Source organism: Aeromicrobium sp. 10G20-16 (assembly GCF_055809665.1).
On sequence record NZ_CM147919.1, the window covers coordinates 1,688,874 to 1,745,498 of the forward strand.

At 69.5% G+C, this 56,625-nt stretch carries 53 protein-coding genes and 1 pseudogene (2 of these 54 running past the window's edge); 21 read left to right on the plus strand and 33 right to left on the minus strand.

The window, feature by feature from the left end; genetic code table 11:
- The 6 genes from AC0L5F_RS08485 to AC0L5F_RS08510 all read right to left on the minus strand — a co-directional run.
- A protein-coding gene (locus tag AC0L5F_RS08485; RefSeq protein WP_473312886.1) for a hypothetical protein crosses the window boundary here: on the minus strand, window positions 1–1,209 show its 5' portion. The gene continues 360 nt to the left of window position 1, outside the view; 1,209 of the gene's 1,569 nt are visible here — the first part of the coding sequence; its start codon is at window positions 1,207–1,209; its stop codon lies off the left edge, out of view.
- Window positions 1,210–1,220: 11 nt separating this feature from the next.
- On the minus strand, window positions 1,221–3,194 hold the full coding sequence (locus AC0L5F_RS08490; RefSeq protein ID WP_473312887.1) for a DUF4365 domain-containing protein: 1,974 nt from the start codon (window positions 3,192–3,194) through the stop codon (window positions 1,221–1,223).
- Window positions 3,195–3,615: 421 nt separating this feature from the next.
- Window positions 3,616–4,458 (minus strand): alpha/beta fold hydrolase, encoded by an 843-nt coding sequence (locus AC0L5F_RS08495; RefSeq protein WP_473312888.1) that lies wholly within the window; start codon window positions 4,456–4,458, stop codon window positions 3,616–3,618.
- Window positions 4,459–4,573: 115 nt separating this feature from the next.
- The gene (locus tag AC0L5F_RS08500) at window positions 4,574–5,263 is read right to left on the minus strand and encodes a PepSY domain-containing protein (protein ID WP_473312889.1); all 690 of its coding nucleotides are present in this window, start codon (window positions 5,261–5,263) and stop codon (window positions 4,574–4,576) included.
- Window positions 5,264–5,319: 56 nt separating this feature from the next.
- Complete coding sequence (locus AC0L5F_RS08505; protein WP_473312890.1) at window positions 5,320–6,600, minus strand: sensor histidine kinase; 1,281 nt, start codon at window positions 6,598–6,600, stop codon at window positions 5,320–5,322.
- A 40-nt stretch (window positions 6,601–6,640) separates the two neighbouring features.
- Complete coding sequence (locus AC0L5F_RS08510; protein ID WP_473312891.1) at window positions 6,641–7,318, minus strand: response regulator transcription factor; 678 nt, start codon at window positions 7,316–7,318, stop codon at window positions 6,641–6,643.
- A 47-nt stretch (window positions 7,319–7,365) separates the two neighbouring features.
- Between AC0L5F_RS08510 and AC0L5F_RS08515 the strand changes: the two genes are divergently transcribed.
- Window positions 7,366–7,731 carry a TraR/DksA family transcriptional regulator gene (locus AC0L5F_RS08515; protein ID WP_473312892.1) on the plus strand — a complete coding sequence of 122 codons (366 nt, stop codon included), beginning with the start codon at window positions 7,366–7,368 and terminating at the stop codon, window positions 7,729–7,731.
- 65 nt (window positions 7,732–7,796) lie between these two features.
- The gene (locus AC0L5F_RS08520; RefSeq protein ID WP_473312893.1) at window positions 7,797–9,263 is read left to right on the plus strand and encodes a hypothetical protein; all 1,467 of its coding nucleotides are present in this window, start codon (window positions 7,797–7,799) and stop codon (window positions 9,261–9,263) included.
- Between the two features lies 1 nt (window position 9,264).
- On the opposite strand, the gene AC0L5F_RS08525 is transcribed toward AC0L5F_RS08520, so the two are convergent.
- Window positions 9,265–9,588: a nuclear transport factor 2 family protein gene (locus AC0L5F_RS08525; protein WP_473312894.1), complete on the minus strand. Its 324-nt coding sequence runs from the start codon at window positions 9,586–9,588 to the stop codon at window positions 9,265–9,267.
- A 65-nt stretch (window positions 9,589–9,653) separates the two neighbouring features.
- Here AC0L5F_RS08525 and AC0L5F_RS08530 point away from each other — a divergent pair, with 65 nt between their 5' ends.
- From AC0L5F_RS08530 to AC0L5F_RS08540, 3 genes are all read left to right on the plus strand, one after another.
- Window positions 9,654–10,352: a DUF5995 family protein gene (locus tag AC0L5F_RS08530; RefSeq protein ID WP_473312895.1), complete on the plus strand. Its 699-nt coding sequence runs from the start codon at window positions 9,654–9,656 to the stop codon at window positions 10,350–10,352.
- Between the two features lie 556 nt (window positions 10,353–10,908).
- The gene (locus tag AC0L5F_RS08535) at window positions 10,909–12,495 is read left to right on the plus strand and encodes an ATP-binding protein (RefSeq protein WP_473312896.1); all 1,587 of its coding nucleotides are present in this window, start codon (window positions 10,909–10,911) and stop codon (window positions 12,493–12,495) included.
- 1,307 nt (window positions 12,496–13,802) lie between these two features.
- Entirely contained in the window at window positions 13,803–14,222 is a 420-nt protein-coding gene (locus AC0L5F_RS08540) for a hypothetical protein (protein WP_473312897.1), read from the plus strand.
- Window positions 14,223–14,249: 27 nt separating this feature from the next.
- Here AC0L5F_RS08540 and AC0L5F_RS08545 read toward each other — a convergent pair whose 3' ends face one another.
- Genes AC0L5F_RS08545 through AC0L5F_RS08565 form a run of 5 tightly spaced genes read right to left on the minus strand, consistent with a single transcriptional unit; the run spans window position 14,250 to window position 20,320 of the window.
- Window positions 14,250–14,966, minus strand: a complete 717-nt coding sequence (locus AC0L5F_RS08545; RefSeq protein ID WP_473312898.1) for a VOC family protein — start codon at window positions 14,964–14,966, stop codon at window positions 14,250–14,252.
- A 42-nt stretch (window positions 14,967–15,008) separates the two neighbouring features.
- Entirely contained in the window at window positions 15,009–16,523 is a 1,515-nt protein-coding gene (locus tag AC0L5F_RS08550) for an AMP-binding protein (RefSeq protein ID WP_473312899.1), read from the minus strand.
- Window positions 16,520–17,575, minus strand: coding sequence for a winged helix-turn-helix transcriptional regulator (locus tag AC0L5F_RS08555; protein ID WP_473312900.1), 1,056 nt, complete (start codon window positions 17,573–17,575; stop codon window positions 16,520–16,522). Before AC0L5F_RS08555 ends, AC0L5F_RS08550 begins: the two co-directional genes overlap by 4 nt.
- Window positions 17,533–19,050, minus strand: a complete 1,518-nt coding sequence (locus AC0L5F_RS08560; RefSeq protein WP_473312901.1) for a carotenoid oxygenase family protein — start codon at window positions 19,048–19,050, stop codon at window positions 17,533–17,535. The genes AC0L5F_RS08555 and AC0L5F_RS08560 overlap by 43 nt, the downstream gene beginning before the upstream one ends.
- 37 nt (window positions 19,051–19,087) lie before the next feature.
- Window positions 19,088–20,320 carry an acetyl-CoA acetyltransferase gene (locus AC0L5F_RS08565; protein WP_473312902.1) on the minus strand — a complete coding sequence of 411 codons (1,233 nt, stop codon included), beginning with the start codon at window positions 20,318–20,320 and terminating at the stop codon, window positions 19,088–19,090.
- Window positions 20,321–20,423: 103 nt separating this feature from the next.
- Here AC0L5F_RS08565 and AC0L5F_RS08570 point away from each other — a divergent pair, with 103 nt between their 5' ends.
- Genes AC0L5F_RS08570 through AC0L5F_RS08590 form a run of 5 tightly spaced genes read left to right on the plus strand, consistent with a single transcriptional unit; the run spans window position 20,424 to window position 24,672 of the window.
- Window positions 20,424–21,662 carry an acetyl-CoA C-acyltransferase gene (locus tag AC0L5F_RS08570; RefSeq protein WP_473312903.1) on the plus strand — a complete coding sequence of 413 codons (1,239 nt, stop codon included), beginning with the start codon at window positions 20,424–20,426 and terminating at the stop codon, window positions 21,660–21,662.
- On the plus strand, window positions 21,659–22,561 hold the full coding sequence (locus tag AC0L5F_RS08575; protein ID WP_473312904.1) for an SDR family NAD(P)-dependent oxidoreductase: 903 nt from the start codon (window positions 21,659–21,661) through the stop codon (window positions 22,559–22,561). Before AC0L5F_RS08570 ends, AC0L5F_RS08575 begins: the two co-directional genes overlap by 4 nt.
- 22 nt (window positions 22,562–22,583) lie before the next feature.
- Window positions 22,584–23,417, plus strand: coding sequence for a DUF1295 domain-containing protein (locus tag AC0L5F_RS08580; RefSeq protein WP_473312905.1), 834 nt, complete (start codon window positions 22,584–22,586; stop codon window positions 23,415–23,417).
- On the plus strand, window positions 23,414–24,298 hold the full coding sequence (locus tag AC0L5F_RS08585; protein WP_473312906.1) for an acyl-CoA thioesterase: 885 nt from the start codon (window positions 23,414–23,416) through the stop codon (window positions 24,296–24,298). Before AC0L5F_RS08580 ends, AC0L5F_RS08585 begins: the two co-directional genes overlap by 4 nt.
- Complete coding sequence (locus tag AC0L5F_RS08590; RefSeq protein WP_473312907.1) at window positions 24,295–24,672, plus strand: nuclear transport factor 2 family protein; 378 nt, start codon at window positions 24,295–24,297, stop codon at window positions 24,670–24,672. The genes AC0L5F_RS08585 and AC0L5F_RS08590 overlap by 4 nt, the downstream gene beginning before the upstream one ends.
- Before the next feature lie 18 nt (window positions 24,673–24,690).
- On the opposite strand, the gene AC0L5F_RS08595 is transcribed toward AC0L5F_RS08590, so the two are convergent.
- Window positions 24,691–25,188, minus strand: a complete 498-nt coding sequence (locus tag AC0L5F_RS08595; RefSeq protein ID WP_473312908.1) for a MarR family winged helix-turn-helix transcriptional regulator — start codon at window positions 25,186–25,188, stop codon at window positions 24,691–24,693.
- A gap of 110 nt (window positions 25,189–25,298) precedes the next feature.
- On the opposite strand from AC0L5F_RS08595, the gene AC0L5F_RS08600 reads away from it, so the two are divergent.
- Window positions 25,299–26,234, plus strand: a complete 936-nt coding sequence (locus AC0L5F_RS08600; protein WP_473312909.1) for an NADP-dependent oxidoreductase — start codon at window positions 25,299–25,301, stop codon at window positions 26,232–26,234.
- A 41-nt stretch (window positions 26,235–26,275) separates the two neighbouring features.
- Here the strand turns inward: AC0L5F_RS08600 and AC0L5F_RS08605 are convergent, their stop codons facing one another.
- From AC0L5F_RS08605 to AC0L5F_RS08630, 6 genes and pseudogenes are all read right to left on the minus strand, one after another.
- On the minus strand, window positions 26,276–28,822 hold the full coding sequence (locus AC0L5F_RS08605; RefSeq protein ID WP_473312910.1) for an AMP-binding protein: 2,547 nt from the start codon (window positions 28,820–28,822) through the stop codon (window positions 26,276–26,278).
- The gene (locus AC0L5F_RS08610; RefSeq protein ID WP_473316171.1) at window positions 28,819–29,901 is read right to left on the minus strand and encodes an ABC transporter ATP-binding protein; all 1,083 of its coding nucleotides are present in this window, start codon (window positions 29,899–29,901) and stop codon (window positions 28,819–28,821) included. Before AC0L5F_RS08610 ends, AC0L5F_RS08605 begins: the two co-directional genes overlap by 4 nt.
- Window positions 29,898–30,479, minus strand: coding sequence for an ABC transporter permease (locus AC0L5F_RS08615; protein ID WP_473316172.1), 582 nt, complete (start codon window positions 30,477–30,479; stop codon window positions 29,898–29,900). Before AC0L5F_RS08615 ends, AC0L5F_RS08610 begins: the two co-directional genes overlap by 4 nt.
- 289 nt (window positions 30,480–30,768) lie before the next feature.
- Window positions 30,769–31,353 (minus strand): annotated as a pseudogene (locus tag AC0L5F_RS08620) (ABC transporter permease); the annotation flags it as partial.
- A gap of 152 nt (window positions 31,354–31,505) precedes the next feature.
- Window positions 31,506–32,507 (minus strand): iron ABC transporter substrate-binding protein, encoded by a 1,002-nt coding sequence (locus AC0L5F_RS08625; protein ID WP_473312911.1) that lies wholly within the window; start codon window positions 32,505–32,507, stop codon window positions 31,506–31,508.
- 105 nt (window positions 32,508–32,612) lie between these two features.
- Window positions 32,613–33,689: a fatty acid desaturase family protein gene (locus AC0L5F_RS08630; protein ID WP_473312912.1), complete on the minus strand. Its 1,077-nt coding sequence runs from the start codon at window positions 33,687–33,689 to the stop codon at window positions 32,613–32,615.
- Window positions 33,690–33,787: 98 nt separating this feature from the next.
- Between AC0L5F_RS08630 and AC0L5F_RS08635 the strand changes: the two genes are divergently transcribed.
- The 3 genes from AC0L5F_RS08635 (at window position 33,788) to AC0L5F_RS08645 (ending at window position 36,604) form a co-directional block, all read left to right on the plus strand.
- Complete coding sequence (locus AC0L5F_RS08635; protein ID WP_473312913.1) at window positions 33,788–34,513, plus strand: mycothiol-dependent nitroreductase Rv2466c family protein; 726 nt, start codon at window positions 33,788–33,790, stop codon at window positions 34,511–34,513.
- A gap of 164 nt (window positions 34,514–34,677) precedes the next feature.
- Window positions 34,678–35,955, plus strand: coding sequence for an Ig-like domain-containing protein (locus AC0L5F_RS08640; protein ID WP_473312914.1), 1,278 nt, complete (start codon window positions 34,678–34,680; stop codon window positions 35,953–35,955).
- A gap of 73 nt (window positions 35,956–36,028) precedes the next feature.
- Complete coding sequence (locus AC0L5F_RS08645; protein ID WP_473312915.1) at window positions 36,029–36,604, plus strand: GNAT family N-acetyltransferase; 576 nt, start codon at window positions 36,029–36,031, stop codon at window positions 36,602–36,604.
- 9 nt (window positions 36,605–36,613) lie between these two features.
- On the opposite strand, the gene AC0L5F_RS08650 is transcribed toward AC0L5F_RS08645, so the two are convergent.
- Genes AC0L5F_RS08650 through AC0L5F_RS08665 form a run of 4 tightly spaced genes read right to left on the minus strand, consistent with a single transcriptional unit; the run spans window position 36,614 to window position 39,521 of the window.
- Complete coding sequence (locus AC0L5F_RS08650) at window positions 36,614–37,216, minus strand: TetR/AcrR family transcriptional regulator (RefSeq protein WP_473312916.1); 603 nt, start codon at window positions 37,214–37,216, stop codon at window positions 36,614–36,616.
- Between the two features lie 2 nt (window positions 37,217–37,218).
- Complete coding sequence (locus AC0L5F_RS08655) at window positions 37,219–38,445, minus strand: NAD(P)/FAD-dependent oxidoreductase (protein ID WP_473312917.1); 1,227 nt, start codon at window positions 38,443–38,445, stop codon at window positions 37,219–37,221.
- A 1-nt stretch (window position 38,446) separates the two neighbouring features.
- Window positions 38,447–38,638 (minus strand): ferredoxin, encoded by a 192-nt coding sequence (locus tag AC0L5F_RS08660; protein WP_473312919.1) that lies wholly within the window; start codon window positions 38,636–38,638, stop codon window positions 38,447–38,449.
- Between the two features lies 1 nt (window position 38,639).
- Window positions 38,640–39,521 (minus strand): fatty acid desaturase, encoded by an 882-nt coding sequence (locus AC0L5F_RS08665; protein WP_473312921.1) that lies wholly within the window; start codon window positions 39,519–39,521, stop codon window positions 38,640–38,642.
- 100 nt (window positions 39,522–39,621) lie between these two features.
- On the opposite strand from AC0L5F_RS08665, the gene AC0L5F_RS08670 reads away from it, so the two are divergent.
- The 3 genes from AC0L5F_RS08670 to AC0L5F_RS08680 all read left to right on the plus strand — a co-directional run bounded on the left by AC0L5F_RS08670 (window position 39,622) and on the right by AC0L5F_RS08680 (window position 42,961).
- Window positions 39,622–39,978, plus strand: a complete 357-nt coding sequence (locus tag AC0L5F_RS08670) for a hypothetical protein (RefSeq protein WP_473312922.1) — start codon at window positions 39,622–39,624, stop codon at window positions 39,976–39,978.
- Between the two features lie 375 nt (window positions 39,979–40,353).
- The gene (locus tag AC0L5F_RS08675; RefSeq protein WP_473312923.1) at window positions 40,354–42,306 is read left to right on the plus strand and encodes an Ig-like domain-containing protein; all 1,953 of its coding nucleotides are present in this window, start codon (window positions 40,354–40,356) and stop codon (window positions 42,304–42,306) included.
- Window positions 42,299–42,961, plus strand: a complete 663-nt coding sequence (locus tag AC0L5F_RS08680; RefSeq protein WP_473312924.1) for a hypothetical protein — start codon at window positions 42,299–42,301, stop codon at window positions 42,959–42,961. The genes AC0L5F_RS08675 and AC0L5F_RS08680 overlap by 8 nt, the downstream gene beginning before the upstream one ends.
- A 50-nt stretch (window positions 42,962–43,011) precedes the next feature.
- Here AC0L5F_RS08680 and AC0L5F_RS08685 read toward each other — a convergent pair whose 3' ends face one another.
- From AC0L5F_RS08685 to dnaK, 4 genes are read right to left on the minus strand one after another with little or no spacing between them, the layout of a single operon-like run.
- Window positions 43,012–43,398, minus strand: coding sequence for a heat shock protein transcriptional repressor HspR (locus tag AC0L5F_RS08685; RefSeq protein ID WP_473312925.1), 387 nt, complete (start codon window positions 43,396–43,398; stop codon window positions 43,012–43,014).
- A gap of 1 nt (window position 43,399) precedes the next feature.
- Window positions 43,400–44,542 (minus strand): molecular chaperone DnaJ, encoded by a 1,143-nt coding sequence (dnaJ, locus tag AC0L5F_RS08690; protein WP_473312926.1) that lies wholly within the window; start codon window positions 44,540–44,542, stop codon window positions 43,400–43,402.
- Window positions 44,543–44,576: 34 nt separating this feature from the next.
- On the minus strand, window positions 44,577–45,161 hold the full coding sequence (gene grpE / locus AC0L5F_RS08695) for a nucleotide exchange factor GrpE (RefSeq protein ID WP_473312927.1): 585 nt from the start codon (window positions 45,159–45,161) through the stop codon (window positions 44,577–44,579).
- Entirely contained in the window at window positions 45,158–47,017 is a 1,860-nt protein-coding gene (gene dnaK, locus AC0L5F_RS08700) for a molecular chaperone DnaK (RefSeq protein ID WP_473312928.1), read from the minus strand. Before dnaK ends, grpE begins: the two co-directional genes overlap by 4 nt.
- Before the next feature lie 167 nt (window positions 47,018–47,184).
- Between dnaK and AC0L5F_RS08705 the strand changes: the two genes are divergently transcribed.
- A complete protein-coding gene (locus AC0L5F_RS08705) occupies window positions 47,185–47,772 on the plus strand; it encodes a hypothetical protein (RefSeq protein ID WP_473312929.1) in 588 nt (195 codons plus the stop codon).
- A 31-nt stretch (window positions 47,773–47,803) separates the two neighbouring features.
- Here the strand turns inward: AC0L5F_RS08705 and trhO are convergent, their stop codons facing one another.
- Entirely contained in the window at window positions 47,804–48,694 is an 891-nt protein-coding gene (gene trhO / locus AC0L5F_RS08710; protein WP_473312930.1) for an oxygen-dependent tRNA uridine(34) hydroxylase TrhO, read from the minus strand.
- 32 nt (window positions 48,695–48,726) lie between these two features.
- Here trhO and AC0L5F_RS08715 point away from each other — a divergent pair, with 32 nt between their 5' ends.
- Together AC0L5F_RS08715 and AC0L5F_RS08720 are read left to right on the plus strand one after the other, a co-directional pair.
- Window positions 48,727–49,308 (plus strand): hypothetical protein, encoded by a 582-nt coding sequence (locus tag AC0L5F_RS08715; protein ID WP_473312931.1) that lies wholly within the window; start codon window positions 48,727–48,729, stop codon window positions 49,306–49,308.
- 57 nt (window positions 49,309–49,365) lie between these two features.
- On the plus strand, window positions 49,366–50,766 hold the full coding sequence (locus AC0L5F_RS08720) for an amidase (protein ID WP_473312932.1): 1,401 nt from the start codon (window positions 49,366–49,368) through the stop codon (window positions 50,764–50,766).
- 100 nt (window positions 50,767–50,866) lie between these two features.
- On the opposite strand, the gene AC0L5F_RS08725 is transcribed toward AC0L5F_RS08720, so the two are convergent.
- From AC0L5F_RS08725 to AC0L5F_RS08735, 3 genes are read right to left on the minus strand one after another with little or no spacing between them, the layout of a single operon-like run.
- Window positions 50,867–52,717: a M12A family metallopeptidase gene (locus AC0L5F_RS08725; RefSeq protein ID WP_473312933.1), complete on the minus strand. Its 1,851-nt coding sequence runs from the start codon at window positions 52,715–52,717 to the stop codon at window positions 50,867–50,869.
- Window positions 52,714–53,487, minus strand: a complete 774-nt coding sequence (gene map / locus AC0L5F_RS08730; RefSeq protein ID WP_473312934.1) for a type I methionyl aminopeptidase — start codon at window positions 53,485–53,487, stop codon at window positions 52,714–52,716. The genes AC0L5F_RS08725 and map overlap by 4 nt, the downstream gene beginning before the upstream one ends.
- Window positions 53,484–53,873, minus strand: a complete 390-nt coding sequence (locus tag AC0L5F_RS08735; protein WP_473312936.1) for a hypothetical protein — start codon at window positions 53,871–53,873, stop codon at window positions 53,484–53,486. Before AC0L5F_RS08735 ends, map begins: the two co-directional genes overlap by 4 nt.
- Window positions 53,874–53,917: 44 nt before the next feature.
- Here AC0L5F_RS08735 and AC0L5F_RS08740 point away from each other — a divergent pair, with 44 nt between their 5' ends.
- A complete protein-coding gene (locus AC0L5F_RS08740; RefSeq protein ID WP_473312937.1) occupies window positions 53,918–54,598 on the plus strand; it encodes an SGNH/GDSL hydrolase family protein in 681 nt (226 codons plus the stop codon).
- A 25-nt stretch (window positions 54,599–54,623) separates the two neighbouring features.
- On the opposite strand, the gene AC0L5F_RS08745 is transcribed toward AC0L5F_RS08740, so the two are convergent.
- Window positions 54,624–55,061, minus strand: a complete 438-nt coding sequence (locus AC0L5F_RS08745) for a hypothetical protein (RefSeq protein WP_473312938.1) — start codon at window positions 55,059–55,061, stop codon at window positions 54,624–54,626.
- On the minus strand, window positions 55,058–56,625 hold the 3' portion of the coding sequence (locus AC0L5F_RS08750; RefSeq protein WP_473312939.1) for an alpha/beta hydrolase. It continues 142 nt past the right edge of the window; the window shows 1,568 of its 1,710 coding nt (coding positions 143–1,710); its start codon lies beyond the right edge, outside the window; its stop codon occupies window positions 55,058–55,060. The genes AC0L5F_RS08745 and AC0L5F_RS08750 overlap by 4 nt, the downstream gene beginning before the upstream one ends.

The following is a 56,625-nucleotide window of genomic DNA, read 5'->3' on the forward strand; positions in this document are numbered from 1 at the left end:
CCAGATTGGCTGCTCGGTGTCCTCGGTGAGTCGACGGACGCGGCCCTTCCACACCCCACGGTCTTCAAGTCGAGGTGTGCCGACGGTCGCGACAGCGGTGCGCGGATAGCGGCCGATCACGGCTGTGCTCGCCAGGCGCTCGGCGATGAACGTCGCAAGCGCACGGACCCCGATTTCCGACGCGGCGCACTCGGCCGCGGTGGGTATGTACCCGGCGTGCACGGCGCGGTGGCGAAGGTTGGCGGTGTCCTGGTCCCACGTTTGGAGCGGGCCGGGCTTGTCGAATCGCCAAGCCCCCTTCAGCCGTGGCGCGTACAGCTGCTTAAGGCGATTTCGTAGACCATTGCCGGGTCGAAAGTACTCAGCCACGCCTTCGGCGGGCGAGAGGTTCTCTTCCCAGAACATGGAGAGGAGGACGTTCTGCAGGAGCGCTTCGCTCGCAGTGGCGTAGTGGATAGCAGCGCTGCGGAATTCGCCGCGAAGGTAGTGCGCTACATGCGCCTCACGCGTGGCGTCGAAGTACGGCAACATGAAGTCGTCGTTCAAGGTTCGATGAAGAGCGTGTGCGAACTGGTCCGTCCGGTCGTGCAAGTCGACTTCAGTGAGGCCGTTCGGCAAGTTCATATTGCACATGAACAAGGTCAGACCGGATCGTTCGACCAGCCCGGCGTCGGTGATTTCCGCGACGGCGTGCGCTACCGCCATCGGCAGCGCCTCTCGGCGAACGAGTGTTGTCGGCGTTCGCGTGCTGATGAAGTACGCCTGCTGCAGGGCGTGGATGCGCTCCAGAGCGAGATCGAAGGCTTGCGTCATCGCGCCGTCGAAATTCGGGTCAACCAACACGGCCGCCTCGACGAGCGTCACCTCCGGCAGCAGCGTCCCGTCGTCGGGCAGTGGCCCTGGTTCGACACCAGATGGTGAAGTCAACCACGGCAGAACCTGTTCGACGCGTGCCACGACATAGTTGTCGATGCCTCCGAGCGGTTGGGTCCACACTCCACGGTGAACTCGCAGGCTCACCATCTCCTCGAGCAGTGGATCCGGATCCCCACCTGCCATCGCCCGCGCCACCGTCGTCTCCATGTCCTCGTACTTCGTGAACGGGAACGGGATGTCCACGGGGAGACCGATGGGCTCAGGCAGCGGGATGAAGAAGTATGCGAGGACGTCACCGACGACGAACCCAGGCTCATCGTCGATCTCGTCCACCACCCGAGTATCTACGTCTGGTCAAGATCTGCCGCCACATCCGAGCCCGCAACCGGGGCGTCGTCCGGGCCGTGATCACAGCCTGGGGCGTGGTTGGTGATGCGGACGCGGCTCCAGAACTCAGCCTGGTCGTTTCGCGGCGGAGAGCCTCCGTCCGGTTCTGCGCTGTCCGCGACCTTGCGGGCCAAGTCGATGTACTCGGGGTCGATGTCCTCGATCCCGGCGTGATCCGTGAGTCCCCGGTTCACATCTTCGAGCACGTCGACGACCTCGGGGAACTCGAAAGTTGCCTGCTCAACGATGGCGCGCGCCAGACCTTGTGGGGCCTCCATCTTGTGCGCGGCCGCGATGGCCATCGTCCAGCGTCCGAGCTCCCCAGTGACGAGCGCGGACGCGAGGAGTGAGCCGAGAGCGACGTCGTTCGTGGCACCCAGGTAGCGCTCGAGCAGGGCGGCGTTGGTGGCGTCGCGTTCGCGCAGGGCGGTCATGAGCACGTCGGGATCGGTGGTGTTCTCAAGTTCGTCGGCGCCGGGGTCGTCCTCGGTGAAGGGGCGCCGTACCTGTTCGGCGACGCCCGTGATGCGGATGACGTCGACCGCGACGCAGTGGACCAGGAGCGCCCAGCGGCTGATGAATTCGTCGTCGGCGTTCTCGAAGTGCTGTCGGGCCTGTTCGTAGCGTCCCGCCATGAACAGAGCTTCGCCGTAGGCGGCGACGGCCTGGATGCTCTGCCAGCCGAGTTCCCACGCCTGTTGGTAATGGTCGAGGGCGGCGGCGTGGTCGCCGAGGTTCCAGTACGCCTTGCCGCGCAGCTGGTGATACATGTGGTCGTTGTCGTAGAAATCGCCGACGAGCTCAAACGCCGCGGCCAGGTCGGCGTGTACGTCTTCCCACAGGTCATGGTCGACGGCGAACAGTGCGGCGACGTAGTGGCGTTGCGATGCGTCGGCGGGCATACCTCGCACGGTGAGGTCGTCGGCGGCGCGGCGACCAAATTCGATGAACAACTGGGCTGCCTCGGGCGGCATGTAAGGCGAGCTGAGCAAGGCGACGCCGTACATCGCATCGCTCACGGCCGGGTTGACCATGACCACGTCAAGAAGGGCGGCGAGGGCATGCCAGCGTTCGTCGCCGGCGAGGACAGCGGCCACTGACGGGGCGAAGGACCCGACTACGTCGTCACTGACCTCGTGGAGGACAGTAATGAGGAGGTCGGCAGCAACGCGGTCCGAACCGACCTGGGACAGGAGAATCGACGCGAGCGCAAGAATGTTCGGCGGCATCGGAGGGAGGTCGTCGAGGCCTGTCAGGGTCCAACCGTGTGCTGTCACCGACGACACGTTGGCGGGGGCGGCAGCGACCATCGTGTCGCCGGTGAACGAGACGGTCACGTACGGGTCATTGGTCACGACCTTCACGGTCCGACGCAGGTCGTGGGTTTCGATCGCGTCGCGGAGCAGGTGCCGCAGACCGCGCGCGAGGCCCGGGTCGGGGTGCTGGATCCCGATGGTGACCGGTGTCTGGGTTGCCCGGGACTTGACCTTCCGGATGAGTTCCAGTTCGCGAGGTATCCGCTGGACGTGATCCCTGTACAGCTCGGTGAAGTGGACCGTCGTAGTCTGTTGGCCTTCCTCGACCTGGGGCCACGGGTTGTGGGCGTGCGCCCAATGGGAGAGGATCTTGTCGGTGGGGGCCTGGTACAAGACGAGCAAGACTGGCACGTCGAGGGTGCGCCAATAGTCCAGGTCGGACACCTTCACCGGCCAACTCGTCGAGTCTTTGTCGGTCGACTTAAGCTGGACCTTAAACGTGAGGCCGGTGCGGCGCCGGTGCTCGAAGATCTCAACTTCGTAGTCGATGCCGTAGTCCTTCGGCACCGACCGCGCAACCCACTCCTCGGGAGTCGCTAGCGTGAAGTGCGCCTCCGACCGATCCTCGAGCTGGTGCTGACGCGGGCGAACGGGTCGGGTCTCGCCTTCAGTCATGGTAAGCAGCCCTACTTTCGGCCGAGATGGTGGATCTTTCATTCTGCCGGATGGATGCGACGGTCCGGGTCCACTGCGCGGAGCGTCGGCCCCTTCCTGCGCGCCCGAAGGATCCCTACTTTGGCGCGAAGAGAGCGGTGGGCGAGCATCATCGGCAGTGCGACACTCGACCCTCACGACCCCGGAGCGCGCGTTATGGCCCGTCAATTGTGAGCGGCTAGGTGAGCGACCCTTGTTGATCATTGCCCGTGCAGACACCAGTCCACCGTCGCGTCACTGGCGTTGATTGTGTTGCTTCCCCACGACGGACCGGGGCAACGATGACTTTGGTGAGATTCGGTCACTAATCTTGGTTCGCGTAGCTCGCGGTTCTGCCCGTCAACGTGGACTAGCCCCTGAGTCTTAGTGGCGAAATGACCGCCTAGTCGGCGATGAACTCCCGGAGCACGCGCGCGAAACGATCCGGGTCGTCGAGGTGCGGGAAGTGGCCGGCGCCGTCGAAGACCTCGACGCGGCAGTCGGGGAGTTCGCGCTCGACGGTGAGAGCGTGGGCGACCGGAATCATGCGGTCCTTCGAGCCCCACACGATCAGGGTCGGGATGGGTGGCGCGTCCTCCAGGTGGTCGTGAGCGCTGATGCTTTGACCACCGATGTCGATGACGGCGCGCGTGGTGGCGAGGAACGCCGATCGACTCTCGCGGTCCCCCAGCGAGCTGAAGCCGCGCCAGATCGCGCCGACGTCTGCGCCCGGGCGCCAGCCGAGCCTTGACGCACCCCGGCCCAGTGCCTCCACGCGTGACAGCACGGGCGCGGAGGCGGCGACGCTGAGCACCTGCGCCGCGCCCGGCAGGGTGGCCGACCGCAAGATCAGGTTCACCTCGCGTCCGAGACCCCCGCTGGACACCAGCACGAGGCGCTCGACCCGGTCGGGGAACAGGTAGTAGAACTGCATCGCGATGCCGCCGCCGAGCGAGTGCCCGACCAGCGTGACCTTCTCGACCCCGAGGTGGTCGAGCAGGTCACGCATCGCGGCGGCGTGGGCGCTGAGCAAGTAGTCGCCGAGCGGTTTGGCCGACTCGCCGTGGCCGAACAGGTCGGGCGCGATCACCCGGTGGTCGTCGTCCATCGCGTCGACGAGGTCAGACCACTGCTGCTGCGACCCGAGGATGCCGTGGATGAACAGCACCACTGGGCCGGAGCCACTGTCGATGTACGACAGGTCGTGCTTGTGCAGCGTCACCGTGTGCGGAGCCATGCGAGACATGCCGGGCATCCTCAAGATCGTGGGGCGCGGAAACGCCCATCGTATCCGCGGCCGGGCCTCCCACGCCGACGAGCGCCCCCTGGCGGGAGCGCTCCTCGGACGGGTTGGTGTTCGGTCAGTCGCGGTCGATCTCGGAGGCGGTGATGGTGAAGTCGGCGGCCAGGTCCATCTCGGTCTCGGTGCCGTCGGCGGCGCGCACCTTCACCGAGTAGACCTCGTTAGGGTCGTCGTCGAGCTCGACGTCGACGATCACGCCCTGGGCCCGGCCGAGGGCGGCCTTCACGATCGCGGCGACGTTCTCGTTGCTCAGCGAGCCGATCGGTGCGGGGTCGTTCGCGTCGTCGGCGTCGGCGGCCTCGGTGCGCACGACCGTCGCGGAGCCGTCGCTCGCGACGCGGACCGTGGTCTCGTCGCCTCGCGTGTTCTCCAGATCGACGCTCCACGAGCCGTCGCGGTTGGCCTCCATCAACGTCACCGTGCCGGACGACTCGGCGCGTGCTGCGGCAAGCACCGCGACGAGCGCGTCCGCGTCGGTCGAGCCGATCGAGGCGGCCGTCGGAGCGGGGGCCGAGGCGTCGGCTGCAGCGATGTCGTCCTCGACGAGCTGGGCCTGGACCGGGGCGGCGACAGGCCGGGCGTCGTCATCGTCGCCGTCGGCGAGCGCCGCGCCGATGCCGGCGCCGCCGAACAGCAGTGCCGCCGCGGCCAGGGTGCCGCCGACGGCGAGGGTGGACCTCCGGCGCCAGAACGAGGACGTCTCGGCCGGGGTGGTGGGCAGGGTCTGGGTCTCTGGTGTCTGGTTCATGACTCCAGCCTCGGCGAGCACCGCTGAACCCACCCTGAAGCAGGCTGAAGCCCGATTCAGGAACCGGACGGCAGGGTCACCACGAACCGCGCCCCACCCCACGGCGACTCCTCGACCCGCGCGTCGCCGCCGTGGATCCGGGCAATCGCACGGACGATCGCGAGACCGAGCCCGCTGCCGCCGGCGTCGCGCGCCCGCCCCTCGTCCAGGCGCACGAACCGCTCGAAGACCCGTTCGCGATCCGCCGCGGGGACGCCGGAGCCGTCGTCGTCGACGGTCAGGCGCACGGTTGATCCGTCGTGCACCACACCCACCGCGATCCGTCCCTCGGCGTGGCGGGCGGCGTTGTCCACCAGGTTGCGCACCAGCTGACCGAGCAGCCGCTCGTCACCCTGCGCGCGGGCTGCGCCGATCGACGAGCCGTCGACGGTGAGCTCGCGCGCCGTCGACCGCAGGCGCGCGACCTCGGACCCGGCGAGGTCGTCGAGATCGACCGCCGTCGCGCTGCGCGGGGCGCCCTCGTCCAGGCGGGCGAGCAGCAGCATCGCCTCGACGATCTGCTGCAGTCGCTCGCCCTCGTCGATCACCACCCGGGCCAGCTCGTCGGTGCTGGTGACCTCGGGGTGCGTCTGGGCGAGCTCGGCGTGCTGGCGCAGGGTCGCGAGCGGCGACCGCAGCTCGTGCGAGGCGTCGGACACGAACCGCCGTTGGGCGGTCTGGGAGTCCTCCAGCCGGCCGAGCATCCGGTTCATGGTGTGCGCGAGGCGCCCGACCTCGTCGTCCACCGGCGGTTCGGGCACGCGGCGGCCGAGCTGGTCCGCGCCGATGGCGTCGACCTCCGACCGCATGCGCGAGACCGGCGCGAGCGCGCGTCCCACGACGAGCCAGATCACCACGCCCACCATCACGACCAGCAGCGGGATCGCCACGAGCAGGAGCCGCACGACGGTGCCGCTGACCTCCCGGTCGATCTCCAACGAGCTGGCGACGACGACGTGGCTGCCATCGTCGAGATCGTCGGACACCACGAGGTACGGCTCGTCGTCGATGGTGACCTCGTAGGGGTCGTCGCGCACCGGCAGCGAGGCGCCCTCCACCTCCTCGGACGCCGCGACGACCGCGCCGTCCGCGCCGACGAGCACCGCGACCTGGTCGTCGAGGGTGGTGACCGCGGAGGGGCCGTCGCGCTCGACCGCGACCACCAGGGCCTCGGCGGCGGTCTCGGCGGTGTTCTCGGCGTCGGCACGCAGGCTGTGGTCGAGGGCGGCGCCGAAGGCGACCGCGCCCAGCACCAGCGCCACCGCCACGACGACCACCGCGCCCAGCGTGATCCGCACGCGCAGTGACCTCGGCAGCCGCAGACGTGGACCGCGCCGCTCAGCCACTGGTCTCGACCAGCCGGTAGCCCGCCCCACGGACGGTCTCGATCGACGTGCTGCCGAACGGGCGGTCGACCTTGCGCCGCAGGTGGCCCACGTAGACCTCGACGATGTTGGGGTCGCCGTCGAAGTCGTCGTCCCAGACGTTGTCGATGACCTCCCGCTTGGACACGACCTGCCCGGCGCGTCGCAGCAGGAACTCCAGCACCGCGAACTCGCGGCTGGTCAGGTCGATGGCGGTGCCGCCGCGGTCGACCTTGCGGGTCCCCGGGTCCAGGCTCAGGTCGCCGGCGGTCAGCACCGCCGGGCGCTCCGGGGCACCGCGACGCACCAGGGCGCGCAGCCGCGCGACCAGCACCGCGAACGAGAACGGCTTGGTCACGTAGTCGTCGGCCCCGCCGGCGAAGGACTCCACCTGGTCCCAGTCGCCGTCGCGGGCCGTGAGCATGAGGATCGGCGTCCAGTCGCCCTCGTCTCGAAGCGCGGCACAGACCTTCCAGCCGCTCATCCCCGGCATCATCAGGTCCAGCACGATCGCGTCGTAGGTGTTCTCCCGGGCGTACCAGAGGCCGTCGATGCCGTCGTGGGCGACGTCGACCGCGAAGCCTTCGGCCACCAGCCCGCGTCGCACGCCTTCGACCAGCGAGACCTCGTCGTCGACGATCAGGATGCGCACCCTGCCATTCTCGCCGAGCGATGCTGAAGCAGCGCTGAAGGGACGCGGTGGCGGGGATCGGCGACCATGGAGGCGTGGAACATCGCGATCAGCTAGAGGAGGAACGGCGGACGACGGCCGCCCGCCTGGCCACGCTGACGAGCGATCACGAGTCGGTGGTGGAGGCCTCGCGCGACACCAACGCCGACGACGAGCACGACCCGGAAGGCGCGACGATCGCGTTCGAGCGCTCACAGATCGGCGCGCTCGTCCAGCAGGCGAAGCTCCACCTGGCCGAGATCGACGCCGCCGTCCAGCGACTCGAGGACGGTACTCACGGGACGTGCGAACGATGCGGTGAGCCGATCGGCGACGACCGGCTGCGGGCGCGTCCCACGGCACGGACCTGCATCCGCTGCGCGTCCGCGCAGTGAGCACCGGGGCCGTCGCCGCGCTGCGCTTCAGGGCGCGGACCCCCGCGTGACGCATGATGAGATTCATGACGCCCGGTATCGCATTTCCCGCCCAGCCCGACGGCAGTCGGAGCACGACGGCCACAGGCCGCGCCATCGTCGCCGACGCGCTCCGGGGAGTGGATCCCGTCGGCAGTCGGTCCGCCGAGCAGGAGACGGCGTGGCGCAGCCGCTACCTGCTGCACCTGCGACGGCTGGTCGAGGCCGGGCTCGCCGAACCCGAAGCGTGGTGGGCGATCGCCGACGCCGGCCTCGAGTCGGTGCACACCCGCATGCGGGTCATCGACCAGTCCGGTGAGGACCTGCCGATCAGCGCGGTGATGCAGATGCCGAGCGCCGGCGCCCTCGACACCGCCGAGGTCCGCGGCCGACGCGAACCGGACACCGAGTTCACCCTTCCTCATCGCGGCAAGCGCCTGGGTGGGGCCGCTCTGGGCGCGCAGCTGGAGCAGTGGGCTCGCGACGGGGTGCTGGAACCGTCGGCGGTGGACGCCGTCATGGAGGTGGCTGCGCATCCCGAGCGGCTGGCCCTGCCCGGGCAGACGGTCGCCGTGCTCGGCGCCGGCGCCGAGATGGGACCCCTCACCGCCCTGCTGAGGTGGGGAGCGACGGTGGCGGCGGTCGACCTGCCCGTCGCGTCGGTCTGGGAGCGGGTCGTGCAGACCGCCGAGGACAGCGCCGGTCGACTCCTGGTTCCGGTCCGGCCGGACGCCGACGTGGCGTCCGAAGGGATCGCGGCCTCTGCCGGCGTCGACCTGGTGGCCGACGTTCCTGCCGTCGCTGACTGGTTGGGATCGCTCGACGGTCGGCTGGTCCTGGGCAACTACCTGTATGCCGACGGCGGCTCGCACGTGCTGGTCTCGGTGGCCGCCGACGTGCTCGGCCGGCGGCTCACGCTCGCCCGTCCGGACACGGCGCTCGCCTTCCTGGCCACGCCCACCGACGTGTTCGTGGTGCCGCGCGAAGCGGTGGAGCACTCCAACGACGCGTGGTCGCGACGCTCGGCGACGGCGAAGACACTCGGCCGGCCGTTGAGCTGGGCGTCCCGTGGCCGCCTGCTGCACCGGGCGTACCCGCCGGCCGCCGACCCCGGAATCGGTGATGCTCTGGTGCCCGTCCAGGGCCCGAACTACGCGCTGGCCAAGCGCATCCAGCGGTGGCGTGCCACGGCCGCTCGACGCGACGGGCAGACGGTCTCGTTCCACGTCGCGCCCTCGACCCGCACCCGGTCCGTGGTCAAGAGCCGCGCCCTGGCCGCGGCGTTCGCGGGCGCGCACCGCTTCGGCGTCGAGGTCTTCGAGCCCGGCACCGCCAACGTGCTGATGGCAGCACTGCTCGTCCACGACCTCAACACCGAAGCCCCGACCCACGACCACCCGTGGCAGGACGAGGCCTTCGCCGCCGTGCACGGTGGCCTGTGGCGGACTGCCTACGAGCCGCGCAGCGCGCTCGGCCTGGCCGCCGTGCTCGGGTACACCGGCAGTCGCGTCTGAGTCAGATCAGCAGCTCGGAGATGAGGTCGCCGCGCAGGGTGAACCGCTGCTCCAGATCGACCACCCCGCCGGGGAAGTCGCCTTCCAGATGGGTGGAGACGACGTGCTCATCGGGGCCCACGTGCTCGATCCCGGTGATCTGGGTCGTGTAGGTGAAAGCGGACGCGACATTCTCGCGCCACCCCCGGATCTCGGCGATCCCGTTGTAGTGCTTGTCCTCGTCGAGGACGTGCGCGTCAGGGACGAAGCAGGCGAGGACGGCGTCGAGGTCGCCACCGGCCGCTGCGTCGTAGTACCGGGAAATCACGTCCGGATGGCTGCTCATGCTGCCACGATAGGAGTGACCGCTGACAGATTGCGGCGCACGGATCAGGCCGGACGGAGGACGCGATGACCCTCACAGCAGCGGAGTGGGCAGGCGCCAACACCATCGACGACGTGCTCGAGCGGATGGACGTGATCGACCGGTCGCTGCCCGCGGCCGACGGCGTCGCGAACTTCAACCGGATGTACCAGCACGTCACCGAGCTGGTCGCCGCGTCGGTCGACTCGCGCGAGTTCCTGGCCGGCGAGTTCCTCGAACGCCTCGACGTGCACTTCGCGAACCTGTACTTCGGCGCGTACGCCGCGTCGCTGGAGGGCGCCGAGATCCCGCGGGCCTGGGCGCCGTTGTTCAACGATCGCGAGAAGCCGAACACGATGCCGATCCAGTTCGCGCTCGCCGGGATGAACGCGCACATCTCACACGACCTGCCCTTGGCCGTGGTCGGCACCTGCCGCGAGCTGGTGGTGATCCCCGACGAGGACACCCCGCAGTACTCGGACTACACCCGCACCAACGAGCTGCTGGCCGAGGCCGCCGAGACTATCCGCGAGTGGTTCATGACCGGCAGCCTCGCGCGGATCGACCAGATGGCCGGACGCGTCGACGACGCCCTGCAGATGTTCGGCATCCACCTCGCCCGCATGGCCGCCTGGGACAGCGCCGAGATGCTCTGGAACCTCGCCGACAACCCCCGGCTCGACCGCCTCTTCCGATCGGGTCTCGCCCGCACGGTCGAGCTGGCGAACCGGGGGATCCTGCTCTGAGAGTCAGACCAGCGTGGAACTCCCCCACTGACCGTGACCTGGCGGCTGTCGGGATCGACGCCGCCGGCGACATCGTCACGAAGTGCCGGAGCAACCCGAGGTTACAGAATCGACCGCCACGAAGGACGACAGACTCCGCTCCGGAGCGGGCACAAGCAACGCCAATGGCGTCCTCCCAAGCACGACCGAATAGTGTGACCGCCTCCGTCCGGCGGCGAGAACGTCTATCCAGCCGACATCGAAACTTCCCCAAGAACTGGGCAGCATGGTTCAGCCCGTCGTCATCCGCGCCCCCTTCGACGAGCGGACGAGCCCCCCGAAGCAGTGATCGTCGCGACACCCGACCCGACGCGATTGCCTACACTCACGACCAGATGGCGCACAACAGATGCCCGCTGGGTACCGGATTGTCTAAGCGTCACACGCGACGCCAGCGACCAAGTGTTGAAGAACAAACTTCTGGACGAGCATCGATTGCAACCGCACCGTGGACTGCAGTCGGTGACGAAAGGTTCGATGCCATGGTGGCGACCGTTGCGGCCGCTACGATGCACAAATGCCGGACTCCAACGATGGTCGAGCTGGAACGACTCGAAATCAGCGGCTTCTAGAGCGTCATCGAGAACAGTTCCGACGTTCGTGCGCTGGCGCCGACGAATTCCTCGACTTTCTACGACGGAGCGAGGTCGGGGTGTGGAGGTTCGAGCAGGACGCGAGCCCGACGCGGTGGTGGATCAATATCACCCTGCCATCCCATCAACAGACAATTTTCGATCTCAATCGAGAGATCCAAGTCCTGTACACCGAGTACGAGGATGTGGAGCCACGCACCCTCTCGTCAATGCAGGGGCGAGTTCGCCGAGATATGCGGGTGGAGCCAGATGTCGCGTTGCTCGTCAGCCGAGACAAACGCGTCAAAGACACGACCCGAAGGCGGGCCGGGGAAATGGCGATCGTCACCGTTGACCTGGATCAGATTCGTAGTGGCGAATCACCCCTACTTCACACCCTTATCGCGCACTCCGTAGCCTCCGTCGATCATTTCGATCTAACAACACCCGTTCGAGATCCGAGCGGGTTCTACGGCCGCCAAGCCGAAATTGAAGCGATCGCATCCGACCTCAAAAGAGTGGTATCAGTTGGGATCTTCGGCCTACGAAAGGCCGGCAAGACCTCTCTTCTCAATGCCCTAGCCTCACTTCGGGCAGACGACCCACGAAACGCTACAGTCCGCGTCGACGTCAGCGAGATTGTTACCGCAGAGCAGTTTCGATCGACGGTGCTGGAAGGTTTGTGGCTAGCAGTCAGCCGTGTCTCAGGAAGCGAAGACTTCCGCCCCCGTCTCCGAACTCTCACTCGCGACGGTAGACGACGGCTTGACCTGGCGGACACTGCGACATCCTGGATTCAAGACGTTCGCGACCTTCTTCAGCCCTTGGAACTTCCTGCAGTAATCATCGTCGACGAGGTCGATCAAGCATTCCCTCCGAGATCTAATCTTGACCCCCGAGAGTCACAGGAACTGTTCCGATCCTTTGTTCAGTTGCGAAGCCTGTTCCAAGAACAAGATCGACTTGCTCTGCTGTGCGCAGGCGTGGATCCAGCGCTATTCGAAAGACCACTCCTCGACGACGAGAAGGACAACCTTCTATACAAGCTCGTTCGTCTAGTCTGGCTCGCACCTATGCCACGTGACGAAATGGCTGAAATGGTTCGATCGCTCGGCAGGCGAATGGGTGTGCGCATTCGCGGGCATGAAGAAGTTGACAGATTGTTTCAGGTCTACGGCGGCCACCCCTTGCTGACAAGACGAGCGTGTTCGATTGCCGCACGATCCCGCACTCCAGAAACCCTCCCGTTTCACCTCACCTCCGAGATGCTGGAGGGCGCGTTCAACTCGCGCGAATACGGCGGGCCCCATGACCAAGCGAAGGATGTGCTGGACTCATTTACCGAGTGGTTTCCGAGCGAGGCGGCACTTCTCAGACTCTACTTTTCCTCCGATACCGAGGAACGCGAACTTGGACTTATGCTCCTCCGCGAGGATCCCGACTCGATGATGCACTCGATCGCCTATGGACTTTGTTTTGCCGACCACACGGCACGCATCGCCGCAGCAATCGAAGCACTCAATCAGAAATAAGAAACTGAAGTGTCGAACACAATCGAAGCTTGGGTAGAAGGCATCGCATACCGCCTCCTCGGAGGTGAGAAGCTATTGCTAAGACTCGCACCAAGAATCGGGAAAACGCATCTCGCCAGGATGCTTATCGACGTACTCGGGGAGTCTGGGGTCTTCGTCGATGGAAACGAGTTCACTGACGCCACTCGACTACCCGAGTGGAAGGCGATCGAGAGTCGCATTTTGGAGTCAGTGCAATCCCACGGGTCAGCACAGATTGTTTTTGATTCCTACGACCGCGCCATCGCACGATCTCAGGGTGGTCGCTTCCAAGCATGGCTTGGCAGCCGACTGATAGACAGCGAGTATGCGCAAGATGTCGGCGCCCTATTCACCTCCCGCTGCAGCACTCCAATAATCCGCCCGGGACCCGGAAGTCCCCTGATGTCGAGGGTTGAACCAATCGAGCCTCCTGCGCTCGACATCAGCGAAAATGCCACGAAGCGCTCGTGGTTCGGTAGTTCAGCACTTCTAGTGAATAGAGCATCGTCGCGAAACGAATTTGACCCTGTTCCGCTTGCTGACCGATTCGAGCAGGACTCCTCGTTTATTACCGATGTGCGTAGAGCCGCGGGCCACATCATTGAAGAAAGGGTCACCGACCGGAATCAAGATTCCTATGCTGCGAGATGCGCTGTGTACGGATTGGTGACGGAAGAGGGCCCAACTAGGCTTTTCGGGCGATTGAGTCAGCAACTCAAATCGGACACAACCAATGATCCGTCCTGGCCCGATGATGAAGCACGGAGTGTTTCAAAGTTCTGTGAACTGATCGCGGGAGCGCACTCTGTAATCTGGTCTGACCGCTACATGTATCGCGACATCGAACCCCTCCGGACATTTCTGCAGCGGGTCCGCGCGAGCACCGACTGCAAAATCCGGTTGCTCGGATCTAGAACCGTGAGCTCGCGGAACATTTCACTCGCAGAGATGCTCAGGCTCACCACTGTCTCAAACGTCGAGGCAAGGTGGATGACCGATTCCGACTATAGGATTTTGCACGAGCGACATCTGTCGACCGGTACGGGAGGCTGGGTAATTCCTCAGGTTCACGTGCTTATAGGCAGACAGCAAGCAGGCAGCGCGGTGGCGGCTCCGGTAAATTCTTTCCCCGTCAACTATGCGGCCATTTGGCATCGATCGCGTAAACACGAAAAATCCGATTAGGCGGCGACTACCTCGAGGGCCTTTGAGAGTTCGACCGTCCAGTCGGCCGAGTCGTGGTCAGCTGATCCGCCCGCCACTCACGGGCGAGATGCTTCCCCGACATGCTCTGGAACCCTACGGGCAACCCCGGCTCGATGGCTCTTCCGCTCGGGCCTCGCCCGCACGGCCGAGCTGGCGAACCGCGGGATCCTGCGGAGGAAATGGAGGACGCTCGCGAAGATCTCCGAGATGCCCGACGACGACGGGTCATCGCCGAGACGTTGTACTCGATAGTCGCGAAGAAGGCACCAGAGATGGCACCGAATATCTGGTACGGGATGCCAGCCTACGCCAAGGACGGCAAGGTGGTCCTATTCTTCAAGACGGCCTCGAAGTTCACACCGCGCTATGCCGAGGTTGGCTTCAACGAGCCGGCCAACCTCGACGACGGCCACATCTGGCCCACGGCTTTCGCCGTCACCGCGATGGACGCCACCGTCAAGAAGCAGCTCACGTCTCTGGTGAGGCGAGCCGCTTCCTGACGGGAACGGGCCGAGCCGCGCCGCGGCTCAGACCAGCGTGAAGTTCACGCCGCTGACGGTGACCTGGCGGCTGTCGGGGTCGACGCCGTCGGCCACCTGCACGTCGCAGCCGGTCATCATCTTGGCGTCGCCCTTGACGAAGCGGGCGGTGCGGGCGCCGATGGCGACCGTCAGCACGCCGTCGACGGTCTCGACCGGGACGTCGAACAGGACGGACCACTTCTGGGCCAGGGCCTCGGGGTCCGGGTTGGTGATCTCGACGGCGAGCACGTCGTCGATGACCGGGTTCTCGGAGACGTCAGCCTCGACGTCGTCCCAGAACCACTGCTCGGCCTGCGGGATCTCGTCGAGCTCGACCAGGATGCCCAGGTCGCCGGGGTGCAGCTGCACGATGCGGCGCTCGTAGACCACCAGGTCCTCGATCTTGCGGGCACCGAGCGACTCGGCGCGCTCCTCGAACGGGCCGAGGTCTGGCACCTGGATGGCCAGGCCGTAGCCGCCTCCACCGCCGACCTTCTTGCACCAGGCGGCGATCGGAGCCTCGTCGGTCAGCGCGCCCACGATCTCCAGGTGCGACTCGTCGCCCACGCGGAACGTCTCGTCGTCCATGTTGATGCCCTCGAGGAGCGGGTCGGCGAAGCCCTTGGCCAGGCCGAACGCCTCGCGCATCTCCTTGCTGGCGACCTCCATGTCGCCGGCGCCGATGATGACCTGGCGAATGATGGGGAACGTTCCGTGCTTCATCCGATACTCCTGTCGTGTCCTGCCCAGTGCGGAGCACGCAGCTCACGCTTGAGCACCTTCCCGGACGGGTTCCGGGGCAGCTGTTCGATCACCTCGACGGCGGTCGGGCACTTGTAGTGCGCCAGCCGCTCGCGGGTGAAGCTGATCGAGCTCGTCGCCGTCGATGGTCTGGCCCGCCTTGGGCACCACCACCGCCAACGGCGTCTCGCCCCAGCGCTCGGACGGCACGCCGATGACGGCGACCTCCTGCACGGCGGGGTGCGCCATGATCGCGTTCTCGACCTCGGCGGGGTAGATGTTCTCGCCGCCGCTCATCAGCAGGTCCTTGATGCGGTCCTTGAGGAACACGTAGCCCTCGGCGTCCATGTAGCCGGCGTCGCCGGTGCGGAACCAGCCACCCGGCCAGAACGCGGCCGCGGTCGCCTCGGGGTTGCGCCAGTAGGACTTCGTGACGCCGGGCCCGCGGGTGACGACCTCGCCGACCTCGCCGGTGGGCATCTGCTCGCCGGTCTCGGGGTCGAAGATCGCGACCTCCAGGCCGGGCACGGCGCGGCCGGCCGAGCGCAGCTTGCTGTCGGGCCCGACCACGTGGTCCTCGGGCCGCAGGAACGTGGTGACGCCGACCGTCTCGGTCAGGCCGTAGCTCTGCGACAGCTGCGCACCGAAGGTCTTCTGCGCGCCGAGCATGACCGTCTCGGAGATCGGCGAGCCGCCGTAGACCACGTGCTCGACGCTGGAGTAGTCGGCCTGCGACGCCTCCGGGCTGGTGATGAACAACTGCATCACCGTGGGCACCATGATCACGTGGGTGGCCTTGTGCCCCACCATCAGGCCCAGCATGTTCTGCGGCGTGACCTCGGTGAACTGCACGATGCGACCGCCCGCGGCCAGCGCGATGAGCGACCAGCCCCCGGCGGCGATGTGGTAGTACGGCGTCGGCACGAGGCTCACCGAGTCAGGCGTCGGACCGAACAGTCCGCCGAACGCCTCGACCGCCCACAAGAACCCGCCGACCGTGGTGGTGACGCCCTTCGGGCGGCCCGTGGTGCCGGAGGAGTACATCATCGAGGCGAGCGCGTCACCGGTCTGCTCGCGCTGTGGATCGACGGTGTCCTGTGCGGCCACCCACTCCTCGAGCGCCTGCCACCCGGCGGGGACCTCAGCATCTTTCCCTTGCGCGAAGACCAGCTTGAGTCCGTCCCAGTCGGCCGGCACGTGGCTGGTCAGGTGGTCCTCGACCAGGATGGCGGCCGGGTCAGCGTCGCCGAGGATCCAGCTGATCTCGTCGGCCGACAGCCGGAAGTTCAGCGGCACGATCACGACGCCGGCCTTGGCGGCTGCGAAGAACAGCTCCCAGTACTCGGTGGCGTTGCGGGCCAGGTAGGCCACGCGGTCGCCGACCTCGAGCCCGGCGGCCACCAGACCGCTGGCGATCCGGTCGGACCGCTCCCCCAGCTCGGCGTACGTGACGGGGCGACCCTCGCCCACGATGGCCGGAGAATCAGCGAACTGCTTGGCGTTGGTGCGGATCACGTCCGCGAGGCTCTGGTGGCTCATGGGGCGTCCTCTCGGGGGGTGGGGGTGTCACGCTCGACGATCGTGACCTCGTGACCGGCCAGCACCTCGTGGCACTGGTCGCAGCGGAACGTGGCGTCGAAGGGCTCGCCGCAGCCGCGGTGGTGCTGCACCAGGGCCGGGCCCTCGGGGGCGTGGAACCACTCGGCGGCCCACTGCAGCGAGGCGGCGATGACGGGGTAGAAGGCGCGACCCTTCTCGGTCAGGCGGTACTCGGCCCAGTCGGGCCGCTGCGCGTTCTGGGTGGCCACGAGGATGTCGTGGGCGCAGAACGCCTTGATCCGTTCGGCGATCACGGTGGGCGGGGCGCCGAGGTAGGACTCGAAGTCCGAGAACCGAGTGACGCCGCGGAACGCCGCACCCAGCAGCGCCGACGACCAGCGGTTGCCGAACACCATCATGGTTTCCGGAAACAGCCCGGCCGACGATCGCGACGGGTCTGGGTCGGAGCGACGCCGGGTGGCCGACTCGGGCACTGACCGCTCCCACGTGCCGCTGGGGCCCCACTCGGCCGCCACGTCCTTGGCCTCGACGGCCTTGCCGCACGACCCGCAGGTCAGCATCGGCGAGAACTCGGCACCGCAGGCGTCGTGCCGCATGGCCGGCAACTGGTCGGCGTGGTCGTCGACCCACCGGCGCTCCCAGTCCCAGATGGCCAGCATGAACGGCCAGAGGGCACGGCTGCGATCGGTGACCAGGTACTCGGCCCGCAGCGGGTTGGTCTGGTAGATGTGGCGACGCAGCAGGCCGTTGCGCACCAGCAGGTTGAGCCGGCCGGTCAGCACCGAGTTGGAGATCGGCAGCGCCGACATCAGCTGGCCGAACCGGCCCACGCCCTGCAACGCCTCGCGGATGATCAGCAGCGTCCACTCGTCGCCGAGCAGGCCCAGCATCCGGCCGACCGCGTTGGCCGCGCCGGGCTCCAGCGCCGTGGGCTGCGTCTGGAGCAGCGCGGCGGCGGCGTCGAGGTCGATCGCGTCGGTGTCGATGGCTACAGCCCCACCGCTTCTGCGGCCGTGTCGGCCGTCTGCCACCGGCGCAGGTCCTCGCCGGCCGCCCAGGTGGAGTGGGTGCCGCTGGAGACGCGCTCGGGCAGCTTGAGCTTGCAGATGGGACCGTCGGCCACCCCCGCGGCGTCGAAGACCACCGCGTACGACTCGTCGGTGTTCATGTCGGTGGTGATCGTGATCAGGTAGCCGTCGTCCTCGGCGATGCTGCCCACGCGCGGCGCCATGGCGGTCTCGCTGCCGTAGACGTTGTCGCCGAAGCCGTAGCGCTCCTCCGAGCCCGTCAGCAGGTCGTGCTTGACCAGGCCGTCGAACAGGAACCACGACGGCTTGCCGCTCGCGGCATACGCGTAGCGGTACTTGCCGCCGGTGTACGAGCCGTTCATCATGCCGAACTCGGTGATGGAGTCGCTGAGCTGCTGCTCCTTGACCTCACCGGTCTTGAGGTTCAGGCGCCAGCGGTGCAGCCGCGACTGCATGCGGTCCAACGCCAGGAAGCGGAACGCCCGCTCCCACGCGTTGCCCATGCCGTTGTCGGCCGGCTCCGGGTCGCCCTGGAAGAAGCCGTCGAGAACGATCTCGTCGCCCTCCTCGTAGGCGTTGACCCAGTGCAGCACGTAGGTGGCCTCAGCATCGAACCAGCGGATGTCCTCGGTCCGACCCTTGCGCGGGATGACGCCCAGGCGCATCGGCATGTCGGGGTGGAAGCTGGCCACGTGCGCGTCCTGCTTGAGCGCCTCGGGGTCCCAGAACAGCGGGCAGTCGTTGACGATCGCATAGTTCTCGGTGAACGCCATGTCGTGCGGCAGGCGCGGGCCCGGCAGCGGCACGTCGATGTAGTGGCTCAGGTCGTTGTTCTCGTCGACGACGCCGTAGTGCATGTACGGCGCCTCCTTGCTGTAGTTGAAGAACAGCATCTCGCCGGTGCGCTCGTCGACCTTGGGGTGCGCCGAGACGCCCCACTCGAAGGGAAACTTGCCGTTCCAGGTCTCCTTGCCGAGGGTCTCGGCCGACATCGGGTCGAGGCGGTACAGGTCTCCGCACTGGTAGAAGCTGGTGAGCGCGGTGCCGCGGTGCACGAGCACGTCGGTGCTCGACGCGTCCTTCATGCGGGTGCGCGCACCCCAGCCGTGGTCGGCCAGCGTCATCGAAGGGCGCTCGGCCAACCCCGCCCACAGCGCCTTGCCAGCCTCCTGCTCGGCGGCCAGCCCGTCGGTGCGCACGAACCGGTTGCGGTAGAACGCCTTGCCGTCGCGGAAGCCCACCACGTGCACCATGCCGTCGCCGTCGAACGGGTGGTAGTTCTTCATCGACGGGTGCACCGGGTTCTCGGTGTTGCGCAGGTAGACGCCGTCGAGGTCCGAGGGGATCTCGCCCTCGACGACCTGCAGGTCGTCGGCCTTCCACTCGGTGGTCTGCGGCTGCCACGGCCCCGTGCGGTAGGGGTGGTCGTCGTCCTCCGGGAGGGTGGACAACAGGCGACCGACGACTTCGACGTCCATCTGGGTTCCTTCTGTTCTGCTGGTTCAGGGTGGGGGATCAGGCGGGTGTGGCGCCGACGACGAAGCTGACCGTCGTGGCGGTGCTGCCGCCGAAGTTCAGGGTGCCGAAGGTCTGGGCGCCCTCGACCTGGTACTCGTCGGCGGTGCCGCTGACCTGCTTGGCGGCGTCGAGCAGCATGCGGATGCCGCTGGCACCCACCGGGTGGCCGCCGCCGATCAGTCCGCCGCTGGGGTTGATGGGCAGCGTGCCGCCCATCTCGATCTCGCCGTTCTCGATGGCCTTCCACGACTCGCCCGGGCCGGTGAGGCCGATGTGGTCGATGGCCACGTACTCGCTGGGGGTGAAGCAGTCGTGCGTCTCCAGCCCGTCGAGCGCGTCGAGGGTGATGCCTGCGCGGTCGAACGCGTCGTTGACGGCGTCGCGCAGGTGCGGCAGCACGTAGGGGTTGTCCTTGTCGCGGTCCAGCTTCTGCTGCAGACCGAGGCCCACGGTGCGGTGGCCCCAGCCGAGCACGCGACCCAGCGGCGTGGCGACGGCGCCGGGGTGGTCGCGCAGCCACGAGTCGTTGACCAGCACCACGCCGGCGCCGCCGTCGGTGACCTGGCTGCAGTCGAAGCGGCGGATGCGCCCCTCGACGACCGGGTTCTTGTCGTCGTCGTGGCCGAAGCCGGCGATGAGGTCGGGCACGTCCCACTCGCGGGTCTGGGCGTTGGGGTTGCTGCGGGCGTTCTTGAAGTTGATCTGGGCGATCGCGCGCAGGTGCACCTCGTCGATGCCGTAGCGCTCGTCGTACTCCTCGGCGACCTCGCTGAACATGTGCGGCCACATGAACGTGGCGTCCTGACCCTCGTGGCCGATCCACGCGGCGGCGCCGAGGTGGCCTGCGGCCTGGTCGCCGCTGACGGTCTTCTCCAGCTCGACGCCCACGACCAGCGCGCTGTCGTAGTTGCCGGCACGGAGGTCGGCCATGGCGGCGAGCACCGCGATGCTGCCCGAGGCGCAGGCGGCCTCGTGGCGAGACGACGGGATGCCCCACAGGTCGGGGTGGACGGTGGCCGGCATCGCGCCCAGCTGGCCCTGTCCGGCGAACAGCTGGCCGAAGGCGTTGGCCACGTGGATGACGCCGATGTCGCGGCCGTTGACCGATGCCGACTCGAGCGTGTGCTGCACGACCTCGCTGGTCAGGTCGGCGAAGTCCAGGCCCTCGCGCACGAGGTTGCGGGCGAAGTCGCTCTGGTATCCACCGAGCACCCAGATGTTCTCCGTCATGGCCGTCTCCTGTCCGTCGGGGGGTTGCGCAGGTCACATCAAACGTACTACAACTAACAGAGTATCTCCACCAGATGAACTTCCAACCCGTGATGGGGGAACCATGACCGAAGCCTTCGTCCTCGACTACGTGAGGACCCCGCGAGGCAAGGCATCGCAGCGCGGATCGCTCGCCTCGCACTCACCCACCGACCTCGTGGTGCACCTGCAGAAGGCGCTGGTGGAGCGCAACGACCTCGACGTCTCGCAGGTCGACGACGTGATCCTCGGCTGCGCCGGGCAGGTCGACGAGCAGGGCGCCAACATCGCGCGCACCGCCGCGCTGCTCGCCGGCTGGGGCGACTCGGTGCCCGGCGGCACCATCAACCGGTTCTGCGCGTCCGGCGTCGACGCGGTGGGCCAGGTGGCCGGTCGCATGCGAGCCGGCGACCTCGAGCTGGCCGTCGCCGGCGGCGTCGAGAGCGTCTCGCGCGTGCCGATGTTCACCGACCGCGGACCCCTGTGGGGCGACCCCGACGTCATCCGCGCCATCGGCTCGGTGCACATGGGCATCGCCGCCGACCTCAACGCCACCCTCGAGGGCTTCACCCGCGAGCAGCTGGACGCCTACGGACTCGAGACCCAGCAGAAGGCGGCCAAGGCCCGCGCCCACGGCGCCTTCGACCGCTCACTCGTGCCCGTGCCCGCCTCCGAGAACGGACCCGGACTCGACCACGACGAGCTGGTCCGTCCCGACACCACGCTCGAGGGCCTGGCCGCCCTGCCGCCGGCATTCGCCGAGCTGGGCGAGGGCGGACAGGACGCCATCGCGCTCCATGCACTGGATCGCACTCCGGCGACGGGTGCGTACGACGGCATCGACCACATCGACCACCTGCACACGGTGGGCACGTCGCCGGCCATGGCCGACGCATCGGCCCTGCTGCTGATCGGCACGGCCGAGGCCGCCGAGCGATCCGGACTCGCCCCCCGGGCCCGGATCCTCGGCGCCGCCTCGACCTCGGTGAACCCCGTGGTCATGCTCACCGCCGGGCAGAGCGCGGTCGAGAAGGTCATCGCTCGCGCCGGCCTCTCCCCCGCCGACATCGACGTGTTCGAGTTCGCCGAGGCGTTCTCGGCGCTGTGCCTGCGGTTCCGCCGCGACCTCGACGCCGGCCCCGACCGCATGAACCCCAACGGCGGCACGATGGCCATGGGCCACGCGTTCGGCGCCACCGGCGCCATCCTCGTCGGCAGCTGCATCGAGGAGCTGGAGCGCCGCGACGGCCGCTACGGTGTCGCCGCCGTGAGCGGTGCGGCCGGGCTCGGCATCGCCGTGCTGGTCGAGCGGGTCGCCTCGTGAGCGCCGCGACCGAGCGCCGCCTCGACGGCCAGGTCGCCATCGTCACCGGCGGCGGCAAGGGCCTGGGGCGGGCCTTCGCCCTCGACCTCGCCGCGGCCGGAGCCTCCGTGGTGGTCAACAACCGCAACCGGGTGGTCGACGCCGACGGCCGCAGCGCCGCCGACCACGTGGTCGACGAGATCGTCGCGGCCGGCGGCACGGCCGTGGCCAACCACGGCGACGTCGCCGACCCGGCCACCGGCGAGGCGCTGGTGCAGCTGGCCCTGGACACCTACGGCCGCCTCGACATCTGCGTCACCAGCGCCGCCGTCAGCAGTCCCGAGCTGTTCCACAAGACCACCGTCGAAAACTTCGCCCGGGTGATGGACATCAACGTCACCGGCACCGCCATGGTCGCCTCGGCCGCCCTGCGGGTGATGCGCGAGGCCGGCCGGGGCCGCATCGTGATGGTGGCCTCCACGGCCGGCCTGCACGGCGAGCCGACCGTGTCGGCGTACGCGGCCAGCAAGGGAGCGGTGATCGCCCTGGGGCGCACCGTGGCCGCCGAGGGTGCCCGCCGCGGGGTGCTCACCAACGTGCTGCTCCCCTACGCGACCACCCAGATGACCGAGGAGGGCATGGACCCCCGGTACACCGACGCGATGGACGCCGACCTCGTCGCCCCCGTGGTCACCGCCCTGTGCGACCCGACCTCGACCCTCAACGGGCAGGTCATCGTGGCCGCCGGGTCCGGCCTGCGCGTCGCCGACTCGGTCGAGGGCGGCACCGTCCGACTCCCCGACGACCTCACGCCCGAGACGTTGTCCGACCTGATCGCCACCAGCCGATCGGGCACGCCGCACACCTACCCGCACGCGCTGGAGGCCTTCCAGGACTTCGCCGCCGACCTGCTCACCTGACCCGCCCAGCCGAAGGATCACCATGAACGACATCCCCTGGGGCGACCTCGCCCTCAACCTGCTGGCGGTCGTCGTGGCCGTCACCGTCTTCGTCGGCGCGATCATGGCCGTGGCCATCCGCATCAAGAACCAGTCGATCATCGACATCTTCTGGGGCCCCGGCTTCGTCGTGGCCGCGGTCGTGTCGTACCTGATGTCGATCGGCGGGCCCGGGGACGACACCCGCCGCCTGGTGGTCCTGCTGCTGACCGCCGCGTGGGGTCTGCGACTCGGCCTCTACATCGGCAACCGCAACCGCGGTCACGGCGAGGACAAGCGGTACACGGCCCTCATGCGGCACCAGACGGGCTCACTCGTCGGGTTCCTGATCCGCAAGATCTACGGCCTGCAGGGAGCGCTGATCGTGCTGGTGTCGCTGCCGGTCCAGCTCGCGATGTACCAGGAGCGCTCGATCGGCATCATCGGCGCGATCGGCATCGCGCTGTGGGCGATCGGCCTGTTCTTCGAGGCCGTGGGCGACTGGCAGCTGGCCCGCTTCAAGGCCGACCCCGCCAACGCCGGACAGATCATGGACCGCGGCCTGTGGGGCTGGACCCGTCACCCCAACTACTTCGGCGACTCCGTCGTCTGGGCCGGGCTGTTCCTGCTCGCACTGGGCGCCCCGTGGGGCCTGGTCGCGATCGTGTCGCCGATCGTCATGACCAAGCTGCTGGTCAGCTACAGCGGCAAGGCGCTGCTCGAGAAGGGCATGCGCCGCAGCCGCGGCGAGGCCTACGACGCGTACGTCGCCAGCACGAGCGGCTTCTTCCCGATGCCGCCGAAGAAGCGCACGCCGGCTCCCGCTCCCGAGGCATGAGCCAGACCACCGTCGGCCTGGCCGACCTGTTCGAGCTCGAGCGCGCCGGCGACGACACCTGGATCGGGCGCACCGACGGACTGCGCCTGCCGCAGCTGTTCGGTGGCCAGCTGGTCGGGCAGTCGATCATGGCGGCCGGCGCCAGCGTGGAGGACAAGGTGGTGCACTCCACGCACACGACGTTCCTGCGCGGTGGCGTGCCCGGGCGTCCGGTGACGTTCGCCGTGGAGCGCCTGCGCGACGGGCGCACCATCGCCACGCGGGAGGTGAACGCCTGGCAGGACGAACGACTGCTGTGCCGCACCGTCGTCTCGTGCGCCGCCGACGAGACGGGCCTGTCGCACAGCCGCCCCGCACCGCGGACCCCTCCGCCGGACGAGTGCCCCACGATCGAGCAGGTGGCCGAGGCCGACGGCGGGCTCGGCGAGTTCTGGGACGACTTCGCGTCCATCGAGGTGCGCCTGGTCCCCGACGTGCCCGGCGAGATCCCCCACTCCGCGTCTCCGGCCAACGGCGTCTGGATGCGAGCGGTCGACCGACTGCCCGACGACCCGCTGGTGCAGCGAGCGGCGCTGGCCTACGCCAGCGACCTCATGCTGATGTCCACCGCCGTCACGCCGCACGGCCACGTCAGCGGGTACGAGCGCAGCCTCGCCGCCCGCTGGGTGGCGGTGTCGCTGGACCACACGATGTGGTTCCGCGGCAGCGCCCGAGCCGACGAGTGGCTGCTGTTCGAGCACACGACACCGATGGCGTCATCGGGCCGCGCGCTGATCGAGGCCGCCGTCTTCGACACCGACGGCGACGCGGTCTGCCACGTGGCCCAGGAAGCCCTGATCCGCGATCACCCCGATCGCACCCCACCACCGGAGGAATCATGACCCACCCGAACATCGAGCTGCTGGACCGCATCATCGTCGCGGCCCAGGCCGGCGACGCCAGCGACCTGGCGAACATCTACGCGCCCGACGCCGTCATCTGGCACAACCACGACGACAAGGAGACGACCGTCGAGCAGAACGGCCGCCTGCTGGAGGCCATGGGGCGCTGGGTCGCCGACCGCGAGTACACCGAGCGCCGGGTCACCGCGTTCGAGGGCGGCGCCGTGCAGCAGCACGTGCTGCGTGGCACCCGGATCTCCACCGGCGAGCAGGTCGCCCTGCACGCCTGCGTCGTCATCCAGGTCGAGGACGGGAAGATCACCCGCCTCGACGAGTACATCGACTCCGCCGAGGCGGCTCAGTTCGCCCCGTGAGTCAGGCTCCGGAGTGAGCTAGTGCCTCTTGCGCGGGGCAGCGGAGCGGGGCGGGGCCTCGCGCATGCGGTCCCGCACGGGCGTGAGCAGGTCCGCGAGCCGGCGCGCGTCCGCTGCCGACAGCGCCGTGAACAGCTGGTCGGCGACGACCTCGGCGTGACCGGGCAGCACCGCCGCGACGCGGGCACGACCCTCGTCGGTGACGGTGACGGTGACGCTGCGATCGTCGTCCGGTGACGGTCCGCGGGTGACGAGTCCGGCCTTCTCGAGCAGGCCGGCCTGGTAGGTGAGTCCGCTGCGGCTGTAGACGACGCCGTCGGCGAGATCGGTCATGCGCTCGCTGCCGGTGGCCGATTCGAGCGCGAGGCGCGCCAGCAGCTGGAACTGGACGTAGCTGAGGTCGCCCACGTCGCGCAGCTGCTGCTCGACGGCGTGCTTGAGCAGCCCGGCGACGTCCATCAGCACGAAGTACGCGCGCAGCTGCGCCTCGTCGAGGGACGACTCGGGCTTCGGCATGTGCCCACCCTATCTGATGTTTCATATTCGTAGCACTTGTTTCAGATTCGCAGCACTGCTACCGTCAGGAATGTGCTTCAGTTTCGAAGCACCTGACGAGAGGCCACATCATGAAGACCATCCAGTTCCACGAGTACGGCTCCCCCGACGTCCTGCGTCTCGAGGAGGTCGACCTGCCCGTCCCGAGCGCCGGCCAGGTCCGCATCAAGGTCGCCGGCACGTCGTTCAACGGCATCGACAACACGATCCGCGCCGGCTTCATGCAGGACGCGATGCCGTTGACCCTCCCCCACACCCCCGGCGTCGACGTCGCCGGTGTGGTCGACGAGCTGGGCGAGGGCGTGGCGGACCTCGCCGTCGGCGACGCGGTGATCGGCTTCCTTCCGTTCACCGAGAATGGCGCGACGGCCGAGCACGTGCTCGCCTCGCCTGAGGTCCTGGCGGCGGCGCCCACGTCGATCCCGCTGACTGACGCGGCAGCACTTCCGGTCGCCGGCCTGACCGCCTGGCAGGCCCTGTTCGAGCACGCCGATCTCCGCGCCGGTCAGCGCATCCTGATCAACGGCGCCGGAGGCGCAGTCGGCGGCTACGCCGTGCAGCTGGCCAAGGCCGCCGGTGCCCACGTCGTGGCCACCGCCAGCCCCCGCAGCAGCGCCACCGTCACCGCACGCGGCGCCGACGAGGTCGTCGACCACACCTCAACCGACGTCGTCGAGGCCGTCGACCCGGTCGACGTGCTGCTCAACCTCGCCTCCATCGAGCCCGACGCGTTCGCCCGGCTCGCCACACTGGTGCGCGACGGCGGAGTCGTCGTCAACACCACGGTGTGGATGCCGGCGCCGACCGACGAAGCACGCGGCGTGCGGGGCGTCGACATGTACCTGCGCAGCGACCGCGACCAGCTGGCCGAGCTGGCCACCCGCGTCGACCGTGGCGAGATCACCGTCGACGTGGACCAGCGCGTGGGACTCGCCGACCTTGCCGGCGTCCACGCAGCAGCGGCCGCCGGCACCCTGCGCGGCAAGGTCGTCGTGGTTCCCGAGTGACACGACCCGTGCTGCCCGTCCGGCGGTGGATCTGGGGTTTCTCAGCCTGACCGAGGTGCCCGATCCACCGCTCCACGGGAGTGCAGAGCGACGTGCAGGCGCCAGCGGCGCTGCAGACGTTGGTAGGCCGAGTTGGCCGCGATGCCGACGGCCAGCGACGCGCCGAGGGCCCAGTACGGGTGGCCGGAGTCCTCCAGCGGCGGGTAGACCTGCCAGTGGGTCAGGTAGATCCACAGCGACGACGCGGCCAGCACCGCGACGGGACGGGCCAGCACGACCGGCAGCCGCAAGGGGCGCAGCCACAGCAGGACGGCCACCGTGCCGACCACGATCAGCTCGCGCTGGTGGTCACCGAAGTAGCCCCACAGGCCGGCGAACGCCACCACGAGCACCAGCACGCGCTGGGCGTGCGAGCGCGCATCGGCCGCCGCCCACCCGAGCGCCAGCACGAACAGCACCGACGGCACGGCGTAGCGCTCCACACCCTCGCCCTCGACGCCCACGCTGGCGTACCGCAAGGCGGTGGTGACCGCCAGGACGACCACGGCGACCGAGAACGGTGAACGCCGGTACCACCGGTCGACCGCGGGGACGGCCAGGAAGGCCGCGACGGCCAGGAACCCCCAGACGATCGCCTCGAGGAACCAGAACTGCCAGTCGACGGTCCAGTGCAGCCCGCCCTCGCTGCGGTAGCTGCGCACGCCGTTGAGGTAGACCGCCGTGGTCCAGTGGTACTGGCCGGTGAGCATCGTGACGGCGGCGATCCACAGCGACGCCGGGACGGCGACCGAGGCGATCGCCGACAGGATGCGTCGCGTGCGGGCAGCGCGTCCCGGCGTGGGCAGGGTGAAGCGGGCCAGGTGGTAGCCGGCCACGGCCAGCAGCAGGTGGGCGCCACCGGGGATCAGCACGATGTCCACGTGCGTCACCACCACGATGAGGATGGCGACGGCCCGCAGGACGACGCCGACCTCCAGCGGCGCCGACCACCGGGCCCACCGGCTCGACCGGTCGCGCGTCCCGGCGACCTCGGCCAGCTCGGTGACGCTCATCCGGGGCCACGCCCGCGGCAGCGCGCCCAGCACCGCGCCGAGCCGACTGGACAGCTCGACGTAGGACAACGAGTCCCCGCCGAGGCTCACGAAGCTGTCGTCGACGCCCGCGTCCGGACGCACCAGCAGCACGGCGTACAAGTCGCGCAACGACTCTGCGGTGACCCGGCTCGGCGACGACAGTGCTTGCGGAGCCAGCCCGGTGTCGGCGCGGGCGTGCTCGACCAGCGCGGCCTCGTCGACCTTGCCGGACGCGGTGCGCGGCAGGGCCGCCACGCGGTGCAGGCGCACCGCAGAAGCGGGCAGGCCGAAACGGCGGTCCGCGCCCAGCAGGGCCGGTGCCCCGGAGCGGGGCCGATCGGTGAACAGGTGCAGCACGTCGCCGTCGACGACGGCCCGCACGTTTGGGTCGACGTCGGCCAGCACGTGCTCCACGTGCGCGAGGTCCAGGCGCAGGCCGAAGACCTTGGCGACCCGGTCGCGGCGTCGCACGACCTCGACCAGTCCGTCGGCGGCGACGCGACCCAGGTCACCGGTGAACAGCTCGGCCAGCTCGGGGCCTCGGGCGAGGTCGGCGGGGTCGGTGGCGTAGCCCATCATCACGTTGGGTCCGGCGTAGACGAGCTCGCCGACGCCGTCGGTGTCGGGCTCGTGCACGCGCAGCGAGCCACCGGGCACCGCGACGCCGACGGCGCCGGGTCGCTCGCGCGCGAGGTCGGGCGGCAGGTAGGCCATCCGGGCGGTCGCCTCGGTCTGCCCGTACATGACGTAGAAGTCCCAGCCGCGGTCCTGACCGAGCTGCGCGAGCGCCCGGACGCGGTCCGGCGCCAGTCGTCCGCCGGCCTGCGTCACGTAGCGCAGGTGGCGCAGGTCGAGGTCGGCGTAGCCGCGCGTGGCCAGCAGGTCGAAGGTGAACGGCACGCCGGCGATTCCCGTGACGTGGTTCTCGCGAGCGAGGTCCCAGAAGCCGCACTCGGTGACCGACAGGTCCGTGAGCGCGACCGCCGCTCCCGCGACCAGGTGGCTGTGCAGCACGGAGAGGCCGTAGCAGTAGTGCAGCGGCAGCGACGTGATCGACCGGTCGGTGGCACGCAGGCCCAGGTACTCGGCGATGGAGCGGGCGTTGGCGAGCAGGTTGTCGCGCGAGAGGCGCACCAGCTTGGCCGACCCCGTCGACCCCGAGGTGGACAGCAGCAGCGCGAGGTCGGGGTGCGGCTCGGGCCCCTCCGCGGCGCCGAACCGGCGCTCGATCTCGGTCCGCCGGTCCGCAGCGGCGTCGCCGTCCTCCACCAGCACCACGGGACGGTGCAGGGCGAGGGCGGCGAGGTACGACACCACCGACGCGCGGTCGTTGCGCATCGGCAGCACCAGCGGTCCGGTCCCGGACAGCTCGTGCGCCCGCGCCTCCACGGCCGTCCGGAGCTCGGCGTAGGTGAGGGCGACGTCGTGATCGACGAGGGCCAGGTCGTCGGCCGCACCACCGAGCAGGAAGTGGTCGAGCCGGGTGTCAGCGGCCGTGGAGTGATCGACGGTCACACATCGTCCTCGCACGCGAAGCCCAGCACCTCACCGGCCACCTGCAGCAGCACCCGGTCTCCGGTCTGCGGCACGGAGTCGGCCGGGGTGCGAGCGGTGAGCACCTCGGGGTGGTCGTCGACGCGCACGCGCACCGTGGCGTCGTGGCCGAAGAAGCTGACGTCGACCACGGTGGCCGCCACGGCCCCCGCGGTGTCGCGGTCATGAGCGGCGTCCATGCGCGAGACCTCGATCTGCTCCGGCCGGATCGCGAGGGTGAGCCGGCCGGCGTCGTGGTGTCCCTGCAGCGGGAGCGGTCCGAGCAGGCTGGACGCCGTGCCCCCGCCGTTGGTGCTGCCCGGCACGAGCGCGGCATGACCGAGGAACGTCGCGACGGCGGCGTCGGCCGGGTCGAGGTAGACACCCAGCGGCGTGCCGACCTGCAGGAACCGCCCGTCGGCCATGATCGCCACCTGGTCGGCCAGCGACAGCGCCTCGCCCTGGTCGTGGGTGACCAGCAGGGCGGCGGCCCCGGCCGCACGCACGGCCCGCACGACGGCGCGCCCGGTCTCCTCGCGCAGCCCGGCGTCCAGGGAGGAGAACGGCTCGTCGAGCAGCACCAGCGCCGGTCCCGGTGCCAGCGCACGGGCCAGCGCGACGCGTTGCTGCTGCCCCCCGGACAGCTCGTGCGGATAGCGCGACGCCAGCGTGGTCGGCAGCTCGACGAGGTCGAGCACCTCGGCGACCCGCGCCTGGTCGGGGCGGCGACGACGACCCGTGGTGAGGCCGAAGCCGATGTTGTCCGCGACATCGAGGTGCGGGAACAACGCGCCTTCCTGGGGCACGTAGCCGATGTTGCGGTGCCGCGGCTGCACCGGCCGTCCACCGGGTCGCGAGGGCGTCATCAGCTCGCCCCCGAGCCGGACCTCGCCACTCTCGGCCTCGAGGAAGCCGGCGATGGTGCGCAGCAGGGTGGACTTGCCGCACCCGGACGACCCGAGCACGGCGGTGACCCCGGACTCGACGCGCAGGTCGAGCCCGCGCAGCACGGGGGTGCGGTCGAAGCCGACCCGCAGACCGGTCACCTCGAGTGCGGTCATGCCGCTGCACCTCCGCCCGAGCTGACCCGGCTGAGCAGCCAGGTGGCGGGGATGGACAAGATGATCAGCGCGAGCGCGTACGGTGCGGCGGCCCCGTAGGCGACCGACGACGCGTTGGACCAGAACTGCACCGACAGCGTGGTGGTGCCGATCGGCGACAGCAGCAGCGTGGCCGTCAGCTCGGTGGACACCGCCAGCGACACCAGCGCGACCGCCGCGCCCAGGCCGGGCGCGATCAGGGGCAGGGTCACCCGCCGGGCGGCCTCGGGGCCACTGCACCCGAGCGACCGCGCGACGTCCTCCAGGGCGGGCGGGGCGAGCTCGAGCGTGGAGCGGACGCTGACGATCGCCCGTGGCAGGAACAGCACGACGTAGCCGGCGATCAGGATGGGCAGGGTCTGGTAGAGCGCCGGCACCACCCGGATCGAGATGGTCACCAGCGCCAGGCCGACCACGATGCCGGGCATCGCGCTGGCGGTGTACGTGCTGCGCTCGACGACGGTGGTGATCCCGCTGCGGTGACGCACCGACAGCCAGGCGACGGGCAGCGCGGCGAGGCAGGCCACCACTCCGGCCACGACCGCCAGGCCCAAGGTGGTGGCGGCCGCCGAGGTGCAGCTCGGCGCCGTCGAAGGTGGTCGAGGTGCCGCGCACGAGCCAGCGCGCGAGGCTGACGAGCGGCACGCCCAGAGACAGCACCACCAGCCCGACCAGCAGACCCAGCACCAGCGGGCGACGGCGTCCCAGGCGGATCGGGCTGGCCGCACGAGTGGCACCGGAGCCGACCCTGGAGCGGCGCCGGCGACCGCGCAGAGCGAGCTCCAGGCCGAGCAGGAGCAGGCAGAAGCCGATCAGCACCAGGGCGAGCAGGGTGGCGGCCGATCCGGTGAACGAGGTGCCGTACTGCTGCAGGATCGCGGTGGTGAGGGTCGGGTAGTTGAGCAGCTGCAGGGCACCGTACTCGGCCAGCAGGTGCAGCCCGACCAGCAGCGAGCCACCCAGCACCGCAGGGCTGATCGCGGGCAGGACCACCGACACGAAGGTCTGCGGCGCGGTGCGACCCAGCGACGAGCTGACCTCCTCGAGCCCGGGGTCGAGGCGGCGCAGCGCCGCGACGGTGGGCAGGTACACCAGCGGGTAGTACGAGAGGCTGACGATCAGCACCGCCCCCACGTATCCCTGCACCGCCTGCGTGGTGGACACCCAGCCGTAGCCGTTGACGAACGCCGGCACGGCGAGGGGCGCACACATCAGGCCGTGCCACCACCCGCGACCGGGCAGGTCGGTGCGCTCGACCAACCACGCAGCGCCGACCCCGAGGATCGCGCTGAGGACGACCCCACCGACCAGCAGGCGCGACGTGTTCCACACCAGCTCGCCGATGCGGTCACGGAAGAGGAAGTCTCGCGCCTCGCCCGCACCGTACGAGGCGCTGGTCGCCACGACGTACACCAGCGGCAGCAGCGTGAGGGCAGCGACCGCGATCCCGGCGACGAGCAGCGGCAGCGGAACGACCGAGCGACGCCGCCGACCGTGCGGTCGGGACGTCGTGTCGGAGGGGCCGGGTGCGGCCGAGTCCGCGGGCGCCGGGGGAACGAGCAGGCTCAGAGGAATCCCACCTGCGTCATCAGGTCCACCACCGTCTTGCCATCGAGGTCGGACACGCTCACCTTGGGCGGCTGCAGCTCGCTGAACGGTCGCACCGGCGGGGCCAGCTGCGCGGCCGGGTTGAGCGGGTACTCCAGCGCGTAGGAGTCGGCCAGCTTCTGCTGACCCTCGGTGCTGGTGAGGTAGGCGATGAACTTCTCGGCGTCCGCCTTGTGCTTGCTGGAGGCGAGGACGCCGGCGCCCGACACGCTCACGAACGCGCCCGGATCCTGGTTGCCGAAGAAGTACAGCTGGCTGTTGTCACTGACGTCGCCGTTCTCGGCGCGGTCGCGGTACCAGTAGTAGTGGTAGATGATCCCGACCTCGGACTTGCCGGAGTTGACCGCCTGCAGCACCACGTTGTTGCCGTCGTAGACGGTGCCGTTGGCCTTGATGCCCTTCAGCCAGGCCAGCGTGGCGTCCTTCCCCTCGAGGTCGAGCACCGCGGCGACGATCGCCTGGAAGTCGGCGCCGGTCGGCGAGAAGGCGATGCGACCCTTCCACTTCGGGTCGGCGAGGTCGAGGATCGAGTCGGGCAGCTCGGACGCCTTGATCTGGTCGGTGTTGTAGACGAGGACCGTCGAGCGGGCCACGAAGCCGGTCCAGTCGTTGCTGGTCGGGCGGTACTGCGCCGGGATGTCGGCCGTGACCTTCGCCGGAAGCTTCTGGAACAGGCCCGCGCGCTCGACCTGCGCCATGGCCGGGGAGTTCTCGGTGAGGAACACGTCGGCCGGCGAGCGGTCACCCTCGGCCACGATCTGGGCCGACATCTCCAGGTCCTTGCCGTTGCGCAGCTTGACGTCGATGCCGGTCTTCTGGGTGAAGTCCTTGGCGACGGCGCTGATCAGCTCCTCGTGCTGGGCGTTGTAGACGGTGATCGACGGACCGCCGCCGCTGCAGCCGGCCGTCACGAGCGTGGCGGCGAGGGTGACGGCGAGGGCGAGACGAGCGCGCTTCATGGGTGGAGCTCCCGAGGGATGAGACGGTGAAAAGTTAGGATTGCCTCACCATAGAGTACTGCTGCTGCGAAGGACCACCCGAGCCACCGCAGTGAGGTGCATCTCTCAGCCGCGGAGCTGGGCCGCCAAGGGGCAGTCGAAGGGATCGCGGGCGCGGATGCCGACGTTGTTGAGGTAGTCGACGACGATCGCGTAGGAGTGGAACAGCCCGACCTCCATGTAGTCGACGCCGTGCGCCTCGCAGTGCGCGCGCACCAAGGGCTGGGCCTTGCGCAGGTTGCAGCGCGGCATGTTGGGGAACAGGTGGTGCTCGATCTGGTAGTTCAGTCCACCCATCGCCCAGTCGACGACCGGGTTGCCCTTCACGTTGCGCGACACCATCACCTGGCGACGCAGGAAGTCCAGCTTCATCTCCGGCGGGACGATCGGCATGCCCTTGTGGGCAGGGGCGAACGACGCGCCCAGGCAGAACCCGAACACGGCCATCTGGATGGCGAAGAACGCGGCCGCCTTGCCGAGCGGGAGGAACGCCAGCAGCACCGCGACGTAGGCCGTCAGCCGCGTGACGACGAGGAACAGCTCGGTGCGCCGCCACGGCTGGTTGGACGCCTTGTCGCGTGCGGCCCGGATGCTCTCCGCGTGCAGGTTCAGGCCCTCCAGCGTCAGCAGCGGGAAGAACAGCCAACCCTGGCGCTGCGAGAACCACCCGGCGAAGCCGGTGGTCCGGCCGGCCACGATGCCGGGCGTGAACGCGATGGCCCCGGGCCCGATGTCAGGGTCGTACCCCTCCAGGTTCGGCGCCTTGTGGTGGGCGTTGTGCTTGGCCCGCCACCACGCGAAGCTCAGTCCGGCGAACGCGCCGGCGAGGATCCGCGCCGTCCACGAGTTCCACGCCCCCGACGCAAACACCTGACGGTGCGCGGCATCATGACCGAGGAAGCCGAACTGCGTGACGATCACGCCGAGCGCTGCGGCGAGGATCAGCTGGAACCACGAGTTGCCGAGCAGGGCGAAGCCGACCCAGATGCCCACGAACGCAGCGACGTGCGCGCCGATCTGGAGGGCGTAGTAGCCGCGGCGGCGCTCCAGCAGGCCCGCGTCGCGCACCTCTCGCATCAGGTCCGTGAAGTGACTGACGTAGGGCGACGGGGATCCGCCGGAGTGCTGGACGTCTGTGGTCATGCCGACCGCTTCCAGGTGCTGGCTCCGCGAGCCGTCGCGACTGACGTCGGGGCCTGACCTCGCTCCCCCATCGTCGCATCTGCGGGCACACTTGCCTCATGAACCCTGAATCCGCCACGCCCGACGTCCGCTTCTGGTTCGACCCCGTGTGCCCGTTCGCCTGGATGACCAGCACGTGGGTGCGCACCGTGCAGGAGCAGCGCGGCTACGACGTGGAGTGGCGGTTCATCTCGCTGCGACTGCTGAACGCCCACATCGACTACGATTCGCACTTCCCGCCGGAGTACGAGGTGGGCCACACCGCCGGCCTGCGGATGCTGCGGGTGCTGGCCCACGTGCGCGACGACCACGGTCCCGACGCGGTCGCCCGCCTGTACCCGGCCCTGAGCAGCCGCATCTTCGACGTCCCGCCGGCGGACTACGACGCCTCGGACCTGGGACCGCTGGTGTCCGCGGCCTTGAGCGAGGTCGGCCTGCCGGAGTCGTTGGTCGGGCAGCTCGACGACACGAGCCGCGACGCGCAGATCCAGGCCGAGACCGACGAGGCGCTCTCGCTCACCGGCAAGGACGTCGGCACCCCGATCCTGCACATCGCGCCGCCCGAGGGCGCGGCGTTCTTCGGCCCGGTGATCAGCCGCCAGCCCAGCGCCGAGGAGGCAGGGGTGCTGTGGGACCACGTGGTCGGACTCGCCACCTTCGGCGGTTTCGCCGAGCTGAAGCGGAGCCTGCGCGAGAAGCCGCAGCTGCGGTCGTTCGGCGTCGAGCCGGGCGACGTGGGGGCGCAGGAGGACTGGCACGGCGGGAGCAGACGACTCAAGAAGTAGGGCGATATCTGACCGGTTCTGGCCCGCGGGAGGGAGCAGCACCGACCACTGAAAAATCGGTTCGAGAAAGTTTGGCGATTCGGCCTCCCAGCACTGGCTTCATAGGGCATGCTGCATCTGCCTCTCACTGTGCGAGGCCCTTTCACGAATCAGGTGTCCACTCCATGACCCAGCACCACCGTCCGCACGCGCTGCGGACCGCCCTGGCCCGCGTCGCCGTCACCGGCACCGCAGCCCTCGCCGCCACCATGGCGGTCGCCCCCGTCGCGATGGCCGCACCCGGCGACGACGTCGCACCGGCCGATCCGACCACGTCGGAGGCCAGCGATCCCGGTACCGACCAGACCCCGCCGGCCGACCAGACCGACGAGACTCCCACCGACGAGACTCCTGCCGACGAGCCGCCCGCCGACGAGCAGACCGATCCGGAGCAGACCCCGCCGAGCGACAAGGTCGTGACCGAGGCTCCCGGAACCACCGCCAAGCAGGGTCCGGCGGCCGTTGAGGCCGCTGAAGAGGTCGTGGTCCCGGACTACGGCCTCCAGAAGTTCCGCGTGGGGGTTCAGCGCGCCACCGGCGCGTTCGCTCCGGGCGCATCGACCGCCGGCTCGACGCTGCAGATCACGATCTCCGGCGGAACCGACAGCAACTTCACGCCGTTCCCCGCCGGCACCGTCATCACCTGCACCACCGACCCCTCGACCCAGGAGCCGGGCAGCACTGCCACGTACTGCACCGACTTCACGTTCGACGGACCGACGCCGCCGAACACGGCCCTCCGCGCCCAACGCGGAGGGGTCTCGCAGGTCGACGGCCCGTTCCCGGACGACCAGGGCCTGCCGCTCGGCCCGGGGCAGAGCGCGACCGTCAAGCAGCTGACCGCCGGCACCAAGCTGGTCCCGGTGTCGCAGACCAGCACGGTCGGCCCCTGCGCACCGGACCCGGACTTCTTCGATCAGTTCGGCGTCCCGCTGTGCCTCTCCGGGTCCGACTCGGGACTTGACTTCACCATCAAGAGCACGACCGTGCTGTTCGGTGACTTCGGTCCTGCTCCGGTGGCCAAGAACGACAAGGTCACCGCCACCGCCGGCGAGCCCACCACCATCAAGGTGACCAAGAACGACAGCTCGGGCAACGGCGCTCCGATCACGGGCGTCTCGGTCACCTCGAAGCCGTCGCACGGCACCGCCAAGGTCTCCGGCAAGAACGTGGTCTACACCGCCGACGACAGCTTCAGCGGGACGGACACGTTCACCTACCGGATCACCACGGCCAACGGCAGCGACACCGCCAAGGTCACCATCACGGTCGATCCCGACGGCGTCCTGCCCGACACCGGCGCACCCGACAACCGACTGCTGGGGTACGGCACCTTGATGCTCGCCGGCGGCGGCCTGTTGCTGGCGCGCGGACGTCGACGCGAGGACGCGCTTGTCGGCTGACGACACCGCACCATCGGCGAGGTGGTGGCACTGCCGGACGATTCGTCCCGACGGCAGTGTCGCCACCTTCGTCGTGGTCCGCTCCGATCGCCACCCCGACGGAGTGCGCGTCGACCTGCCGGAGGACGAGGCCCGCGCCGAGGTGGGTGACGATGCCTGGGCGACGGTGCACCTGCGCGACGACGGGACGGCGACGTCCCTGCACCTCGCACCACCGGCAGCCCCCAAGGCACCCGAGCTCTGGTTCGGGGAGCTGACCGAACCGAGGGCCAAGCCTCCAGCAAGGCACCTGGTGGCCTTCTCGGGACACGGCGTGCCCACCGGGACGCTGGCCGATCCGGCGGGCCTCCGCGACGCCAAGGTCACCAGCACCGACCAGCTGGGAGCGGTGCGCTGGTACCCGGACACCGGTGAGATCGACCAGGTCTACGTGAACCCGAGCCATCGACGCCGCTCCATCGCGACCGCCCTGCTCACGGCGGCCGGCACCCTGCAGGTGGCGCGCGGGCTGCCGCGGGTCTGGGGCGACGGTCAGCGCACGGCCCTGGGCGACCGGCTGGTGAAGCAGGCCGACTGGTCCGACCGGGCGCAGCCGTTGACCCATCTGGCTCCCCCGATGACGCCGTTCGACCAGCGCACCGACGACTGAGGCGCTCCGTCAGTCGCCGACGCCGCGGAGCACCTGCTCGGCGAGCCACGCGAGCCCGTCGGCCGTGCCCTCGGGATCGACCGGATCCTGCATGACGTGGCTCAGGACGTAGCGCACGACGACGTCGACCACGGTGGCGATGCGGGCCTCGTCGAGACCGGTGCCACGCTCCACGACCCGCGCGGCGACGACCTCGGTGGCGATCTCGAGCAGGGGCCCGGCGTGCGTGGTCAGCAGCGGCAGCAGGTCGGTCTCGGCGCCATGGGTCGCCGAGGCGACCGCCTGCAGCAGCGGGTTGCCCTGGGCCATCACCAGCACGTCCCGCACGGCAGAACGCAGTCCGTCGACGAGGTCGTCGGGATGGTCGTCGAAGGCCCGCTCCACCACGGCGAGGAACCGGGCGAGCTCGTCGAGGACCATGGCCTCGGCGAGCGCCGGCTTGGTGCCGATCTCGTTGTAGACGGTCTGGCGGCTGACGCGGGCCTCGCTGGCGAGCCGGCCCATCGTGACCGAGGACCAGCCCTGCGTGGCGGTCATGCGCAGCGCCGTGTCGAGCAGCCGGCGTCGCATGGGCGACGACGGCACCGAGAGGTCCGAGCTCTGCAGGGTCACGGTCACGAGGCTAGCCCGGCCCTCACGCGCGCCAGCTCGAGCGCTTCGTCCCACGCACCCGCGGCGGCGATCGCCTTGCGGAACTTCATGATGTCGCGCGGGCGATCGATCGACAGTGCACCGACCACGCTGTCACCGCGCCGGTACAGCGCGAGGAAGCCGCGAGCGACGTCGTCGCCGGTGCCACCCGGATCGACGACCGTCACCTCGTCGGCCTCGGCAGAGCCGAGCATCTGGATGCGTCGGTCGTACCAGTCGGACCAGAAGTAGGGCACGTCGTCCCACGCCGAGGGTTCGTGGCCGACGGCGTGCTTGGCAGCCGCGGCTCCCTGGGACGCGGCGGCCGTCCAGTTCTCGAGCCGGGCGTGGAGGACGTCGCCGGCGGCCCACACGCCGGGCGCGGCCTGCAGTGCGGCATCGGTGACGATGCCGCCGTCGCGCTCGTGCAACGTCAGGTCCCCACGCTCCGCGCTGTCGGTCAGCCAGCCGGTGCTCGGCAGGACGCCGGTGGCGGCGACCACCAGGTCGGCCGGCAGCACCTCACCGTCGGTGCCGTCGGGGGCGGCGAGCCGCACCCCGGTGACGCGGCCGGCCTCGGACTCCAGCGCCTCCACCCCGACTCCCAGGCGCAGGTCGACGCCCATGGCACGGTGCAGGTCGGCGCACGCCTGACCTGCGTCGGGGCCGATGCTGCGCGTGAGCGGCAGGTCGGCGGCCTCGACGACCGTGACGTCCTGGCCGCGCTTGCGCACGGCGGCTGCCACCTCCGAGCCGATCAGACCGGCGCCGATCACCACGATGCGCTGTCCGGCGTCGATGGCCCGGCGCAGGGTTCGTGCGTCGGCGAATGACCGCAGCGCCGCCACACCCTGGAGTCCTTCCGCACCCGGGAAGGGCCGGGGAGCTGCTCCCGTGGCGACGACCAGTGCGTCGTAGTCGATCACGTCGTCGCCCACGTGCACCTCGCGTGCGCCGACGTCAAGCCCGGTGGCGGCGGCGCCGAGACGCACCTGCACGTCCAGCTCGTCGCGGAACGACGCCTCGTCGCGGAAGGTCAGCGGCTCGTCGGCCGCATCCGCATCGAGATACGCCTTGGACAGCGGCGGCCGGTCGTACGGCAGGTGCTCCTCGGCGCCCACGAGCACGATCTCGCCCTCGTGACCGGCCCGCCGGGCACCTTCGACGGCCCGGAGGCCCGCCAACGACGCTCCGACGACGACCAGTCGCATCTCAGCCCTCGAGCTTGAGCGCCAGCACGGGGCACGCCAGGGTGGCAGCCTCGACGTCGGCGCGGAACGACTCGTCCGGCTCGGGGTCGAGCACCTTCACCAGGTCGTCGTCGCCGACCTCGAAGAAGTCCGGCGCCATCGCCTCGCACATGCCAAGACCCTCGCAGGTGTCGTGATCGGCCACGATGCGCATGTCAGGCCTCCACGGTCTCGACGGGGACGAAGTCGACCTTGTCCCGGACGCCGCAGTCGGGGCAGAACCAGTCGTCGGGGATGTCGGCCCACGCGGTGCCGGCGGCGAAGCCCTCCAGCTCGTTGCCGACGGCGACCTCGTAGGTGTAGCCGCAGCCGGGGCAGCGAGCGGCCAGCACCTCGTCGGGATCGACCTCGACACGGGTGTCCCGCAGCTGCAGCTGCGTCGGCTGCTCCGGCGGGGCGTACTTGGCCAGCACCTTCTCGCGCTTGCGCGGGCTGATGTTGGCCAGCGTCATGTCGCCGTTGTAGTGCTCGACGACGCGGTGGTCCATGACGCGACGCCAGATCGGCGGGAAGAGGGCGAGCACGATCATGCCGGCGTAGCCGGTGGGCAGCACCGGGCTCTCCTCGAAGTCGCGCAGCGTCTGGTAGCGACGGGTGGGGTTGGCGTGGTGGTCGCTGTGGCGCTGCAGGTGGTACAGCAGCACGTTGGTGGCGACGTTGTTGGAGTTCCACGAGTGCGACGGCGCGACGCGCTCGAAGCGCTGCTTGTCACCGCTGCCGACGAGCTGGCGCTTCATGCCGTAGTGCTCCATGTAGTTGACGATCTCCAGCAGCGAGAAGCCCATGACGGCCTGCAGCACGAGGAACGGGATGATGCCCACGCCGAGCCAGATGATGAGGGCGCCGAACAGGACCGCCGACATCAGCCAGGCGTTGAGGACGTCGTTGCCGAGGTGGAACGGGTGCGTGTTCTTGCGGGCGTAGCGCTTCTTCTCCACGCCCCAGGCGCTGCGGAGCGAGCCACCGACCGTGCGCGGCCAGAACTGGTAGAAGTTCTCGCCGAAGCGCGACGAGGCCGGGTCCTCCGGCGTCGCCACGCGCACGTGGTGGCCGCGGTTGTGCTCGATGTAGAAGTGGCCGTAGAAGCTTCTGGGCGAGGGCGATCTTGCTCAGCCAGCGCTCGTTGGCCTCGCGCTTGTGGCCCAGCTCGTGGGCGGTGTTGATGCCGATGCCGCCTATGAAACCGATCGAGATGGCCAGGCCGATCTTCTCGACGAGGTCCAGCTCGCCGCCACCGAACGGGTCGCCGCGGGCGATCAGGTACATCGCCGCCACGAAGCCGACGTACTGGATGGGCAGGAACAGGTAGGTGATCCAGCGGTAGTACTTGTCGTTCTCGAGCGCCTCGATGACGTCGTCCGGCGGGTTGGAGCGGTCGAGCCCGGCCACCAGGTCGAACGCCGGCACGACCACCAGCACGATGATCGGGCCGATCCAGAACCAGGCGCCGACGTCGGTGAGGCGCCATCCGCCGTAGGCGACGAAGGCCAGTGAGGGGACGACCAGGCCGATCAGCCACAGGTAGCGCTTCTTGTCCTTCCACGTCTCGGTGGAACCGGACGAGATCGTGCCGGTCCCGTCCGAGGTGGTGCTGCCGGACGGGGTGGTGTCGGGTGTGTGGGAGCTCATGGCCGACGTCCTCTCTGGTCTGTTGCACCCTCAACTCCGCAGAGTGTCTTGGGTCACGATTTCGACAAACCATACCGAAATGTCAACCGCTTGACAAGTGGGTGCCTTTTGTCCAATCCGGGCCGCGGGGAATTCGTCGGTAACAATCTTTCGCGTTTCATCGGCGCAACCGGCGCAGTCCGCTTATGCTCAACTCGCCTCCAGCGTTGGGGACACTCACTTCTCTCGCCTCGGAGCGCCATGAACTCCCGCCGCCCTGCCCGCCTGCACACCTCCCTCGGCCGCCTCGCCGTCGCCGGAGCCGCCACCCTCGCCACCGTGCTGGCCACCGCGCCCGTGGCGCTCGCCGCCGACGGCGACCTCGCACCCGAGTCGCCGTCGTCCGATGCCACTCCCGAGGCGCCCAGCCCGTCCGGCTCGACCGACTCCACCCCCGAGCCCCCGAGCGACGAGTCGCCCGAGCCGGCGCCGGTCGCCGACCCGCCCGCCGAGGACGACGACACCACCGCCCCCGAGACGACGCCGCCCGCCGAGCTGCCCAAGCCCTCGCTGGTGCGGACCCTGACCGCGAAGGTCGAAGCCGCCGCGCCGGACTACGTCGACCAGCAGTTCGTCATCACCGCACACATCGCGGGCGGCGCGGACGTGGTCGCCGGCACCACGACCGTCGGCACCACCTTCACGATCGTCGTCACCGACGCGGACGGCAACCCGACCACGACGTCGTGCACCACCACGGCCGTCGACGCGGACAGCACCGACTCGGAGTGCCGCTTCGACGACGGCGCCGGTGGCACGACCACGACCTTCGACCTCCCGGCAGGATCGAGCGCGCAGGTCACCATCGCGAGCGTTCCCGACGGTCTCGAGATCTCCGGCCTCACCGGCATCGGCCTGACGCCGAAGGTGGCCGCGGAAGCTCTCGGCGATCCGTACTCCCTGTCCTTCGACATCTACGGCACCCAGCCGACCGGCCAGGGCTTCAGCACCAGCACGCCGCAGGACGAGCCGCTGGTGATCGACCTGGCCGATCACGTCCAGAGCGTGAACCCGAACCCCACGTTCGCCCTCGGTTCGGACTTCGACCCCGACACGGCGCCCGACCACGGCACCTACCAGCTGACCGGCGACGGCCAGCAGATCACCTACACCCCCGACGAGGGCTACGTCGGGGGCGACGAGTTCACGTACTCGGTCACCGACGGCAACGGCACGGCGTTCGTCACCGTCCAGGTCAACGTGGGCCAGCAGATCCTCCAGCCGAACTTCGGCAGCCAGAAGTACCGCATCGGGGTCCAGATCGCGAGTGGTGCGTACGTGCCGGCCGGCACCACCACGGTCGGCAGCACGTTCTCGATCGTGACCACCGACGAGGACGGCCAGACGGTGTCCACCACCACCTGCACGACCGCCCCCACGTCCGTGCCCCTGCCCGGGCCGTCGAACGGCGAGTCCGGGTGCGGCGACACCTTGTTCGGCTTCGACGAGGCCCAACCGGGCGAGACGGTGACCATCACGCAGACGAGCGCGCCCGACAACCTGCTGCCGTCCCCGACGCCGGTCGTGATCCCCCCGTGCGACGCGGCCGACTGCACCTTCCAGACCGCCAGCTTCGTCGACGCCGGTTCGATCCTGCCGGAGACCACGAACGACCAGGCGTCCACCGACGCGAACACGCCGGTCGACATCGACGTGCTGGGCAACGACGACAGCGACGACCCGAACACCTCGCTGTCCGTGGACTCCCAGCCCGGTCACGGCACCGCCGAGGTCATCGGCTCTCCCGCTCCGACCTCCGGCCCGATCGACGAGGGCCCCCTCGACGGTGGCCCGATCGACGAGGGCCCCCTCGCGTTCGCACGGGCGACCACGCCCGTGCTGGCGGCGGTGGCCGGCGGCGGCACCCTCGCGATCCGCTACACGCCGGACCGCGGATTCAGCGGCGTCGACACCTTCACCTACGCGGTGTCCAACTCCAACGGGTCGACCACCGGCCAGGTCAGCGTCACCGTGCGCGGCGGTCAGGTCGTCGACAGCGGGTCGGGCGGTTCGACAGGCGGCACCGAGACCAACGGCACGCTGCCCGACACCGGTGGCCCACAGGCCTCGCTCCTCGGACTCGGTGCGCTGCTCGTGGCCGCCGGCACCGCGCTGACCGCTCGGCGTCGCAAGGGATCCGTCGTCGGTGACTGACGGCGAGACCACGTCGTTCAGCATCTGGCACGTGCGGGCCGTCGATGCCGACGGCTCTGCCCGGTGGGCTGCGGTGGTGCAGTCCGGGCGGCACCCCGACGGCACCGACCTGGTGCTGCCGGAGGCCGAGGCGCTCGAGCACGTGGCCGACACGTCCGGAGGCCTGGGAGCGGTGGGCTACGCCCGCTTCGACGAGACCGGCCGGGTCGTCCGCCTGGAGGTCACCGAGGTCGCTGCCCCGAAGGCTCCGCCGCTGTGGTTCGTCGAGGTCACCGAGCCCGCGTCGCAGCCTCCCGCCACGACGCTGGTGGCCTTCACCGGCCACGACGTGGAAGCCGGCTCGCTGCTGTCGCAGAGCGAGATGCGCAGGGCCGGCGCGTCCAGCGCGGACCAGCTGGCCGCGTTCCGCTGGTACCCGCACTCCGGCTTCGGCGACCAGGTCTACGTGTCACCGCAGTGGCGGCGGCGCACGATCGGCACCGGCATCCTCGCCGCAGCCGGCACGTTGACGTTCGCGCGCGGCTGGCCCCGGCTCTGGGGCGACGGCCAACGGACGGCCGAGGGCGACCGCATGCGCGACGCCAGCCGGTGGGCACACATGTCCCACGACCTCACCCACCTGATGCCACCGATGACACCGGACGACGAGCGCTGACCGTCGGCGCGTGGATCGAGGGTCTCAGCGACTGTTCTCAGCGACTGTTCTCAACGACGGGGGCGACGAGCCCAGACCGTGACCTGCTGACCCGCGAACGGGACGGGAAGGTTCTGCACCTGGTGGGCGGTGATCAGCTCGGCCTGCAGCTCGGCGACCTTGGACTGCAGCGCCGCCACCTGGTTCTCCAGCTCGATGACGCGCTTGACGCCCTCGAGGCCGAGCCCCTCGGCGGTCAGCCGTGCGACGGTGCGGAGCAGCTCGACGTCGCGCAGCGAGTAGCGACGTCCTCCGCCACCGGTGCGTCCGGCCTCGACCAGGCCGAGCCGGTCGTAGGTGCGCAGCGTCTGCGGGTGCAGGCCCGACAGCTCGGCGGCCACGCTGATGACGAAGACCTTCGCCTCCGGTCCCGGCGGGACGAATGGGGGTTGGGTCATGTCAGCTCACCGCCTCGTCCGTCACCAGTCCACCACGCGGATCGGCCTCACCGCGAGCGGCGCGCAGGGCCTCGACCGCAGCACGCTGCTCGTCGCTGAGCTCGGTCGGCACCTGCACCTCGACGGTGACCAGCAGGTCTCCCCGGGTGCCGTCGCGGCGCGTGCCGCCCTTGCCGCGCGCTCGAAGTGTGCGGCCGCTGGGCGTGCCGGGGGCGATGCGGATGCGCACCGGCGGCCCGTCGAGCGTGGGCACCGAGATCTCGGCGCCCAGCACGGCCTCGTCGTAGGCCACCGGGACGGTGATGGTGAGGTGGTCGCCCTTGCGACCGAACATCTTGTGGCTGCCGACGTGCACCACGACGAACAGGTCGCCGGCCGGGCCGCCGGCCACACCCGGGTCGCCCTTGCCCTTGAGGCGGATGCGCTGACCGTCCTTGACGCCGGGCGGCACCTTGACCGAGATGGTCCGACTCGACGGAGCCCGACCCGAGCCACGGCACGTCGTGCACGGGTGCTCCACGACCAGACCGCGCCCGCGGCACTGGTCGCACGGCTCGGTCATGGCGAACACACCGCCGGAAGCGCCGGTCTGCATGCCGCTGCCCTGGCACTTGGTGCACACCTGCGGCACCGTTCCGGGCCTGGCGCCGGTGCCGTGACACGTGGGGCACGGCTCGTCACTGGTCAGCCGCAGCGGGAGGGTGACGCCACCGACGGCCTGGTCGAAGGTGATCGTGGCCTCGGTCTCGAGGTCGTCTCCTCGACGCGCGGGCGAAGGGCGCTGACGCGAGCGGCCGCGCCCGCCGCCGAACATGCCGCCGAGCAGGTCGCTGAGGTCGAAGTCGGCCGGCCCGCCGCCTCCGCCGGGCGGCGGGAAGCCGCCGCCCTGGAACCCGCCCTTGAACTGGCCGAACAGCGTGCGCTGCTCGTCGTACTCCTTGCGCTTGTCGGCCGACGACAGCACCGAGTACGCCTCGGAGACCTCCTTGAAGCGCTCCTCGGCGGCCTTGTTGCCGGGGTGGGAGTCGGGGTGGTTGTCGCGCGCCAGCTTGCGGTACGCCTTCTTGATCTCGGCCGCCGACGCGTCCTTCTTGACGCCCAAGGTCTTGTAGAAGTCCTTGGAGGCCCAGTCACTGCTGGCCATGCTCACCCCTCCTCTCACTCACCGGTTCGGCTCCTCACTCGTTCTCGTCATCCCCGTCGGCCGGTTCCTCCGGCGCGTCAGCAGCTTCGGGAGCCGGATCGACGACCCCGACGGTGGCGGCGCGGAGCACGCGATCGCCCACCCGGTAGCCGGTCCGCAGCACCTGGTCGATCGTGGTGACCTCGACGTCGGCGGACTCCCCGGCGTGGAACACCGCTTCGTGCAGCGACGGGTCGAACGCCTCGCCCTTGGCGCCGAAGGCCTCGAGCTTGTGCTTGGTCACCGCCGCCTGCAGCGCATCGGCGACGGACTTGAACCCGCCCTCGAGCTCGCCGTGCTCGGCAGCCCGACCGATGTCGTCGAGCACCGTGAGCAACGACTGCAGCACGGCGATCTCGCCCTGCCCGCGCACCAGCTCACGGTCCCGGTCGACGCGTCGCTTGTAGTTGACGTACTCGGCCTGGGTGCGCTGCAGGTCGAGCGTGCGCTCGGCCAGCTGGTCCTCCAGCGACGGCTCGGCCGGGGCGGCCTCCCCGGCCGGCTGAGCTTCCTCAGCCGGCTCGGGGGCGACCTCCTCCGGACCTGCGTCCTCGGGGGGCGTCTGGTCGGACTCGCTCACTTGGAGTCGTCCTCGACCGTGGGCTCGTCGTCGACGATCTCGGCCTCGACGACGTCCTCGTCGTCGGCCGCGTCACCGGCATCACCCGTGGGAGCGTCGCCAGCGGCCTGCTGCTCGGCGGCCGCTGCGGCGTACATCGCCTCGCCCATCTTCTGGCTCGACTCGCCCAGCTTGGTCACCGCAGCCTGCACGGCGTCGGCGTCCTCGCCCTTGAGCGCCTCGTTCAGCGCGTCGAGATCGGCCTGCACCTCGGTCTTGGTGGCGTCGTCGATCTTGTCGCCGTTCTCGCCCAGGAACTTCTCGGTGGAGTGCGCGAGGGTCTCGGCCTGGTTGCGGGTCTCGACGGCCTCGCGGCGCTTGCGATCCTCCTCGGCGTACTCCTCGGCGTCCTTGACCATCTTGTCGATGTCGTCCTTGGACAGCGCCGAGCCGCCGGTGATGGTCATCGACTGCTCCTTGCCGGTGCCGCGGTCCTTGGCCGAGACGTTGACGATGCCGTTGGCGTCGATGTCGAAGGTGACCTCGATCTGCGGCACGCCGCGCGGCGCCGGGGGAAGGCCGGTGAGCTCGAAGGTGGCCAGCAGCTGGTTGCCCGAGGCCATCTCGCGCTCGCCCTGGTACACCTGGATCGCCACGGACGGCTGGTTGTCGTCGGCGGTGGTGAACACCTCGGACTTCTTGGTCGGGATCGTGGTGTTGCGCTCGATCAGCTTGGTCATGACGCCGCCCTTGGTCTCGATGCCGAGGCTCAGCGGGGTGACGTCGAGCAGCAGCACGTCCTTGACCTCACCCTTGAGCACGCCGGCCTGCAGGCTCGCGCCCACGGCGACGACCTCGTCGGGGTTGACGCCCTTGTTGGGCTCCTTGCCGCCGGTCAGGCCCTTGACGACCTCGGTGACGGCGGGCATGCGGGTGGAGCCGCCAACCATGACGACGTGGTCGATCTGGTCGACCTTGATGCCGGCGTCCTTGATGACGTTGTTGAACGGCGCCTTGGTGCGCTCGAGCAGGTCGGAGGTGATCTTCTCGAACTCCGAACGGGTCAACGTCTCGTCGAGGAAGACCGGGTTGCCGTCCTGCACCGTGATGTAGGGCAGGTTGATCGACGTGCTCGACGAGCTGGACAGCTCGATCTTGGCGCGCTCGGCGGCCTCGCGGATGCGGGGCATGGCCATCTTGTCCTTGGTGAGGTCGACACCGTTGCTGGCCTTGAACTTGGTGACCAGCCAGTCGACGATCTTCTCGTCCCAGTCGTCACCACCGAGGTGGTTGTCACCGCTGGTGGCCTTGACCTCGATGACGCCCTCGCCGATCTCGAGCAGGGACACGTCGAACGTGCCGCCGCCGAGGTCGAACACCAGGATCGTCTGGTCGTCGCCCTTGTCCAGGCCGTAGGCCAGTGCGGCCGCGGTGGGCTCGTTGACGATGCGGCTGACGTTCAGGCCCGCGATCTCGCCGGCCTCCTTGGTGGCCTGGCGCTGGTGGTCGTTGAAGTACGCCGGCACGGTGATGACCGCGTCGGTGACCGACTCGCCCAGGTAGGCCTCGGCGTCGCGCTTCAGCTTCTGCAGGATGAATGCGGAGATCTGCTGGGGGTTGAACGTCTTGCCGTCGATCTCGGTGGTCCAGTCGGTGCCCATGTGGCGCTTGACCGAGCGGATCGTGCGGTCGACGTTGGTGACGCCTTGGCGCTTGGCGACCTCGCCGGCCAGCACCTCGCCGTCCTTGGCGAAGGCCACGACCGACGGGGTGGTGCGGGCGCCTTCGGCGTTGGCGATGACGGTGGGTTCTCCACCCTCGAGAACGGCGACGACCGAGTTGGTGGTGCCGAGATCAATTCCGACCGCACGGGCCATGATGATTCCTCCTGCTGTTGGTGGTTCTGGATGCGTGAGAGTGCGAGCTGCACAAAGTTTACGAAGTCAGATCAACTGACTTGAGTCAGACCTTATCAATCTTGCTCATGCCTGTATCAACGGCCTCGGCGTCACGGTTGTTCCCACCCGTCGACTACGATTTCGACATGTTCCGACGTCCGCTGGTCATGGCGCTGGGCGTGGTCATGACACTCGCGCTCGCGGCCTGCAGCGGCGACGACCGCACCGGCCCGGTGGCCACCCCCCAGCCGTCGTCGTCGGCCTCCGCCGAGCCCTCGTCGTCACCGACTCCCGGCACGCTCGTCGGCAGCGACGCCTTCGCGGTGACCCTGCCGGAGGGCTGGACCGAGCAGACCGACGACGGCGGCGTGGCGCTGCTGGCGATCTCCGACCAGACCATCGGCGGATACCCCCAGAACGTCAACGTCGTCGAGGACCCCACCGTGGCCCAGACCGCTCCCGGACAGCTGGAGGGCGACAGGTCCGCGGCCATCACGGCGGCAGGCGGCTCGAGCATCACGCCCCAGGGCGCCTACGAGGTCGACGGCGACCAGGGCGTCCGGACCACGTATCGCCAGGTCGTGCAGGGGTTCGACGTGTTCTCGGACGAGATCACGGTGGCCCATGGCGACACCGGCTTCGTCATCACCTTCTCGTTCGCCGCGGCCACGCCCACGGCCGAGCGCGAGGCAGCCGTCACCCAGGTGATGGACAGCTGGACCTGGGCCTCCTAGTCAGGTCGGGTCGACAGGCGGCAGCAGTGGTCTAGGCCACCTGGTGGACGCCACACCCTGCGTCGTCCGCAGCGCAGGACGCACAGCGCACGAACTGGCTGACGCACGCCACGTCGGCGCAGTCGACGACGTCGTTGGTGGGCTCCCCGCAGACGTCGCAGCGCCCGATCACGGCCGCGTGGTCGGAGAAGTCCATCGTCATGCGGTCGTCGAACACGTACAGCGATCCCTCCCACAGGCCGTCGTCGCCGTACGCCTCGCCATACGTCGCGATGCCGCCGTCGAGCTGGTAGACCTCGGCGAACCCTCGGTCGCGCATCAACGGGGTGAGGATCTCGCAGCGGATGCCGCCGGTGCAGTAGGTGACGACCGGGCGATCCTTGAGGTGGTCGTAGGCGCCGCTGTCGAGCAGCTCGACGAACTCGCGCGTCGTGTCCACCGGGGGCACCACCGCGCCTCGAAACCGTCCGATGGCCGACTCGATGCGGTTGCGCCCGTCGAAGAACACCACGTCCTCGCGTGCCACGAGCTCGTGCAGCTGCTGCGGATCCAGATGGGTGCCGCCGCCCGCCACCCGGTCACCGTCGACGCGCACGGCATCGGGAGCTCCGAAGGTGACCAGCTCGGGTCGCACCTTGACGGTCAGCCGCGGGAAGTCCGCCGACGTGCCGTCGTCGAGCGCCCGACCCTCGCTCCACTTGAACGTGGTGCCACGAAACGGGCCGTACGTCTTGGTCGCCCGGACGTACTTCTTCAGCTCGATGACGTCGCCACCCAGCGTGCCGTTGATGCCGTGCGGAGCGACGATGATGCGACCCCGAAGTCCCAGCGACTCGCACAGGGTGTGCTGCCACAGCCGGACCGCCTCGGGGTCGGGCAGCTCGGCGAACGCGTAGTAGAGGAGGACCTTGGGGGTGGCCACGAGGCGATTCTAGGGGCCGATACCGTTCGGCCATGTCCACGATCCGCCGCTGCGCTGCGGCCGCTGTCACCGCGTGCGTCCTGACCGTCACGCTGACCGGCTGTTCCGGCGGTTCGGAGTCATCGTCGCCGAGCACGTCGGGCAGTTCGTCGAGCAGTTCTTCCGTCGCCTCGACCGGAGACACCATCTCCGGACAGGGCTTCAGCTTCAGCGCGCCCGACGGCTGGGAGGAGGGCGACACCTCCCAGTTCCCCTCGGTCAACGTGCTCGCCATCGCCGTGGCGTCCGAGGACCGCGACGGCTTCGCCGACAACCTGAACGTCGTCGAGGACCCGACCATCGTCGATGTCGACCCCGACCGGCTGGAGCGCGGCCTCACGTCGACCCTGAGGAACATCGCCTCCGACGTGCGGATCGCCGAGCCGGTCGACGTCGGCGGCGAGCGGGCACTCGTGGTCCTGGCCTCCTACCCGAAGTACCGGACGGTCCAGCACGTCGTCGAGCACGACGGCACGGGCTACGTGATCAGCTACAGCTTCAGCCCCGACGTCGCAGTCGACGACCAGACGGGCCTCGCGGCGTCGGTCGCGGCCAGCTGGCGGTGGGCGTCCTGATTCGTCGGTGAGGCTCTCCGCACCCGCCGCCGACCACGGGAGCGATACCGTCGAGACGTGACCGAGCTGCACGATCTCGACGCCCACGACCAGGCGGCAGCACTGCGCGCCGGCGAGGTCTCCTCGGTCGAGCTGGTGCAGCACCACCTGGACCGCATCGACGCACGCGCCGACCTCGGCGCCTTCGTCACCGTCACCCACGAGCGGGCGCTCGCGGCAGCAGCAGCCGCCGACCACCGCCTCGCGGCCGGCGACCCCGCGCCGTTCCTCGGGGTCCCCACGGCGTTCAAGGACCTGACCGCCACGGCCGGCGTGCCGACCTCGATGGGGTCCGCCCTCATGCGCGGCCACGTTCCGGACGTCGACGCCCACGTGGTCACCCTGGTCGAGCGGGCCGGCTTCATCAGCCTGGGCAAGACCAACACCCCGGAGTTCGGCCTCTCGTCCTACACCGACAACGACGTGGTCGGGCCCGCGCGCACACCGTGGGACACCACCCGCACGGCCGGCGGGTCCAGCGGAGGTGCCGCCGCCGCCGTGGGTGCGCGCCTGCTGCCGGTCGCACCGGGCAGTGACGGCGGAGGCTCGATCCGCATCCCCGCCAGCGCGTGCGGCGTCGTCGGGCTCAAGCCGAGCCGCGGCCGCGTCAGCTGGGGACCGGACGGCAACGACTGGAGCGGCTTGGCCGTCAACGGACCGATCGCCCGCACCGTGCGCGACGCCGCCGCGCTGCTCGACGCGATGGCCGTGCCCATGCCGGGCGACATCCGCCCCCTGCCGGCGCCTTCGGTGCCGTTCACCTCCTGGGTGGGGCGCGACCCCGGTCGCCTGCGGATCGCCCGATGGTCCGGCACGCACCTGCCGTTCGCCGAGCCGTCGCCGGAGGCCGTCGCCGCGTGGGAGGCGGCGAGCCGCCTGCTGGAGTCGCTCGGTCACGAGGTCGTCGACGTCCCCAACCCGTTCCCGCGCGAGCTCGAGACGCAGTTCAACGTCATCTGGCCCAGCGGCGTGGCCGCCGCACCACTCTCACCCGAGGCCGAGGCGCAGCTGCGACCCAACACGCGCTACTGGCGCCAGCGCGGCCTCGAGTCGTCGGCGGTCGACCTCGTTCGCGCGCTGTCGTACCTGGAGTCGGCGACCCGCGAGGTCGTCAGCGGGATCGGCGACTTCGATGCCATGCTCACACCGACGCTGGCGCTGCCGCCCCCGCCGGTGGAGTGGTTCAACGAGTCCGGCGACCCCGCGGAGGACCACCGTCGCGAGCTGTTGTTCACGCCCTACACGGGCCTGTACAACATGAGCGGCCAACCGGCCGCGTCGCTGCCGCTGCACTGGACCGACGACGCGCGACCCCTGCCGATCGGGGTCATGCTCGCCACCCACCCCGGGCGCGACGACCTGTTGGTCGCGTTGTGCGCCCAGGTCGAATCAGCTGCCGACGTCGACCGGCCCGCCTAGCGGACCTTGCCGCGCGACGGCGAGTACGTCGTCAGCTGTGCGTATCCGTCGCGCTGGCCGATCACCCGCACCTTGATGCGGTGACCCTTGTCCTTCTTGGTCAGCTTGTACAGCTCTTCGTCGCGCCGGAGATCGCCTTGCCGTCGCGATACCAGAGGTGCTGGTACCGCGAGGCGGACGGAGTCCAGGTGCCGCGCGACACCCGCAGCGTGCGCCCCACCTTGGTCGTCCCGGTGATCTTCGGGGTGGACGCGACGAACCGGCCGTAGTCGATCCGGACCGGCGCCGAGGTGCGGGTGATCTTCTGCCCTCCCGGCAGGGTGCCGGTGAGCTCGAGGATCGCGGTGTCGCCGCGGCGTGACGCCGCGGCCGTGTAGGTCGAAGCACGCGACACCGGGTCGCAGTCGGCACGCCACAGGTAGGTGAAGGTGGTGCCGGCGGGCCAGCCGAGCGGCTGGACGAACGCCGGTCGTCCGACCATGGCCCGCACGCTGTAGTTGCGGGTCAGGATGCGCATCGGCACCGAGTAGGTCGTGATCGACACCACGGCCGGGCCACCCACGCTCGACGACGTGACGTCGACCCCGATGGCACCCGACGGCGAGTTCCACGACTGGCCCGTCCCGATGGAACCGTCGTCGACAGGGCCGCCCTCGCGAGGAATGAGCAGCTGGGTGTGGTCCGCCGTCGCCTCGCTCACCGTGACGCCCGGGGTGAAGCGGTAATCGTCGACGTCGCCGGAGAGGATCAATCCGCCATAGACGGCGCCCGCGTCCCGATCGGCGCTGCCGCCGGCGCGGTTCTCGACCCAGAACTCGTCGCCGGTGACGGGGTCGGTGATCCGCAGGCCGCGAAGCCCCGACGACGATCCCCGAGGCTGCAGCGTGCGGGTCGTCGTGGCCACCCGGTCAGAGGTCTCGTGCGCGATCGAGTCGATCTCACCGGGCTGGGTGATGCCGAGCTCGTCGCGATACACCGAGTCCAGGGCGGTCGGCTCGTTGCCGGCCACCCCGAAGCCCATGACGCTGAAGATGTCGAAGTACTCGTCGACCGGACGAGTGGAGCAGGACTGGGCGTTGGCATGTCCGAGGCTGAAGTTGTGCCCCAGCTCGTGCACCGCGGTCGCGTCGACGTAGTCGGTGTCCCACAGCACCGTGGACAGACCGCCGTCGTCGATCGAGTCGCCAACCGTGCCGATGCCGAGGGTCGACGACGGGACCGATGCGCATCCCGAACCGGAGATGATCATGATCAGGTGGTTCGGTGAGCCCGGCTGGAAGTCGACACCGGGGAACAGCGCCGCCCCGGCCGTCCATGCACCGAAGGGATCGTCCATGCGGCACAGACTGGTCTTGGACAGCTCGGCCGGTTCGGCGCTGGGCAACGTCGCCGTGCCATCGACCGTGAACGACGCGATCGCACCGTCGGACTCGGTCACCCACTCGCTGAGGACACGGTCCTCCAGACGGGTCTTCACCGTCGCCTCGGTGGGCAGCGCACCGGTCTTGGGGACCAGCACCACGTAGGCGCGATGGGCGAGCCCGCCGGACGCAGCGGCTGCCGGCGCCGTCTGGACGGTGGCCTCGGACAGCTGTCCGTCGGCCGAGCCGGTGTCGACGACCTCGGCCTCGATGTCACCGTTGGCTGCGCTCAGCGGCAGCTCCTCGGCGACCTCGATCGGCACGGTGTCGCCGTCGTCGGTGACGATCGAGTAGGCCAGCTCCGACGTGGGCACGCCGACGCGATCGAGGCGGTCGACGTACGCCATCTGGAGCGTGCCCTCCACCCGCGTGGTCGAGGCGCGGGCCAGGGCGGGGTCGTCATAGCTGACGGAGTCGCCGGACTCGGTGACGGTCGGATCACCGGCCGCCACGGCCGGCGCGGGGTTCGCACTGAGCAGGGCCGCGGCCACGAACGCGGCTGCGGAGGCCGCGACGACCCGGCGCTTCACACCGAGCTCCGGTCCGTCATGACGATGGGGTCGCCCTCAGTGATGGCGATGGTGTGCTCGACGTGGGCGCCGCGCGAACCGTCGGCGCTGCGGATGGTCCAGCCGTCCGGATCCATGACGATCTCGTCGGTGGTGTGCAGGAACCACGGCTCGATCGCGATGACGAGGCCCGGCTTGAGCGGGAAGCCGCGGCCGGGACGACCGTCGTTGGGGATGTGCGGATCGCCGTGCATGGTGCGGCCGACGCCGTGGCCACCGAACTGGGTGTTGATCTTCAGCCCGTGCGAACGCCCGACGGCGCCGATGGCGGCCGAGATGTCACCGACCTTGTTGCCGGCGCGCGCCACGGCGATGGCGGCATCGAGCGCCTCCTGCGCCTGGTCGACGAGGCGCAGGTCCTCTTCTCGGGGCGTGCCGACGGCGATGGTGACGGCCGAGTCGCACACCCAGCCGTCGACCGAGACCGCGAAGTCGAGGCTCAGCAGGTCGCCGTCCCTGAGCTTGTAGCGGTGCGGCAGCCCGTGCAGCACCGCGTCGTTGACAGAGGTGCAGATGACCTTGCCGAACGGCATGGCGCCGAACGACGGGTGGTAGTCGATGTAGCACGACTCCGCGCCGCGGTCCTTGATCATCTGGTGGGCCAGGGCGTCGAGGTCGAGCAGGTCGACGCCGACGTCAGCGGCCTCGGAGCACGCCGTGAGCACCTCGGCCACGAACCGGCCGGCCGGCCGCATCTCGTCGAGCTGGGTGGGGGTGAGCAGCTCGATCATCGGCGGACTCCTGTCGATGTGGTGAGGGTGGCGCGAGCGGCCAGCAGGCTGGTCGCCATCGCGGCGATTCCGAGAGCAGCGGTGAGGTCGCTGCTGAAGACTCCGCCGCCCGCGCCGAAGGCGGACGAGGCGACCAGCGCGCCACCGAGCAGGGCGAGGGCAGCCATGACGTGGTGCGGGACGGCGCGCGTCGGCACGGTGCTCCACCGCTGGTAGAAGGTCCCCGCCACCACGGCTGCGGCAGCAATCACCGCCACACGGAGCGCGGCACGACCGGCACCGTCGACGGTGGTCGACAGATCGACCGCGAACACGGCCGCGACGAACACGCTGCCGAGGAACGGAACCAGGACCCAGACGGGTCGCAGTGGGAACGGGGAAGACACCGGCTCAGGGTACGCGGTGTGGACCGAGATGATTGACTTTTCGTGTGAAGGACGCGGCATTCGAGTACTCCAACCTCAGCGGGCGTCCGACGGGTCCGTTCATCTCGTTGGCCAGCCGGTTCCTCGCCGGGGTCCGCGAGGTCCAGGCCCAGGTGGTGCCGTACGCCAAGGCCTGGGAGGCTCACAACCGACAGGCCCTGGTCGACGACGGTCCGTTGTGGGTGGCGCTGGGCGACTCGATGACCCAGGGCATCGGAGCCTCGGCCTTCGACCGCGGGTGGACCGCCGGCGTCGCCACGGCACTGCCGAACCACCGACTCGTGAACCTGTCGGTCTCGGGTGGCCTGGTCACCGACCTGCTGGAACGGCAGCTGCCCGCCATGGAGTCGCTCGGCGCGACACCCGACCTCGTGACGGTGATGATCGGCAGCAACGACCTGCTCAACCGGCGCGCTCGCACCAGTCTCCCGCGCGACCTCGCCGCGCTGATCGAACGCCTCCCCGCCGGCACCGTCGTCGCCACCATGCCGGGAGGACGGCGCGGAGCTGACGACTTCAACCGTCAGGTCACCACCGCGCCCCACCTGGTGCCCGCCGAGTTCCGCGACCCCCGCCTGAGGAGCTGGAAGGGACGCGTCGCCCAGGACCGCTTCCACCCCAACGACGCCGGCTACACCGCGATGGCCGAGATCATGGTCGAGGCCGTCACCGGTCGACCCGCCTAGGGGCGAGGGCGCACGACCCGACGAGTCAGCGCACGCAGCCGCCCGATCCGCTGACGGACGCTGCTCCGGCTGACTCGTCGACGACCGCCCCCATCGAGAAGGTGCCGCGCAGGAACCGGACGCTGACCTCGCTGCCCTGGTCGGCATCGCGCCGCACGGTCCAGCCGTCGGCCTCGAGCGACGCGGCGATCTCACCGCGCAGCCGGTCGGCGGCGCCGGGGTCGACCGGCACCCGGAGGGTGTAGACGAGGTCGAGTCCCTCGTCGTCGCCGGGCTCGCACGGTCCGATGTCATCGGTGAGGACCGACTTGCCCGGACCGAGCCGGTCGGCCAGGTCGTCGATGTATCCGCGCGCCTCCACGGCGCGTGCCTCTGCGCGTTGTGCGACGTCCATGTTCTCGCCTTCCTTGCATCCTCCGGCCATCGCGAGGACGACCAGCATGCTGACCACGATCCGCTTCATGGGATGTCGACCCTCGATCCGTCGTCGTTCCACCCATCCTGCACGGTGACGACACCTCGTCCGGTGTTGTAGTACTCGTAGTGCGGCGACCGGTAGGTCTCCACGACGCCGCCGGTGAAGACGCTGCGCATGTTGCGCCATGCGTCAGAGTCGGTCTGGAACACGTCGGAGTGCGCGCCGAACCCGGTGTTGGGGGTCTGCCTGCCCTCGTCGTCCACCTTGTCTCCGGTGTGCAGACGCGTGACGCCCTCGAAGTCGTCGGGATCGGCTCCGTGGCCGTACTTGCCGACGTTGACGCCCTGGGTCAGCTCGATGAAGTCCCCCGGTGCCGTCATCGAGTATCGATCGACGTCGCGTTGGGTGCTCGGCAGGTCATCGGGGCTGTCGATGTCGCGCCCGACGCCGGCCGACTCGATGTGGAACACCCGGTCGGCGTCCAGTCCGCTCAGCTCGGAGCGACCGACGACCGCGCCGCCGTACGAGTGGCCGGCAATCGTCACATGGGCCTGCGATCCGGCCCGGTCGATCTCGAGCCTCAGGTCGTGCGAGAAGTCCGCGAGCTTGGGACCGAGGTCGAGGGAGTACTTGGGGTCTGCAGCCGCGGCGTCTTCCGGCAGGTCGCCGCCCAGCCACGAGACCATCGCGAGGGAGCCGTTCGGCACGGAGTCGACGAAGCTGGTGGATCGCCGGACCGTCGACCCGAAGTTCGACAGCTCGTTGTTGGTGCCCGGCACCAGCACACCGACGTTGTCACTGTCGGCGCCGATGTGGCCGTGCAGCTCGGCCATGGCGCCGTCGCCGCTGGGGTCGAAGAACAGGATCTGGCGATCGTTGCGCAGGATCGACTCGTACAGCGAGATCAGGTCGCCGGACTTCTCGATCGGGCCGTCGAGATCGTTGTTGTTCAGGCCCAGGAAGTCCCAGTCGTGCTGGTTGTGCTCGTGCCGCTCCTGCAGGTCGGCCAGGTTCGCCTTCTCGTCATCGAGCGCCACCACGATGCGCACCGTGTTGGCATCCGCGAGGTTCTCGAACGGCACCCCGTGCAGGTTGCCGACGGTGGACGGGAACATCATGGCGAGGATCGCCGCCTGCTCCGAGCCCAGGCCCTCGAACAGGTCGCGAGCAGCGATCCGGCGCTCCTCGTGCACCGCCGCGCCGCCACCGGGGGCGGTCAGCACCGGCGTGAGCAGGCTGGCGAGCGTGCCCTCGGCTCCGCTTCCCGGGCGGGGAGACAGGTGCGTGAGGGCCCGGGCCAGGTCCGGGTTGGCGATGATCATCGAGCGCAGCTGGTCCGAGGTCATCACGTCGGGGTCGTCGGGCAGGTCCTGGCCGATCGAGCCGAAGGTGAGCACGAGAGCGGAGAGCTCGTCGTCGCTCAGCCCGGTGGCCTCGGCGAAGTCGGGACCGAATCGCTGGGCGACCACGGAGTCGAACACGGCGTTCACGTCCCACGTGGTGCTCGCGGTCTCGAAAGCGACGCTGCCCGACGCCTGGGTGTCCAGCAGCAGTGCGAGTGCGGAGAGCTTCTCGAGGTCGGGCAGCTGATCGCGCATCCACGCCACCT

Excerpts from the sequence above, each read along its gene's own strand:
- AC0L5F_RS08490 (WP_473312887.1), bottom strand. The coding sequence starts at position 3,194 with ATGACTGAAGGCGAGACCCGACCCGTTCGCCCGCGTCAGCACCAGCTC.
- AC0L5F_RS08495 (WP_473312888.1), bottom strand. The coding sequence starts at position 4,458 with ATGTCTCGCATGGCTCCGCACACGGTGACGCTGCACAAGCACGACCTG.
- AC0L5F_RS08500 (WP_473312889.1), bottom strand. The coding sequence starts at position 5,263 with ATGAACCAGACACCAGAGACCCAGACCCTGCCCACCACCCCGGCCGAG.
- AC0L5F_RS08520 (WP_473312893.1), top strand. The coding sequence starts at position 7,797 with ATGACGCCCGGTATCGCATTTCCCGCCCAGCCCGACGGCAGTCGGAGC.
- AC0L5F_RS08525 (WP_473312894.1), bottom strand. The coding sequence starts at position 9,588 with ATGAGCAGCCATCCGGACGTGATTTCCCGGTACTACGACGCAGCGGCC.
- AC0L5F_RS08530 (WP_473312895.1), top strand. The coding sequence starts at position 9,654 with ATGACCCTCACAGCAGCGGAGTGGGCAGGCGCCAACACCATCGACGAC.
- AC0L5F_RS08535 (WP_473312896.1), top strand. The coding sequence starts at position 10,909 with ATGCCGGACTCCAACGATGGTCGAGCTGGAACGACTCGAAATCAGCGG.
- AC0L5F_RS08540 (WP_473312897.1), top strand. The coding sequence starts at position 13,803 with ATGCTCTGGAACCCTACGGGCAACCCCGGCTCGATGGCTCTTCCGCTC.
- AC0L5F_RS08545 (WP_473312898.1), bottom strand. The coding sequence starts at position 14,966 with ATGAAGCACGGAACGTTCCCCATCATTCGCCAGGTCATCATCGGCGCC.
- AC0L5F_RS08550 (WP_473312899.1), bottom strand. The coding sequence starts at position 16,523 with ATGAGCCACCAGAGCCTCGCGGACGTGATCCGCACCAACGCCAAGCAG.
- AC0L5F_RS08560 (WP_473312901.1), bottom strand. The coding sequence starts at position 19,050 with ATGGACGTCGAAGTCGTCGGTCGCCTGTTGTCCACCCTCCCGGAGGAC.
- AC0L5F_RS08565 (WP_473312902.1), bottom strand. The coding sequence starts at position 20,320 with ATGACGGAGAACATCTGGGTGCTCGGTGGATACCAGAGCGACTTCGCC.
- AC0L5F_RS08570 (WP_473312903.1), top strand. The coding sequence starts at position 20,424 with ATGACCGAAGCCTTCGTCCTCGACTACGTGAGGACCCCGCGAGGCAAG.
- AC0L5F_RS08580 (WP_473312905.1), top strand. The coding sequence starts at position 22,584 with ATGAACGACATCCCCTGGGGCGACCTCGCCCTCAACCTGCTGGCGGTC.
- AC0L5F_RS08585 (WP_473312906.1), top strand. The coding sequence starts at position 23,414 with ATGAGCCAGACCACCGTCGGCCTGGCCGACCTGTTCGAGCTCGAGCGC.
- AC0L5F_RS08590 (WP_473312907.1), top strand. The coding sequence starts at position 24,295 with ATGACCCACCCGAACATCGAGCTGCTGGACCGCATCATCGTCGCGGCC.
- AC0L5F_RS08595 (WP_473312908.1), bottom strand. The coding sequence starts at position 25,188 with ATGCCGAAGCCCGAGTCGTCCCTCGACGAGGCGCAGCTGCGCGCGTAC.
- AC0L5F_RS08600 (WP_473312909.1), top strand. The coding sequence starts at position 25,299 with ATGAAGACCATCCAGTTCCACGAGTACGGCTCCCCCGACGTCCTGCGT.
- AC0L5F_RS08610 (WP_473316171.1), bottom strand. The coding sequence starts at position 29,901 with ATGACCGCACTCGAGGTGACCGGTCTGCGGGTCGGCTTCGACCGCACC.
- AC0L5F_RS08625 (WP_473312911.1), bottom strand. The coding sequence starts at position 32,507 with ATGAAGCGCGCTCGTCTCGCCCTCGCCGTCACCCTCGCCGCCACGCTC.
- AC0L5F_RS08630 (WP_473312912.1), bottom strand. The coding sequence starts at position 33,689 with ATGACCACAGACGTCCAGCACTCCGGCGGATCCCCGTCGCCCTACGTC.
- AC0L5F_RS08635 (WP_473312913.1), top strand. The coding sequence starts at position 33,788 with ATGAACCCTGAATCCGCCACGCCCGACGTCCGCTTCTGGTTCGACCCC.
- AC0L5F_RS08640 (WP_473312914.1), top strand. The coding sequence starts at position 34,678 with ATGACCCAGCACCACCGTCCGCACGCGCTGCGGACCGCCCTGGCCCGC.
- AC0L5F_RS08655 (WP_473312917.1), bottom strand. The coding sequence starts at position 38,445 with ATGCGACTGGTCGTCGTCGGAGCGTCGTTGGCGGGCCTCCGGGCCGTC.
- AC0L5F_RS08660 (WP_473312919.1), bottom strand. The coding sequence starts at position 38,638 with ATGCGCATCGTGGCCGATCACGACACCTGCGAGGGTCTTGGCATGTGC.
- AC0L5F_RS08675 (WP_473312923.1), top strand. The coding sequence starts at position 40,354 with ATGAACTCCCGCCGCCCTGCCCGCCTGCACACCTCCCTCGGCCGCCTC.
- AC0L5F_RS08685 (WP_473312925.1), bottom strand. The coding sequence starts at position 43,398 with ATGACCCAACCCCCATTCGTCCCGCCGGGACCGGAGGCGAAGGTCTTC.
- dnaJ (WP_473312926.1), bottom strand. The coding sequence starts at position 44,542 with ATGGCCAGCAGTGACTGGGCCTCCAAGGACTTCTACAAGACCTTGGGC.
- dnaK (WP_473312928.1), bottom strand. The coding sequence starts at position 47,017 with ATGGCCCGTGCGGTCGGAATTGATCTCGGCACCACCAACTCGGTCGTC.
- AC0L5F_RS08705 (WP_473312929.1), top strand. The coding sequence starts at position 47,185 with ATGTTCCGACGTCCGCTGGTCATGGCGCTGGGCGTGGTCATGACACTC.
- AC0L5F_RS08715 (WP_473312931.1), top strand. The coding sequence starts at position 48,727 with ATGTCCACGATCCGCCGCTGCGCTGCGGCCGCTGTCACCGCGTGCGTC.
- map (WP_473312934.1), bottom strand. The coding sequence starts at position 53,487 with ATGATCGAGCTGCTCACCCCCACCCAGCTCGACGAGATGCGGCCGGCC.
- AC0L5F_RS08745 (WP_473312938.1), bottom strand. The coding sequence starts at position 55,061 with ATGAAGCGGATCGTGGTCAGCATGCTGGTCGTCCTCGCGATGGCCGGA.